This window comes from Brevundimonas sp., from assembly GCF_965279155.1.
GTDB lineage: Bacteria > Pseudomonadota > Alphaproteobacteria > Caulobacterales > Caulobacteraceae > Brevundimonas.
In genome coordinates this window covers 1,918,271-1,974,253 of the sequence record NZ_OZ257138.1, presented here as the reverse complement: position 1 = coordinate 1,974,253, position 55,983 = coordinate 1,918,271, and the positions used below count along the sequence as shown (strand labels likewise).

The window sequence follows — 55,983 nt, the reverse complement described above, 5'->3', positions numbered from 1 at the left end:
GGCCACTTCCTTTATGTTGACCCGATGGAAGAAAGTGTTTGTGCGCATCTAATTGCGCACGGAACATGGGAGCCTTGGATCGCTAAGGTTGTGCTGAGCCTGCTGAGGCCCGGAGATCGTGTCGTCGAGGTTGGCGGGCACGTCGGGTTTTACACCGTGGCAATGGCTCATCGAGTAGGGCCTGGCGGAAGTGTTCTGACATTCGAAGCGAATCCGAGACTTGCTGCGCTTTCCGCCAAGTCGGTTCGCCTGAACGGCTATGCGTCTTGGGTGCAAATCATTCAAAAAGTCGCAAGCGACACGGCTGGTGCTGTCAGGTTCTCGATCTCCCGACAATATGGAGGCGGCGGCCACGTCTACGTGGGAGATAATGCGCTCGGCGGCGATACTCAGGTACTTGAGGTCGAAGCGATCCGTTTGGATGATCTTGATCTGCCCAACGTAAGATTGCTTCGGATTGATGCAGAAGGGTCGGAGCCGTTGATTTTGTCGGGAGCCGAAAATCTTCTTCAGCAGCCTGATATCATTCTATGCATTGAGTGGGACGTAGTGCAGATACGTTCCCGCGCGGACCCACAACAAGTCGCTAATCGACTCCAAGAAATGGGATTCAGATTTTGGCGCATCACCACCAAGGCGCAACTTTTGCCCGTTGATTGCAATATTCTTGGAGATTTGGACCCGTGCGATCTTGTGGTCGCTCGGTCGAATCCATTTGGTGAACGCTGACGACGTGTCCGAAGAACTGCTCTAGCTGTAAATTTCAAGCGAGGGATAAGGTGGCGCTCATGTTTGGATTTAGAGCAATGATCGTTTGGCGCACCTGAACATAGGCGGCCATGATGTGGTAGAACGAGCTTGCGGGAGCAGGCTCGTCGATGAAGCTCCCATTTTCGAGAAGCTTGTCATGCCACAGACCTTGCGGCGTCAGATAGCGCCATAGGGCCCGTTGTGCTCGCGCCGCTTGATCGAGACATTGCGCGCGTCGCCCGTCGTCGCTGAGCGTGGCGAGTATGAGCGACGCCTTCAGCCATTCGGTCTGAGGCCACAGGCGCGAACGTGGGCTACGCACGCTGCCGTCGATGTTCATGGCGTCGATAGCGATGCCGCGTTTCTGATCGACGCCCTTCAAGCCTGCTTCATAAAGTCGCCAGGCGTCTGCAATCGCCGCTGCATCGTTTCGGCTTCGGCCATAACGCGCCACCAGCCAGGCCCATTCGAACTGATGGCCAGGCTCGACCAGTCGGCCGTCATCGCCGGCGGCGGGCGACCAGTCCGCATTGAAGAACTCGCGCAGGCTGCCGGTTTCTGCATCGATGAATTCGGTCCGGGTCAAATGCACGATTTGGTCGGCGAGCACGCTCCACCGATCGCCGCCGCCGACGTCTTCCCATGCCAGGGCCGCCTCAAGAAGATGCATGTGGGCGTTGGATTGGTAGGGATGGCTTCCGGCTTCCTTCAGCCCACCCTTTGCATCGGCTCCTTGCATCAGCAGGTCGCGAATCGCCGCGGCTTCATCTTCAAGCGCAGGGTTTTCAGTCACGCTCGAGATGCAGGCCAAGGCGAAGATCAGGAAGGCTTGGTCATAAACCATCGCCGTTTCGTCAAGCGGCGATCCGTCCGCCGCCAGCAAGGTGCGCATCTGACCGTCGGGGCGCAGGTAGGCAGACTTGAGGCGATCCAGTCCGCTATCAACGACGGCTTTCCATGGCCCCTGCCAGCCTTGACGGCCAGCCTCGGCGTAGACCTGCAACTGGCGCGCCTGGACGCGCGCCCGACGGGATGTGGCGATGTGTCGGCCGTCGAGCGCCAGGACCTCTTCGAAGGCGCCTGTCTCGTCCTGGCCCAGGCTTGACCAGACTGGAAGTGCGGCCTGTCGGAGCCAGGTCGTCAGGCGAGCGGCGCCGGCCTCCAAAGTTTCCAGGGGTTTGGCGGACGGGAAGTCGAGATGTTGCGGCGACAGCCTGCGCAGTCGCTCCACCACCTTCTTGACGTCCTGGCTCTTCTTCAGGTCCGTGACCAGCACGGCATCACGTTCTACGATGATGCCGACATCCCTCAGGCCGATGGCTGCGACCATCACGCCATCGCACGCACGAACGAGGCAGCCTTCCGAATCTTCCAGAATGTGGAGGCCCACATCGCCTTCGCCTGAAGCGTGCACCGAGTCCCAGGCGCCGAGGTCCGACCATTCGAACCGCACGGGCAAGACCGACGCACGGGAGGTCTTTTCCATGACGGCATAGTCGATGGAAATCTTGGGTGCAGCCTTGAAGCCGGACCCCAGGGTTATGCAGGGCCCGTCGATTTCCGCCTGATCCAGCGCAACCTGAACCGCCTCTCCGACGGCAGGCGCCCGATCAGCGATTTCCTTGCCCAACACGTCCGCGCGAACGATGAAGTTGCCGCTGTTCCAGAGATAGCCCTCGGAAATATAGCGGCGGGCCGTCGCCTGGTCAGGCTTTTCGACGAAGGCGGACACCTCCGACAGCATGGGGCCTGAGGGGGCGATGTAACCGTAGGCCGAGGAGGGTTCGGTGGGAACCACGCCCAAGGTGACGATACGCCCTTGCGCAGCAGCCAAAACGGCTTCTTTGACCGACCGGCGAAACGCCTCGGCATCGGGGATGTGATGGTCAGATGCGACGAATAGATTGACCGCATCTTGCGCATGACGCGCTGTCCACAGCGCAGCGGCGGCCATGGCGGCCGAAGAATCTCGACCTTCGGGTTCCAGCAGGATGACGGCGGTGACGCCGATTTCCTCAAGCTGTTCGAGGATGGCTCGCTTATGGGTTACGCCACCCACAACAACCAGTTCACCGCCCATATCCGCAAGAGCCGCTACGCGAGCGACTGTTTCCTGAAACAGGGACCTATTTCCAGCTAGAGGGATGAACTGTTTCGGAAGCGAGGGCCGTGAAGCAGGCCACAGTCGCGTTCCGGAGCCGCCGCACATGATGACGGGATAGATGGTGGCCATTTATCAACGCTGTGATCTGTCAGGTGTATCAGCCTCTTAGGTTAGTCGCTGTCCGCCGTCACCTGATTTCGCCGACCCAAAGTTGCGACTAGATCCACATATTGTCCCTTGGCGCTGTGCTGACGTGCACTCGTTATAGAGGCAATACGGTCGTCGATTTCACCTCTTCCAGCACCGCATAGGTTCGCGTCTCTCGTACGCCCGGCATGCGCACAAGCACGTCGCCGAGGAACGCGCGATAGGCGTCCATGTCGCCGACGCGGGCCTTGATCAGATAGTCGAAGCCGCCGGCGACCATGTGGCACTCCAGCACTTCGGGCTGACTACGGACGGCGGCGGCGAAGGCTTCGAAGACGTCGCCGGTGGTGCGGTCCAGAAGGACCTCGACGAAGATCAGCAGGTCGCGGCCGACTTGGGCCGGGTCGATCATGGCGGCGTAGCCGGTGATGATCTTCTTTTCACGCAGCCGTTTGACCCGTTCGAAACAGGCGGCGGGCGACAGGTTGCATTGCCGCGCCAGTTCCGCGTTGGACAGCCGACCGTCGGTCTGGAGCACACGCAGGATGCGGCGGTCAACCGCGTCTATATCGATCATCGGAAATCGAGGCTCTGCACCGAACGATCTTCGGTCAAGCCTCGTATCATACGAAGCACCTTCAATGAACTCCGGCCTATACGGCGCAAATCCACAGGACTTTCCCGCCCATGACCTCGCCCGCCTTCACGCCTTCGAGCCTGGCCGCCTGGGACGGTCTGGACGCGCACAAGTTCCGCGACGAGCGCGAGGCCGTGGCCGCCAACCTGGCCCGCATGCCTCTGGACGCCGCAGAACGCGCTGCGGTGGTCGGGGAAGCCACAGCCCTGGTCGAACACGCCCGCCGCAGCCAGAAGAAGCAGGGGGTGGTCGAGAGCTTCCTTCAGCAGTTCAGCCTGGGCACCCGGGAGGGTCTGGCCCTGATGTGTCTGGCCGAGGCCCTGCTGCGCGTGCCGGACGAGGAGACGCGCGACCGGCTGATCGCCGAGAAGATCGGCTCGGCCGACTGGGCCAGCCATCTGGGCCAGTCCGACAGCCTGTTCGTCAACGCCTCGACCTGGGGCCTGATGCTGACCGGCAAGCTAGTCGATATCGATGACGAGGCGCGCAGCGACCTGCCCGGCTTCCTGAAGCGGATCGCCGGGCGACTGGGCGAGCCGGTCATCCGCCAGGCGGTGGCCACCGCCGTCAAGATCATGGGCGAGCAGTTCGTCGTCGGCCGCACCATCCAGGGCGCCCTGAAGCGGTCGAACAAGGAAGGCTGGCTGTGCAGCTTCGACATGCTGGGCGAGGGCGCCCGCACCGTCGCCGACGCCGACCGCTACGAGAAGATCTACGCCGACGCCATTGAGGCCGTCGGCAAGACGTCCAAGGGCCAAGGACCGGAACACGGTCACGGCGTGTCGGTGAAACTGTCGGCCCTGTCGCCCCGGTATGAGGCGACGCACGAGGACGACGTCTGGGCGACCCTGTATCCCCGCATTCTGCGCCTGGCCCAGATCGCGGCTAAATACGACATCAACTATACGATGGACGCCGAAGAGGCGGATCGTCTGGCCCTGTCGCTGAAACTGTTGGACCGGCTGGCGCACGAACCCTGCCTGGGCGGCTGGACCGGCCTGGGTCTGGCGGTGCAGGCCTATCAGAAGCGCGGGCTGGAGACGATCGAGCGCGTCGCCGAACTGGCGCGCCGCTCGGGCCGCCGGCTGATGGTGCGGCTGGTCAAGGGCGCCTATTGGGACACCGAGATCAAGCGCGCCCAGGTCTTCGGCCGCACGGATTACCCCGTCTATACGACCAAGGCGGCGACCGACCTGAACTACCTCGTCTGCGCCAAGGCCATGGTCGAGGCCGCGCCGGCGATTTACAGCCAGTTCGCCAGCCACAACGCCCACACCTTGGCCGCCGTGCGCCGCATGGCGCGTGACCGGGGCGTGGCCGTCGAGCACCAGCGCCTGCACGGCATGGGCGAGGCGCTTTACGACGCGGCGCACGAGGCCTGGGCCAATGAGAGCGTGATCGTCCGCGCCTACGCCCCTGTCGGCGGGCATGAAGAGCTGCTGCCCTATCTGGTTCGGCGCCTGCTGGAAAACGGCGCCAACTCCTCCTTCGTTCACGCCCTACTGGACGAGCGCGTGCCCGCCTCGGCCGTCGCGGCCGATCCCATCTCCCTGGTCGAGCAAGCGCCCGACCGTCACCCCAAGATTCCGGTTCCGAAAGACATGTACGGCGATCGTCAGAACTCCCTCGGCCGCGATTACTCTCAGGCCGCCGACCGTGAAGCCCACGCCAAGGCGCTGGAGGGCGTCGACCGCGAGAAGCTGACCTCAGGCCCCATTGTGGCTGGCCGCCTGCGCGCAGGGATCGACGCCCAGCCCGTGACCAACCCCTTCGACCGGTCGCAGGTCCTGGGACATGTGTCCGAAGCCGAGACGGCCGACATCGACGCCGCCGTCGAGGCCGCTGCGAACGCCCAGGTTCAATGGGATCGCCAAGGTGGCGCCAAACGCGCCATCGTCCTGCGCGCCATGGCCGATGCGCTGGAGGCCGACCTCGACCGTCTGGTCGCCCTGCTCAGCCGCGAGGCGGGCAAGACCCTGAACGACGGCGTCGCCGAGGTGCGCGAAGCGGCCGACTTCTGCCGCTATTATGCCCTGTTGGCCGAACGCGACTTCACCGCCCCCCAGACCCTGAAGGGCCCGACCGGCGAGACCAACCAACTGTTCCTGCACGGACGCGGCGTCTTCGCCTGTATCTCGCCTTGGAACTTCCCCCTGGCCATCTTCACCGGCCAGATCGCCGCCGCCCTGGCCGCCGGCAACGCCGTTCTGGCCAAGCCGGCCGAACAGACCCCGCTGATTGCCGCCGAGGCCGTGCGCCTGTATCACAAGGCCGGGCTGAACCCCGACCTGCTGGCCCTGGTCCCCGGTCGTGGCGAGACGGTCGGCGCGGCCCTGGTCGCCCACCCCGGAATCGACGGCGTGGCCTTCACCGGGGGCACCGACACGGCCGCCGCCATCAACCGCTCGATCGCCGCCCGCCCCGGCGCCATAATCCCCTTCATCGCCGAAACGGGCGGCCTGAACGGCATGTTCATCGACACGACGGCGCTGAAGGAACAGGTCATCGACGACGTGATCCAGTCGGCCTTCGGCTCGGCCGGCCAGCGCTGCTCGGCCCTGCGCGTCCTCTATGTACCCAGGGATTCGGCTGACGCCCTGATCGAGGGCCTGAAGGGCGCCCTGGCCGTCCAGACCGTGGCCGACCCCGCCGATCCCAAGACCGACATCGGCCCGGTGATCGACCCGGAATCGCGCCGCGCCCTGGAAGCCCACGTCGAACGCCTGTCGAAGGAAGCGAAAATCATCGCCCGGGCCAACCTGCCGCTCGGCGCCGAAAAAGGCGACCTGTTCGCCCCCACCATCGCCGAAATACCGACGCCCGATTTCCTGGAGCGCGAGGTCTTCGGCCCCATCCTGCACATCTACCGCTACGCCCCGTCAGACCTGAAGGCGGTCGCCGGCAAGCTGGCCGCCCGCGGCTACGGCCTGACCCTGGGCGTCCACAGTCGCATCGAAGCCTTCGCCGCGGAAGTGGTCGACCTGGTCCCAGCCGGCAACGTCTACGTCAACCGCTCCATTACGGGCGCTGTGGTGGGGGTGCAGCCGTTCGGCGGCGAGGGCTTGTCCGGTACCGGCCCGAAGGCCGGTGGCCCAAACAGCCTGATTCGCTATGCGGCCGAGAAGGCGATCAGCGTGAACATCGCTGCGCAGGGCGGCGATCCAGCGCTACTGAACCTTTAACGGCTTCGACGCTTCCACCACGGCGTAGACAGTTGCGTGGCTTCAGGCTTGCGACACGAGACAATCGTGAACTGACCCGGCGTTTCGTTGCGCAAGATGGTCATCTCATCAGCCAACAGTGCGCCTTGCCGGCCCTCCTCGGTCATTTGGTAACAATCCTGGCCAGCCCAACTCAACACTTGAAGTCCCTGCTCGTTAGCCAGGCCAAGTGTTTCATTCAGCGTGTAGTGCTTGAAGTGGAAGTGGTTGCCCGTGGCTTGGTGGGGCAGCAAATCTTCGTTGGGTGTCGAAAAGATTATCTGCCCCCCTGGCTTAAGCGCTCGCGATAGAGAGGCGAAAAACGCTTGACCATCGGGCACGTGTTCGACGGATTCCAGTGACACTATGAAATCAAAGGCTGCCTCGGGCAGTTCGAACGGCCAGTAAGCGTGAGCGTATAAAGTGCGCGGAGTAGGAAAATGATCGCTGGCGAACACTACAGCTTCCTTAGAACCATCTAGTCCTAAGACATGCCGAGTGCGAGAGAGCAGCCATGCGCCATAGCCGTTGCCACAGAAGGCATCCAGGCCATACCCTCCCGCAGGAATGATGCGATCCGCCCACTCATAGCGATACCTGTGGTCGGCGCGAATATCGTCATAGACGCCGGCGACCTGGCGTTCGCCTGAATATAAGCCGAGATCGTGAGCCGTCATGGAAAAGCCGGGGCTGGTGGTGAATAGCCAGAATCGGCATCACGCCTAGCGGCGCAACGTCGACTTCATGCTAGTCTGGCTGAGGCTGATAACAATGACGGAATCGCGCGTGTCTGCAATTTGCATCGACGGCTTCAACCTTGCCCTGCCCAAAGGTTCGGGCATCGCCACTTACAGCCGCAACCTGCTCACAGCGTTCGAAGATATCGGCATCAGCGGTCAGGTGCTTTACGGCCCACCTGCCAAAGACAGCCGCAAGATATCAGAGGTGACGCTTGCAGACGCCCATCGTGAACCCGCGAAAGGCAAGAAGCTTGACCGTTTTAAAAAAACGGCGATGTCGCAGTTTGGACGATCAGCCTATCCCATTGTTCCAAGCGACGATGTGATCTGGTCGTCCAGAGGCGGTGGGCGCCCCCCGGCCGACTGCTTTTGGGCCGCTGGCAATCTGTTCCACTATGCACATCGTTGCTTTCAAGCTTACGGTCAGGTGACGCCTGTTTCGTTTGCGGAGAATGAGGGGCCGGCGCGCCCTGATGCGGTCCAATGGACTGCAACGCTACCTTTGTATGCAAAGAGTGCAGCCAATATATATACGATCCACGACCTTATACCGCTGCGACTTCCTCACACAACTATGGAAGATAAGCAGAGATATCTTCGCATGTGTGAGTTTATTGCGAAGAAGGCCGACCATATTTCTGTGGTGTCCGAAACGACCAAGAATGACGTCATAAAACTTCTCGGGGTCAGCGCTGACCGGATCACCAATACGTATCAGTCCGTTTCAATCCCGCATTCCATTCTCAGCCGATCGGCCGCTCAGGTCGCCCTAGAAGTCGAGGGGGTCTTCGATCTCGGATGGAAAGAATATTTCCTCTATTTCGGCGCCATCGAGCCCAAGAAAAATGTCGGGAGGATCGTCGAGGCCTATCTGGCTTCTGGCGTCGAACGCCCGCTCGTGATCGTAGGTGGCAGGGCCTGGCTTGAGGAGGGCGAGGTCGCGTTGCTTGATCAAGTGCAGCGAGACGGCACCAGGGCAGGCAAGCGGATCCGCCGCTATGACTATATGCCGTATTCTATGCTGGTCAGCCTGATACGCGGCGCCCGCGCGACGCTGTTTCCGTCGCTTTATGAGGGATTTGGTCTTCCGGTGCTGGAATCCATGCTCCTAGACACAGCGGTGCTCACCTCCACGGGAGGCGCGCTGCCAGAAGTTGCTGGTGACGCGGCTATGATGGTCGATCCCTATGATGTGCCTGCCATTACCAGAGGGATACAGGCGCTGGCGTTGGATGATGATCTGGTGGATGATCTGGTCAAGCGTGGGCTAGCTCGCGCCGCTGCGTTTTCTCCGCAGGCTCATGCAGAGAGAGTGCGCGCCATGTACGCTGGACTCGGGCTTGCCTAAACTGGTCTCAAACGGCGCTTGCTGCAGGTGTGAGGCCAAGCGAGGCGAGCAAGGCTTGACCATCTTCGCTGTCTGGAAACAGCATGGCGAAGTTCTTTGCCATGCTGGCGGCCGCTTTGCGATCGCCACATCCAGTCGCTGCCTTGATGGTCTCGTACAGGATTGAATAGTCGTCGGGATGCCTTGCCTGCGCATTGCGGAGGAGGCGGTAAGCCGACGGCAGGTCATGCCTGGCCAGAAGTCGACTTCTAATCAACCAGGCTTCACGCGAGCGTCTAATTTTTGGGTTCATTGCGAAGGCTGCAAAGAGATCCCGCTCGGCCGCTGGAATATCTCCCAGGCTGTGATGAGCAATCGCCAAATGAAGTAAGACTTCAGATGGCGAGATTGGCCATGCGGTCGAAGCTATGCCTTCGCCTTCCTGGGCCGCCATGATCGATAGCGTTTCGTCCCAATGTCGGCGCGCCGTCCACCAATCCGAGCCGCGAACCGCTACGCCGGCCAGGCCGGCCTCGGCATGGACGCGATGGCTTGCAAACGCCTTGATGTGCTCGAAACCTCGTCGAGCCCTTTCATAGTCGGCCAACTCGTTGTGCATATTGGCTGACTGAAGCATGGCGTTGATATTTGACGGGTCCAGTCTCAGCACGACCGTCCAGTGGCCCAGCGCCGACTTCCAATCATGACGCGCCTGGGCCGCCCGCGCCTTCTGGCGCTCACGCTTCACGGCCCGACGCCTGAAGCTCTTAATGGGATTGATCACGATTTCAGCCCCGCGTTCGCTCGCTTCACGGCTTTATCGACCTCGGCGATGAGGTCGCTGCATTTGAGAAGGTTGTCCCAGTAGAGGCCATGACGTTTGGCCAATTCCGTCTTCGTCAAGCTTAAGGGCGGGGCATAGATAACATCAAGCATGGCGTCCCGGAACTGCTTGGGTGTGCTCGCAACGATCACCCCCTTCTCGTGCTCAAAATCTTCGAATGACCTGAGGGCTGTCGGCGTCGCGATTAGCCATTTGCCACTGCAAAGCGCCTCGGCGGTCTTCAGATTGCTGCCCCCGCCGGACGCTATCGGCAGAAGGCTTCCCTTTGCCCCATTCTGGATCCAGTGAAGTTCTTCATCTGAAGGGCGAGCAAAGAAATGGACGCGGTCCCCATAGGATGAGGCGTGCGGAAGATAGTCGATCGAGGCGAAGATGCCGTCGGCGGCGCCACCACAGACCGAAATCAACTTGCGCGGCGGCAGGCCGTAAAGCGAGTCGCCGAGCACAAACTTTGTGAACCCGGAAATGTTGGGTGGATAGGCGCTGCCGACAAACACGAGATACTCGCCTTGGGGTAGCTCGCCGCCACCGTCCGGCTTCTTGAGGCGACCCGGCCGGTCAGTCCCGTTGCGAATAGTCAGGACGGGCGCACGGGGCTTGAGGTCGCGATAGTAGTCGGCCTCAATCGCAGAGACCGCTACGATCAGATCGGCGGCCTGCACAAGATTTCGTTCGACGGTTTCAATGGCGGAGACGGCGCGGTCTGTCTTTTCTCGGGACACGCCGGCGCCTTCAAGAATTGCGCGTTTCAGGGGCGCTTCGTGATTATGCGACGAATAAACGATCGCCACTCCGTCCAAGTCCCCTAATGCCTTCATTTTTTCGACCAGCGGCCACATGAACGGCTGTTCCAGGTGGACGACGTCTGGTTTGAAGTCGCCCGCGATGGCCCGGAAGTGCTCCAACGGTTCGACATTCTGGCTGGCGAAAACGCCAGAGCCCAGATCGTCAATAAACGGAATTTCAGAAAACATACCTCCCGGCGATCCGTAAGGCAGGTCATCCTCCGTCACGGTGTCCGCACCGTATGCGTTCGGCATGTAGACAGACGCATAGCGAAACTCGTGGCCCGCAGTCTTATAATATGCCGCGATGTTGCTTACCCGCCGTTGGCCGCCGTGGATTGGTCGCCGAATAGGGTAGGTTCCAAACGATAGAATTCTCACTTGCTCACGCCCATGGCCGCGTTTAATCGGTCGTAAAATTGGTCTGCGGACAGATCCCATGTCACGGGCTTATAGTGATCTCGCGATCGCTGCTCGTAGGACCTGACGAGTTGGTCGTCGTTCATGAAATCGCGTATGGCGTCGGCCCAGGCGCTGATATCGTAGGGCGGAATATAGAGGGGAGCATCGCCTCCGACCTCAGAGAGAGACCCCGTATCGCTACTGATACAGGCCTTACCCAGCGCCATTGCCTCGACGAGCGAAAGACCATAGCCCTCATAGCGAGAAGGGAAGACGACAAAACGCGCGTCCTCATAGAGAGCGCCAAGTTCTGCATCCGAAATGTCGGACAAAATGACGATCCGATCCTTGATCGCCGGATTTGTGCGAATTTCCTGAAGCAGGTTGTCGATATTCCAACCTGCTCTGCCGACGAAAACGCAAACAGCGTCGTCGTCAACTTGGCCGCTGCGAACAAGATGGTCGAATGCTTCGACGACGGTGCGATGGCTCTTTCGCGGTTCGATCGTCGAGACATACAGCAGATATTTTGATCCGCGCAGTCGAGCATTTGTCTGGGCGTCACCGCTCTGACTGGAACCTATATCGGAGCCAAGTTGCCAAGAGTCCATCGGCAGGCGGGGCATACGCCACTCCGTCATGTGCTTTTCGACGTCACGCTTGGTGGTTTCGGAAATACAAAGCGCATAGTCGGCAGTCCAAAGAAGTTCTCCGAAGTATCGTTTTAAAACATCTACATATGACGGTACGACAAAATGCGGGTAAAGTAGCGGTATTAAGTCATATATAATCGCCACATACTTGAAGTCTCGCTTTCCTTTGGCGATCCTTATTTCACGAAGATCTTTATGTTCCCAATCCAGCCCGGCGTTGATAATCCAAGTGTCGCTATTCAGCCGAATTTTGCGTCCGACGAGATCAGTCGTTGGCGCCAGTCTACGCTGGGCTCCCCAGTGTATAGGGATCACCGAGAGGTTGTTGCGTGATCTTAGAATGTGAGCCAGCGACATATCGGCAGCATGGCGAACAGCTGCAGAAAGCGCCCTCGCATCTGATACGCCCCGTCCCACTGTATCACCGACAATCCGGCCGACGTCGCTCTCATCCACTCGACTTGAGAAGTCGGCCGCTAGAAGGTCGGCGCGATCAACGTGGCAACTGCCGGACAGCACGGCCTCGGCCAGCCATGGAGCCATCTCATAAAAGGCTCGGCTTGGCGTATGGTAGAAGCAGTACGCAGCTGCGACCCCGCTGCGGCCGCCAGCCCTTTTCGCAATCTCTCTCTCGACGCGGGTGATGCCCACTGGAAAGCCGCCCCAACAAAGGGAGGTGGTGAGGTCAAAATACAGTTTCATCGCATATTCTGCCGGTTGGCGCGCGCTGGAGCGTTCACTTCGGGGATTCTATAAATGCTTATAGGGCGCCACCGAGCGCTGACAATGGAACGATAAATCCATCGTCAGCCCAAAGAATGGCGCTTTGACTTCAAGGCTCCGCCGATGCTAGCTCGGGCTGATCTGTGAGATGGAGCTTAGACTTGGCTAGAACCGCGTTGGTTACGGGCGTTACCGGGCAGGACGGAGCGTATCTATCCCAGCTTTTGTTGGAAAAAGGATACGAGGTTTATGGCCTTGTGCGTCGGTCGAGCCATTCAGAGGTCGATGATCATCGTCTACGGTGGCTGAATATTCACGAGGATGTCCGTATCGTTGATGGCAATCTTACAGACCTGAGTTCGCTAATTCGCGTTCTCCGAGAGATCAAGCCCGACGAGATTTACAATTTGGGCGCGCAGTCTTTCGTTAAGGCCAGCTGGGACCAGCCTGTTGTGACAGCGAATGTCACGGCAAACGGGGTGTTGAATATTCTTGAAGCCGCTCGATTTGAAGCTCCGGATGCGCGGTTCTATCAGGCGTCCTCGTCCGAAATGTATGGGCTGATCCAAGAACCCATGCAGAGTGAGACGACGCCTTTTTATCCTCGCAGCCCCTACGCGGTCGCTAAGCTCTACGGTCACTGGATTACCGTGAACTATCGTGAGAGTTTCGATATGCATGCGTCGTCGGGCATTCTTTTCAATCATGAATCTCCACTGCGTGGTTTTGAGTTTGTGACGCGCAAGGTCACGCGCACAGCGGCCGCCATCAAGCTGGGATTGGCGAGCAAGCTTGAGATGGGCAATCTGGATGCCAAGCGCGATTGGGGGCATGCCAAGGACTATGTGCGCGCCATGTGGCTTATGCTTCAACAAGACAAGCCTGATGATTATGTGGTCGCGACCGGCGAAACCCATACCGTTCGGCACATGATCGATGTGGCGTTCCGGCAGGTCGATCTGAATCCCGACGACTATCTGTCGATCAATCCCAAATTCCTTCGGCCGGCGGAAGTCGATGTTCTTCTTGGCGATGCGACCAAGGCGCGCAAACAACTGGGCTGGACGCCAGAGATCAGCTTCGAAGCGCTGATTGCAGAAATGGTTGAAGCTGACCTGGCTCGTCTGCGCCGCACGCTTTGAACATGCAGGGTGGCGCAAGGGTCCTCGTCACGGGCGCTGGTGGTTTCGTCGGTCGACGTCTCGTGGAAGCGCTTTCCAGAAATCCGGGCGCCGATGCTGTTCTTGCGCTCGGAGGGACGGCCACGAATGGATCGAAAGTTGAGACCCGGATGGCCGATGTCACGACCCATGAGGTCGAGGCCGCAATCGAAACCTTCGGCCCCAGCCATATTGTGCACTTGGCTGCTAAATCGTCTGTGGCGGCATCCCTGCGGGATTGTCGCGGCGTCATGGATGTGTCCGTCGGCGGAGCGCTGAAAATAGCCGACGGAGTGTCGGCGTATGCTCCCAACGCGAAAATCTTGTTCGCAAGTTCGGCAGAAGTCTACGGATCGGCATTTTCCCCTGGCCTGGAACTGGACGAGACAAGTCCGGTTGCGCCCGCCAATCCCTATGCCCGATCAAAGTTGGTGGCCGAGTTTCTTCTCGCGGATCGTCTGCAGTCTGACGCCAGTCTGATCGTGATGCGCCCACTGAACCATATCGGACCAGGGCAGGACGCGAGATTCGTAGTCTCCACCTTTGCTCAACAAATCGCGGAGATCGAGCGCGGGCTCCGTGCGCCGGAAATCCTGGTGGGAAATCTCGATGCCCAACGTGATTTCATGAGCGTGGATGATGTCGTGGACGCCTATCTCCGCGTTCTGTTCTCGAAGCCAATTGAGCCCGGGACCCGAGATGTGTTCAATGTTTCTTCTGGCACTTTAAGAAGCATACAGAGTGTTCTGGATAATCTTCTTTCGCTCTCCACAGCTGACTGTGAAATCGTCTTGGACCCAGCGCGTTTTCGACCGAACGATATCGCGGTGACGCGCCTTTCCAGCGCTAAGCTGAAAGAAGAAACGGGCTGGGCGCCCACAGCTGAGTGGACCGCCTTGTTGACTTCGGTGCTCGACGAGCAGCGTGCCCGATTGTCTGTCTAGACCGAAGCCAGAGCAGGTGCCCGACTGATGGAAAACAACATCAAGCCCAATTCTCGGAAGTCAGGTACGCCTTCAATGTCGCAAGGACGACGCGGCGTGCGTCGGTAGAAGACTAGTTGCAGGCAATCGCCATGCTTAGGTTTTTCTACTTCGAAGCGAACTAGGGCTGGATCTCCTCTGTTCGTCGGCAAGACCGCTGTCGTGATGCGGCGGCCGTTGCTCCAAATTTCCACCTCATCAGTGACACCCCGCCCCCCTGTGTAAACTGCTGCCGAAATTTCCAATGTAAGCGGGCCCACCTGATCTGATGGCCATGAGAAATCCAGTGCAGCCAAGCCCGTCGACCACACGCCCCATGCGTCAGGCTCATGCCATCCGTAGGCCTTTGCGCTAATTGACACGGGGGAAGGCTCGCTAGGAATCTGCGGCGGTACCGCCTTGGGCGGCAGGAAGGCAGATGTTGCCCACTGCATCCCCAGTAGTGCTTTCAGGCTTCGTGAAGCAGCGCCTGCGCCTGAAGCGTTGGTGTTTCCAAACCAGGCCGCAATAGGCCCGAACAGGTCGGCCATGCGGACGCTGGTGAACTCGCTCCTAACGGGATAGCCGTGTGAAAGGTCGGGCCTCAAAGCCACGGATTCCACGCCAAAGTTGGTCGCTTCATGCAGAACGGAACTTGAAAGCGCAATGACGTGACTGACTTGCCCGGAGGCCAGCATCTCATAGGCGCTTCGATCTGTAAGACGTGCATTCTCTAGTGACAGAAAGGCAAGACGATCGGCCTCTCCGGGCGGAGAATGAGGATGGGGACGTACCCATATTACCGGATACTCTCGCGACAGCCGTGTCAGTTCGTCGACATGCTCACCAAGATTTGCAAATCCCCATGCGTCAAGCAGGGCGCTGTCCAACGGCATCTGAAGCGTGAGGAGGGCATCCTGGCGTAACCGATTTTCATGCCCAAGCCTGAACGCGTCGAACTCCAGTGCTGCTGCTTCAAGTGCGAGTTCTTGTTGAAGTGGCGCTTGGTCAACAAGGTCACGCAGTGGAATAAGATTGCTGCGAGCCAGAAAATAGTAGTCTGGGCCGAATCGGCAGGGATGCAGACGAAGATCCAACGCCGGCGCCCCTCGTGCACACAGAGCCTGCCAAACATTGTCTGGGGTCTCAAATCCCACATAGACGATATCGCCGAGTCCGGCGATCGTCGCTTCTAGCTCATCAGAAAGTGGCGCTTCACGTTGGCGAGCCCATCTTGCCACAGCGTCCAGTCCCGCCGGAGGCGCGATACCTAGACGTTCTGGTGAAAGCAACTCAACGTCCACAGGTCCAAGCATGCCGGTGGTAATCACCTTCAGTCGTTCGACGTTGAGGCGCTGCTCCCAGAGACCGTTGGACGACAGTCTAAAAGGATCGCCGCCTAACAGCACGGGCTTAGCGATGGTGTCGTCGTACAATTTCGTTCCCTGTTGTGACTGGTTGCGCGTCAACGCCTAGAGTTTGAAAGATCTTCGATATCAAACGATGGAATCATTGTTCACCATTACGAGGAACGAGCGTCCGAAATTTTTATATCGACAACATTATCTACCGGCGAAAGAAGCACATCTAGGCCCTGCGCTGCCACGCCGTTCAAGAGTGGGCAGACATAGAAAAGGCCATTGTGCGTGAACCGCTCGGCGTTTTCTAAACAGTAAGCTAATGCCTTCAGATAGATGGTGGCCGAGCGGAAGAAATATACGCCCGCCGACGCCTTGTTTGAAATGACCCTTTTTTCGGCCGCCTCCAAAAAGCGTCCGTCTCGGTCCGTTCGTAGATAGCTGTATGTGGCTGAGTCAGAATTGAATGTCAGAGCGGCAGCGCCAACGCCGTTTGCTTTTAAGCTTCCTGGATCGAAACACGTATCGAACATTATGTCCGCCAAATCGACGCAGATCACTTCATCCGGATCATCGACCATCGTCACTCCGGTAAGGGCTGACAACGCCGCACCACGCGCTGATCGCCCGAGGAAGATGACAGTTGCCTCCGGGTACCAGAGCGCCAGATCTTGCCTGTGAAATTCGCGCGTAGCGGCGTTGTCGTGCATGACAATGGTGAGCTTCGCTGAGTCAGTGCCGTCATTTGACCACCACGACCTGCTTTCCAGAGCTCGCCGCAAAAGCGGTTGCCCATCGACGGCGATCTTGCCCTTTATGCCTTCTGGCGTCACGAAGTCGGGGCCGGCGAGCGGAACGATGATCTTCACTATAAGTCAGTTCCTGGCAAGGTATGTGGCAAGGTCTTCCGGCGTGCCGAGTCCGTGCATCCCTTCTACCGGCACCTCAAACACACCGATGCGAAGTCCGCTTTCAATCATGTAGTTATAGACAGGGCACGTGTAGAACTCGTTATTCACGCGGTCATTATTAACGATCATGTCGATCGCGGATCGAACGAAATCTGATCCCCTCCTGAAATAGTAAATTCCGATCGTGGCAAGATCTGAAATCGGCGACTTTTCCGCTACTTCTACAACTAACCCATCGAGCCCGAGCTTGGCGAAGGACCATTTCGGATTCAGTGTAGTGTCTCTGAAAACTAAGATGGACCCATCCAAATTGCGGTTCACTGCGTCGCGAACGAAATCATCGACCGAAAAATCAACATACTGATCGGAGTTGGCGACGATGAGAGGGCTTGCGTTGTCGAAAGCTTTGCGAGCCAAAAGTACAGTGCAGGCTGTGCCTTCTGTAAGGGCGTCGACCAAATGAACTTCTGCGCCGCTTTGGCGTAAGGCCTCGATTTCGGCTGCGTTTTCTTGGACGTGATCGGCTCGGGCCAGCACATGGATTTTGGCGCCGGCAGGTTGCACGTTGCCGATAACATGCTGGATCATCGGCTTGTTTAGGACGTCTATAAAAGGCTTGGGCTTAGTGAAGCCTGCGGCCTTGAAACGACTGCCTTCGCCGGCTGCCGGTATGACGACATTCACTATCGGCGCTGGACTATCAGTATGAGAAATTGCGCCCATGATGTTATCGTCCTCAAATGCCCTTATCTTTTCTGGAGAATAGAAGCTGTGGTATTTTCGATGATCAACTCGTTCAAACAAGACTTTCCCACCTGACAGTATGACTTCGTTCAATGCAGGAGAAACATAGAACTGACCATCGACACTGGCATTGCTTTTTATGGATGACATTGCGGCGTCAGTCAGAATTTCTCCTGACTTAAAGTAATAGACTCCGGCTATGGCGTCCTTGCTGATGACGCGCTTCTCGGCAGCTTCCAGCACGGTATTGTCCGGGCCGGCTCTGACGTATGACCAGCGCGGATGGACGGATTCAAAGCAGATGACGCCAGCGTCCGCCTCAGCACGCGCCATTCGGCCCACAAACTCCGAAAAATCAAGATCAATGATCTGGTCTGCGTTCGAGACGATCACCGGTGCTTTAGGGGCAATCTGCCCGATTGCCATCAGGATCGAACAGAGGGCGCCCCTTGTCGGGGCGGACAGTTCCACTATTTCGCACCTGTTGCTGGTCAGCAGACGTAGCGTTTGATCCAGCGAGAAGCGCACCACATCATCTCGTTGGACGATAAATATGAAGCGCGAGTTCGGATGGACCGTGAGAAGGTTCTCAATGACCCGCTCAATCATCAGTCTCCCACCCACTTCAAGTAGCGGTTTTGGGAAGAAAAACTGGGCGGGATCAAAGAAAGCCGAACTTCCAGCTATCGGAACAATAATCTGAGTTTCAGCCTGCATTGATCTGATCCTCGTTTATCCGGTCGATCGAGGATCTGATGTTCTGATAAGTGACATCATTCGTTGTGCCGATGACCAGCACATGCGCGCCTGAGGCTCTCGCCGCGGCAATGCCGTGGTCGTTGTCTTCAAGTATAAGGACTTCAGTGGGTGATAAACCCATTTGGCTGATTGCGTTATTGTACATTTCTGGATCCGGCTTTGACCGAGCAACGTCTTCATTCGAGATGGTCAGATCCAGGAAATCGCTCAAGCCGGAGAGCCTCATCATCAGATCTATCGTTTGACGGATTGAGTTTGAGCAGACACCGAGCCGCAGCCCGTCTTTCTTCAACTCGGCCAAGGCATACCTGTGATGGAAAACAGGCTTACAGGAGGCGTAAGTTATCTGAACCGTTTCTTCTTGCTTTATTTCATTGATAAACGAGTGCAGAGCGACCGGAAGATTGCGGGTTCTGGACAGCATTTCGAGTTTTCGACGAGTAGGCAAGCCATCGAATGTTGCGAGATGCGCGTCTCTATCTATCGCTAGTCCAAACAAAGCAAGTGCGCGATTGAGCGCCTCATAATGCCAATCTTTCGCCTCGATCAGTACACCATCCATATCGAAAAGGACTGCCTTTATCATTGTTGGTGCCCAACCGGAGTATTGAAGTAATTGTCGGCTTTGTCAGGGAAGTCGGTGCACACCATGCAGCGCTGACCGCTATCTCCTGCCGTCTCGATAAATTCGCGCCATACTCGCCAAGCCTCCTCGTGTGGCATCTTGTGCAATTCGGGCGAGACAAGCGCTACATCTTTCGCCATCGTTCGTGCGTAATCTAGATCAGCGATCGGAACACTGGACGCGACGAAGGCGTCCAGCCACAAGCCCTGGCCCTGTGCATCGAGCAGAGATCCCCGCTCATACTCGCTTCTGCGCATAAACACGTTTGCTTCGCCTCGGAGATAATGAAGCGTATCGGGCACAGACATGTCAAAAACGAAATAGTTCGAAATGCCGTGGCATTGAAGTGCCTCCAATAGGCTCTCTGCCATCCCGTCAGCCTTTACATTGAGGGCTAGGGGGCCTGACTGCGGAGTTTTGGCATACTCTTCTAGTAGATCATTGAGGGACAATACAGGGTAGCGCGGCATGTCATGGCTGATTACCAGATGTCCATCGCAGTCTCGAATATCCGTCTCGACGCCGAAACCGGCACGAAACGCACGCGAAAGTGCAGCCAGCGAGTTTTGATCTTCTCGCGATGTCCACCATCCGCGGTGAGCGAGGATATCGACCTTCATCTCATCTTTCCTCGTTCTCTAGCCTCAGGCGTTCCGTGCAGGATCAAGTTCCCACACCTCAAATGGGGACACCTGAACTGAGGTGTCCGAGTTCTCTATCATTTGGTCCAGCACATGCTCTGGGATGACGGAATTTTGGATCAGTGCCCCTAAGTCGGCCAATGTTCCAAAGTCCCATGCTTTTCGCATGATCTCAACACGCGCGACCGCGAACTGATCGTTCACAAATGTGTCCCCGTCCAGTTTCTTGTGTAGGGTACAGTATTCCGTGTCGGTTATCCAATCGAAGAAGTGACGACCCATACGTATATCGAGATCAGGACGAGTATGTATGATATAGTCAGCCATGCCGCTGACGGAGATCGCTTCTATGGCTATCTTAGATAAATAGTATTGGTAGAATGTATTTCTAGACGAACGTCCGCCCTTGAGGAATTCCATGCCTCCGCAATAGTCAAGAATGACGTCATCGGCAGGCGGATGAGTGAAGAGGCAATGGTCGACGACAGGTGAGTTGGTGATTAATGACAGCACGGCCCGGTCAGGCACGCTCCACATTGCAAAAAAGACCGTCGCATTGTGTCCCTGAGCCCGAACTTCGGATGCCAACGCGGCGGCGCGTGACAAAGCCGCTTGGGCGTTTGGTCGCACGGGGCCCCGTACTAGAATCGCGAAATTCATTACTATGGATTACTCCGTTCTGCATCTTCAGGGGCACGCCCTGTTTGAATTTCTCTATGTGAGGGGCGAGTATATTCTTTGCTTCCCAGGTTGATGTAGCCCGCCTCAGTTCTCTGGTCGCCGAGCCACTTAGACAGAAGCAGCCTCTCCGATCATTTCGATATCGACGCCTTGCAGCGTCAAGAATCCCGCCAAAGAACTTTCTGGAAGGATCAGACGCAGTTCACAAAGCCCCGCCTCTTGGAAAGAGTGGGTGATCTGTGCAGTGAAATGACCCGGTTTCCCCGGAGACGTCTCGAATGAGGCGAAGTGAGCAAGAGGCCCCCACTCGAAACGAAGCTGGTGTCGACATGCGGATGCATCGACTGAAAACCTGACTGTCGCCCGCCAGATCCCTTTTGGTAAGGCGACATATGGACCGTGAACGAGACATCTAGCACGACCCGTCAGGTCGATGCGGATATCGGTTGACGTGTCGGCATATTCATGGCGCGGGTCGATAGAAAAATCGGCAGGTGACCAGGAATAAACAATGCCGGTCCTGAGGGGGCCTTCGCTGTAAAGGGCAAGGGCATGATCGACTGGAGTATCCGTCGATCCAAACTTCTTGTCGAGATGCAGGTCGAGGAAAGACGTCACTGCCACAGAGCGACCGGCATGGAGTGACGAATGGGTAATATAGCGCAACTTGTCATCTCTCGGCAGGGCCGAGAGTAGAAGCGATACATCGGCTCTTTGTTTGCCTGTCCAGTGGCCGAGAGCTTCTGCTTGCGTGAGGATTATAGTTTTTTCGTCATAGCTGGTGGTCGATACGTCATCAAGATTATCAGAAATGTCGATGGTGAAGGCATGTGTTTGATGGATCGACACATCCTCGGACGTCGATACAGCGATGCCGCGAGCGCGTCCTTGCGATATGATTGCCCGGCGCCACTCTTCAGCGTCCGGAGACGACGGAATGATGACCAATGCACTGGCCAACCGGGTGTGGGGGGCATCGGTCAGAGGCGGAGTAGGGGAGAGCATTGTATTGCGACCGTGTCAGCTGGCGCGTAGCCACATGTAGACATCAACGGCTTCGTCAATGTCGTCGAAAATCTTGGCCTGCCCGCCTTCTACGACAAGCGCCCGGCTGCAGTGCATTCTGATGAGCCCCATGTCGTGCGAGGCCATGATAAATGCGCGGTCTGCACGGTGTTGGAAAAGTTCCGTGTTGCAGCGCTCCTGGAAGCGAGCATCACCCACCGAGACCAGCTCATCGATCAGATAGCAGTCGAACTCAATCGCCAGTGACATGCCAAAGGCGAGGCGCGCACGCATCCCTGACGAATAGTGCTTAACGGGCATCTCGAGCTTTTTGCCCAATTCCGCGAACCCGTCCACGCGAGTAAGAATCTCGTGGTAATCGCGACCATAAAGCCGAGAGATAAAACGTATATTATCTAGGCCTGACAGGCTTCCCTGAAAACCACCGCCAAAACCAATTGGCCACGATGGCTTTATCGACCACTCTACCTTGCCCGACGTGGGAGGCAGGACGCCTCCGAGTATCTTGATAAGCGTCGATTTACCTTGGCCATTGCGTCCAAGCAGGGCGAGACGACCAGATTTGGGAACTTCGAAATTAAGGTCGGAGAATACCGGGCGACCAACGCCCGGCTTTCCGTATGTCTTCGTAAGGGACGTAACACGGAGGCCCCTATCGCTATGCAAGCTGGACATCAGTCCTGCCTGTGTTCGCGCACTCCGGCCCAGACCAACCAGCCAACGCCATAAATCAACAAGCAGGTCAGCAGAACCGAAAGGATGGAACGCAGCCTGCGCGGCTCGGACGCGACATCCGGAAGGTTCGGGGAGGCGATCCGTTCGAGATAAAGCTGTTGGCGCTGGGCCTCTTGCTGGGCAGACATCAGGTTCGACGTAGCGGCGGCGACTTCCTTTGCAGCCAGTTCGTTGTTGAGCACTAGTGTCTCATACTGGCCGAGTTGGGGTGCGAGCGAGGATGCGCCGCCAGCGATCTTGGCGCGTTCTTCGGCGATCTGGCGCTGTAGAGCCTCGATCCTGCCGTTGAGAGAAGACAGCAGCGGGCTTTGAGGCGCTTCGGCTCGAAGCTGATCGCGCTGCGCCTCGATCTCAGCGAGGCTTGACATCAGTCCCACCATCACCTGAGACATCGCCATGGCCTCGCGCGCTGGATCTAGGAAGCGCTGCTGGTTCCGGAAGGCGGCCAGGGCCGCCTGCGCTTCCCCTGCCAAACGGACCGCAGCGTCCTTGCGAGCAGTGGCGTCAGCGGCTGCATTGGCTGTCGCGCGGCGGTTCAACTGGTTCACCAGCATTTCGCCCTCGTCGAGCAGGGCGTTGGCCACCTTCTGGGCGTCGCCGGGACGGAACGCCTCGACACGGAGAGTGCTGATGCCGGTCTGAGAGGCGTATCCGACCGTTATGAAGCGGCTGAACGCTTTGTACATGCTTTCGAAACTGCGATCTTCGAGCAGATTTGGATAACGCGCCAAGAAATCAGCGTGTCGGGGCCCCAACACCTCACCCATGTTCACACGACGGTTCAGTTCAACAAGGCCGTCACGCGAAGTGATATACTCGTGAATCGCGAAGGCGTCCGAAGCTTGGCTGGTAAAGCCGGCACCTTGGAGGGCGATACCGAGTGCGGACATCTGAGGCTGCGAGGGAGAACGCACAATGAACCGTGCCTCCGATACATATCGAGGGGCCGCGATCAGCAGGAAATAAACAGCGGCGATCAGCGTCGGAATGACGACAACCGCCAGGAATCCCCAAGGCATTTTCTTGACGACGGAACGGAAATCCCGCTTGCGCGGCTTTGGAGCCGATGAGAGTGGGCCGACGTAGGAAAGACGATTTTCGTTCATTGGCATTTCGCGTTTTGGGCGTACGTCGGATCGATGCTTAATCGACTTCGATGCGCTTGCTGGCAACTGTTATCAACACTACGCCGCTCAGGTTCATGATGAGAACCCAGAGAAGCGCATAGGCTGGATTGTAGTGGGTTTCGACGAACTCGCCGAACACGGCTGCCCGTATCATTTCTACGGCGTGGGGAAAGGGAATCCAGAGATAAATCTCCTGAGCCGATGGAGGCAGGAAAGATGTCATCACAAATGCGCCCGATATGGGGATAAGCGCATAGCTCAAGAAGCCCACGAGGCGCTCAAAGAGATCGGACATCATGGCTAGCCCCCCAAACGTCAAGGCAAGGCCCGAGCCGAGTCCGAGCATGAGAAGCCAGCCGCAATAAAGCAAGAGGTAGTCAGATGGGAGGCTAACCTGGCGCAAAGCTAGGAGAAGCGCATAGACGATAATAAAAGCGCAGGTCGCCCCGGCGAATTCGAGCAGAACTCTGGTTGCGTAGATGTGTAGCGGCTTTATGCGCGCATGGTACAAGAGTCCCGAATTTGCCTGAAGCGCCGTTATCGTCGCACCAATCAAGTGACGCAGAAGCAGCAATGACATGTAGCCCGTCATCACGAATGGACCCAACTTGATTCCGTGCTCATAAGGCGGCTTGATGAAGTGCCACATGGTCAGCACGCCGACGCAGAAAATCAGGGGTTCGCCGATCAGCCACAGAAAGCCAAGACCTTCCCGGCCGTAACGCGTCATGATTTCTCGCATCATTAGCGCGCCAATGATGCGTCCTTGTCGAGGCAGGCCGGTAGGAAGCGAACGAGTCATAGGTCCTTCTCTGCGCATGGCTGATCAGATGCAAGTTGGAGCGCCGCTTGGACTTATAATGAAAGCGTCTTTCCACGCTCCTTCATTTAAGGGTAGTTTCGGCGCTGAATTTAGTTCTGGAGATACAACGTCTATGAAGCCCCAGAAGTCGGCCAAATTGGCGCGCAAACTCAATATCGGCTGCGGCTACGACAAGCGGGAAGGCTATGTCAACGTTGACGTTGATCCAGCCTGCGAGCCGGACATCCTTGTATCGCTCGCAGACGATAGTGGCATCCCGCGCCAGCACTTTGACGAAGTGCTGGCGCACGATGTTTTAGAACACATTCCGCGGTCGGCGACGTTGTCTGCGCTGCTGACTTGGGCAGACTACCTCAAGCCCGGCGGAAAGCTGGTCATTCAGACCAGCAATGTCGAAGGCGTCATCGACATGATGCGAGCAAATCCGAAGTTTGATCATCAGTTTGGTATGACGATCTGCATGTTCGGCAATCAGGCCCATCCCGGCGATTTCCACTACACGGGCTTCACCCCTCTGACCCTGCGTGTGTACCTTCTGTCAGCTGGCTTCGTCGTTGAAAGCATGGAAACGATTGACGGCTGGCTGCTGGCGGCCGTTTGCTCCAAGCAGGACGACTGGACTTGTGATGTCGCGGCCGATGACGTGGTTGCTGCAGGGTTCCAGCGCGCCTTTGGGCGCGATCCGGATCCACATAATTGGGCGGCGCTAGAGGGTGTGCCGCCGAAAGAGGCGCTGCACGCCATCTGGTCGTCGCCAGAGCGGCTCTTCGTCACCGCGCGCCGTCACGGTCTTTAAATTCGAAAGTTTCGATCAAGGCGCTATGAAAGACGCGTTCGAGCAAAGAACAGCTCGGCAGCGGGTCTTCAGTTCGATCATATTAGCACGAATATGCGATCTACGATTGACGCCTAGGCTATTAGGCTGAACATGAAGTCTAGTGATAAAAGGACGTGAAAATGAGCGGGTCGAAACAGTATATTGAGATGCAGCGCGCTTGGTATGAACAGGCTGCAGGGCGCTCAAGCTATGATGCTGAAGCAAAGCTCGATGCTGTCGTCGGTAGCTATGACGCGCACAATGATTGGCCGGATTATGATCGATTCCTGATGCAAGGTGTCGATGACAGCTACAAAAATAAGGTAGCGCTCGACTTTGCCTGCGGACCTGGCCGCAATATCGTGAAATATGCTGATCGATTTTCTAGGATCGATGGCGCCGACATCGCTCAAGCTAACCTCGACAATGCCAAGACCAATCTTGGTCATCATGGAATTGAAACGCCGAACTTATTTTTGACGGACGGCCGGAGCTGCGGCGACGCTGCCAATGATACTTACGATATGGTATTTTCTACAATTGCGCTGCAACACATCTGTGTCCACGAGGTGCGATATGCGATTTTCGAAGACATGTACCGTATCCTAAAGCCCGGCGGTCGTATCTCGATACAGATGGGATTTGGTTGGTCGGATGGTAAGGCTAGCTACTATGACAATCACTACGAGGCGACTACTACCAACAGTGGTCACGATACCATGGTGGAAAACACCGATTTTCTTGAGGACGATCTGAACAAGATCGGGTTTGTGAATTTCCAATGTTGGATTCGCCCGCCTGTCCCAGGGGATTCTCACCCCTATGCGATATTCTTTATGGCGGTGAAGTAGGCGCGCTATCTTCACTCGCCTTGCAGATTGCGCCAGATGAAACCCGATCTGGTCAAGTGGGCCCTTCCCGCGTGACACCGCCCCCATCCCCCGCTATCTCGCGCCGGTGATGAACGAAATAGAACGCCAGTCCGAGGAACGCAGTTGGGAGACGGCGAAGACGCTCGCCGAGGCCTTGCCGTATATTCAGGTCTATGACCGCGAGACCGTGGTCATCAAATACGGCGGCCACGCCATGGGCGAGAGCGCCGTGGCGCGCCAGTTCGCGGCCGATGTCGTGTTGCTGAAGCTGATGGGGGTGAACCCGGTCGTGGTGCACGGCGGTGGGCCGCAGATCAGCGCCATGCTGGAAAAGGCGGGGGTGAAATCCAGCTTCGTCGACGGCCTGCGGGTCACGGATCCGGCGACGATGGAGGTCGCCGAGATGGTGCTGTCGGGCGCGGTGAATAAAGAGATCGCCCACTGGATCACCATGGCCGGCAAGGAAGCGGACGTGCGCGGCGTCGGTCTGTCGGGCAAGGACGCGGGTCTGCTGACCGTCGAAAAGACGCGCCGGACCAAGCGCGATCCCGACAGCATGATCGAGCACGAGGTCGACCTGGGCTATGTCGGTGAACCGACCAAGGTCGATCCCAAGCTGATCAAGGGCCTGATCGCTTCGGAGACCGAGGACTGGGTTCCGGTCATCGCGCCGATCGGGGTGGCCGAGGACGGCCAGACCTACAACGTCAACGCCGATACGGTGGCGGGCGCCATCGCCGGATCGTTGAACGCCAAGCGGATGCTGCTGCTGACCGACGTGCCGGGGGTCAAGCGCGCCGACGGCGACATCATTCGTCAGATGACGCTGGAGGAGGCGCAGGCCCTGATCGACAGCGGCGTCGCCCACGGCGGCATGATCCCCAAGCTGGAGACGGCCATGGCGGCAGTGCGCGCGGGTGTCGAGGCGGTGGTCATTCTGGACGGTCGCCGGCCGCATGCCATGCTGGTCGAACTGTTCACCGAATTCGGCGCCGGCACCCTGGTGAAGGCGTCTTGAGCGATCCCCATTCTGCATCCCTTGGTCATGTGCGGGCCTGGGTGTTCGACATGGACGACACTCTGTATCCGCGCGAGCAGGGGCTGATGCGGCTGGTGCAGGCACGGATCAACGCCTTCGTGGTCGAGGCCGTGGGGCTGGATCCTGAGGCGGCGGCGGCGATGCAGCGCCAGTTCCTGGAAGAGCATGGCACCACCCTGGCCGGGCTGATGGCCAACTATGCGGTGGATACCGAGCGGTTCCTGCGCGAGGTCCACGACGTGCCGCTGGACGGGGTCGAACCCAATCCGCGTCTGGCCGATCGGCTGAAAAGCCTGCCGGGACGGTCCTACGTCTTCACCAATGGGGCGCGCGACTATGCGCACCGGGTGCTGGAGCGGATCGGAATCGCCGACTGTTTCGCCGACGTCTTCGCCATCGAGGACGGCGACCTGACGCCCAAGCCCAACCCCGCCACCTTCCGCCGGATGCTGGAACGGTTCGACATCGATCCGCACAAGGCGGCCTTTTTCGAGGATACGCCAAAGAATCTGGAGCCGGCCAAGGCGCTGGGCATGGCCACGGTCCTGATCGGTGACGGCCACGGCAAGCCGATCGGGCCGCACATCGACCATGTGGCCCCCGACCTTCTCGACTTCCTTTCCGACCTGACCTTCAAGGACGCCGCATGACCGATCTGTCGCATCTCGAATCCGTCGTCGAGGCCGCCTGGGAACAGCGCGCCGAGGTGTCCGCCGCCACCCACGGCGAGGTCCGCGACGCCGTCGAGACGGCGCTGGCCCTGCTGGATTCCGGCCAGGCGCGCGTCGCCTCGCGCGGCGAGGACGGCGTGTGGACCACGCATCAGTGGCTGAAGAAGGCGGTGCTGCTGTCCTTCCGCCTGAACGACAACCAGATCATGCGCGCCGGTCCTGCGTCCGTCATGCCGCTGTCGGCGGATCATCCTGCGGCCGTCGGACCCTTCTGGGACAAGGTGCCCAACAAGTTCGGCGACTGGACGGCGGCGGATTATCAATCGGCGGGCTTCCGCTCGGTCCCCGGCGCCATCGTTCGTCACGGCGCCCACATCGCCAGGAACGTCGTGCTGATGCCGTCGTTCGTGAACATCGGCGCCTATGTGGACGAGGGTTCGATGGTGGACGCCTGGGCCACGGTCGGCTCCTGCGCTCAAATCGGCAAGAACGTCCACCTGTCGGGCGGCGCGGGCATCGGCGGCGTGCTGGAGCCGCTGCAGGCCAATCCGACCATCATCGAGGACGGCTGTTTCATCGGCGCCCGCGCCGAGGTCGCCGAGGGCGTGATCGTGCGCGAGGGCGCGGTCTTGGCCATGGGCGTCTATCTGTCGGGCTCCACCAAGATCGTGGACCGGGCGACGGGCGAGGTCTTCAGGGGCGAGGTGCCGGCCTATTCGGTGGTGGTGCCGGGTGCGCTGCCTGATCCCAACGGCGGGCCGTCGCTGTATTGCGCCGTCATCGTCAAGCGGGTGGACGCACAGACGCGGGCCAAGACCGGCGTCAACGAACTGCTGCGCGACTGATCAGGCGGCGATGCGGGCGTCCTGCATCAAGGGCGTTTCGAACGTCGCGTGAAGGGTGAAGGTCGATCCCTGGCCGGGGATCGACGCCACGGTGATCTCGCCATCCATCAGGAGGGCCAGACGCTGGCAGATGCTGAGGCCCAGGCCGGTGCCGCCGAACTTGCGCGTGGACGAGCCGTCCACTTGGGAGAAGGGCTGGAACAGGCGCGACAGATCGTCGGCGGCGATGCCGATGCCGGAGTCCGAGACACTGAGGCGCAGGGCGATGCGACCTTCGGTGCGCGGTTCGCTTTCGACGACCAGACGAACCTCGCCTTGCGGCGTGAACTTGATCGCATTGGCCAGAAGGTTGTGCGTGACCTGGGCCAGTCGCAGCGGGTCCATCTTAAGCACGGGCGGAAGGTCGCCTCGAATCTCTGTCGCGAAGGTCAGGCCCCGCGCCTCAGCCTGGGCCCTGAACGGTCCCGTCAGCCGGGCCATCAGCGTGTCGGTCTCGATATCGGCGATGTCGAGTTCCATCTTGCCGGACTCGATCTTGGTGATGTCGAGGATGTCGTTCAGCAGCACCATCAGACCTTCGCCCGAGTTGCGGATCACGCCGACGAACTCCTTCTGGCGGTCGCTGAGTTCGGACATCTGAAGCAGTTGCGCCGCACCCAGCACCCCGTTCATCGGCGTGCGCAGTTCGTGCGAGATGACGCCCAGGAAGTTGGATTTGGCGGCGCTGGCGGCGTCGGCGCGGTCGCGCGCCGTCTCCAGCTCTGCGATCAGTTCGGCCTGGCGCCGGTTCACGGCTTCCAGGTCGCCGTCCTTCATCTGGGTGATGGCGACCTTGATCACCAGGGCCAGGGCCAGGACGGGGACCATGCTGAGCACGACCCAGAAACCCGGCGTGCCCCAAAGGCTGGCGAACAGGATCGCCACCACGATGGAATAGGGCGCGGAAACGATCAGGGCCTCGCGCGGGGCGGCGCGCATCTGGGTGAAGACCAGAACATAGCCCGCGATAAGCAGGGCGACGCCCAGGAGCACCCCATAGGTTCCGCCATGGAGGAAGGCCAAGAGCGGGGCCCCGGCCCAGGCGAAACAGGAGACCGTGGCGGCGACCAGCTTGATCCGTCCATGAATCGAGGCGTTCGACATTACCAGTCCGCGCTCGACGAAGGTGCGCAACAACCCACCCGATGTCGCCACCCCGAACCAGATGGCGGCGGTCGCGAGGTCGGTGACGGTGAACAAGGCCAGGGCCCAGCTGGCGATGATCCAGTACCGCATATGCCCGGCTTCGATCAGATGCTGGAGGAAGGTTCGCTCTCGGGCGGTCTTTGGGTGTGTCATCGTCAGGGTCTCTGGGGCCGATGACGCCACTGTCGTTCACTGTCGCCTAAGATACGGTGAACGCTGACTTTTGTAGGCTGTATTGTCCGCTTTCGTACGCAAGGCCTGAGGACGGATAGTGCGGAGGCGGCCGCGAAGCCGCCTCCGGTCGTATCAGGCGGCGGTCTTCATGGCGGCGGCGTTGACGGCGGCGTCGGCGATGCCGGTCAGGTCTTCGTCGGTCTGGGCTTCCTCCTGCAGGGTCTCGTCCAGCAGGGCGGCGGCGTCCTTCATGCCCAGCACCAGGGCCCAGCGCTTCAGCGTGCCGTAGCGGGTGATCTCATAGTGTTCGACCGCCTGGGCGGCGGCCAGCAGGCCGGCGTCGAGGGCGGGCGTATCCTTGTATTCGTCCATGATCTCCTCGCCCTCGGCCAGGATGCCCTCGATGGCGTCGCAGGTCTTGCCGCGCGCGGGTTTGCCGATCAGTTCGAAGACCTGTTGCAGGCGTTCGATCTGGCCTTCGGTCTGGCCCTTGTGCTTTTCGAAGGCGGCCTTCAGCTCGGGCGATTGCGCCGCGCGGGCCATCTTGGGCAGGGACTTCAGGATCTTGCGCTCAGCGTAATAGATGTCCTTGAGCGTGTCGTGGAACAGGGTGTCGAGCGTCTTCTCGGCCATGGTCGTGTCTCTCTTGTGATGGAGCGCGAGGCGCGCCCCATCACAAGCGATCCGTTCGTTTTACGTTCCTGTGCGCGGTTCCGCGCGTCGGGCGTCGAGGCTCAGGCCTCGTGCGCCTCCCGCTCGGCGGCATGCCAGCGCCAGGCCGTGCGCACGATGTCGTCCAGGGTCCGCGTCGGTCGCCAGCCCAAAATCTCTCGCGCACGGCTGTTGTCTGCCACCAGACAGGGGGCGTCGCCGGGACGGCGGGGCGTAGTCTCGACGGGGAAGGGCCGGTTGGTCGTGCGGCGGATGGTGTCGATCAACTCCCTGACCGTCGTGCCCGTGCCGGTGCCCAAGTTGAAGACCGTCGTCTCGCCGCCGTCGAGCAGATATTTCAACGCCCGCACATGGGCGTCGGCGAGGTCCATGACATGGACATAGTCGCGCACCGCCGTGCCGTCGCGGGTGTCGTAGTCGTCTCCGAACAGCTTGAAGCCCTGACGCTGGCCCAGCGCCGTCTGGAGCGCCAGCGGAAGGGCGTGGGTTTCGGGGTGGTGGCGCTCGCCGATCCGGCCGTCCTCGTCGGCGCCGGCGGCGTTGAAATAGCGCAGGCAGACCGAGCGGAAGCCGGCATAGGTCGAATAGTCGGCCAGGGCCTGTTCGACCATCAGCTTTGACCGGCCATAGGGGTTCAGCGGCGCCTGGGGATGGGCCTCGTCCATCGGCAGATAGACGGGATCGCCATAGGTGGCGCAGGTCGAGGAAAAGACCATCGCCCCGATCCCGCCCCGCCGGGCCGCCTCGATCAGGGTCAGGGCGCCGACGACATTGTTGTCGTAAAAGCGGCCCGGTTCCTTGACCGATTCTCCGACCTCTATCAGGGCGGCGAAATGCAGGACCGCGACGGGCCCGTGTCTGGCGATCACCGCATCCAGGCGGGCTGCGTCGCGGATGTCGCCGATCTCAAGGTCGCCCCACTGGACGAAGGCCGCATGGCCGTTCGACAGATTGTCGTAGACCACCGGCGTGAAACCGGCCTGGGACAGGGCGAGGCAGGCGTGCGAACCCACATAGCCGGCGCCGCCCGTGACCAGGATGGTGCTGGGCATGCCTGCTCTCCCCTTAGACCCTTGCCGGGACAGACACGGGAGCGTGCTGAAGCCTGACGCCCTATCCTAGGCGACAATCGCCGCGAAGGCGCGGCCTCAATCGGCTGTCTGGTCTCGCTTCAGGTCCGGCGGGGTCGCCTCGTCGGTGAGGATGCGGATGGCCTCCTCGACCGTGACCACCGTCTGGGCCTGGGAGCCCAGGCGGCGGATGGCGACCAGGCCCTGTTCGGCTTCCTGGCGGCCGACCACGGCGATGACCGGCACCTTGCCGACCGAGTGTTCGCGGACCTTGTAGCCGACCTTCTCGTTGCGCAGGTCGATCTCGGTGCGCAGGCCGGCCGCCTTGAAGCGGGCCATAACGTCGCGGGCGTAGTCGTCGGCGTCCGAGGTGATGGTGGCCACCACGGCCTGGGTCGGCGCCAGCCACAGGGGGAAGGCCCCTGCGTAGTTCTCGATCATGATGCCGATGAACCGCTCGAACGATCCCAGGATCGCCCGGTGCAGCATGACCGGCCGGTGCTTCTGGCCGTCCTCGGCGATGTAGGTCGCGTCCAGACGTTCCGGCAGGACATAGTCCAGCTGGATCGTGCCGCAGGTCCATTCGCGGCCGATGGCGTCCTTGACGATGAAGTCCAGCTTGGGCGCATAGAAGGCGCCGTCGCCTTCGGTGACGACCGGCTCGGTCCCGGCGGCACGGGCGGCCTCGGCCATCAGAGTTTCGGCCTTGTCCCAGAATTCGTCGGTGCCGGCGCGGTTCTCGGGCCGGGTGCCCAGGCTGATATAGGCCGTTTCCATGCCCAGGTCGGCGTGGACGCTGCGGGCCAGTTTGATGAACTCGGCCGTCTCCTCGACGATCTGGTCCTCGCGGCAGAAGATGTGGGCGTCGTCCTGGGTGAAGCCGCGCACGCGCATCAGGCCATGCAGGGATCCCGACGGCTCATAGCGGTGGCAGGCGCCGAACTCGGCCATGCGCAGCGGCAGTTCGCGATAGGATCTCTGGCCCTGGTCGAAGATCTGGACGTGGCCCGGGCAGTTCATCGGCTTGAGGCTCAGCTCCTCGCCCTCGACCGTCTCGCAGACGAACATATTGGGGCGGTACTTGTCCCAGTGGCCGCTCTGTTCCCAGAATTTGCGGTCCAGCACCTGGGGCGTCTTGACCTCGACATAGCCGGCGGCGTCCAGGCGGCGGCGCATATAGGCCTCCAGTACGCGCCACAGGACCCAGCCCTTGGGGTGCCAGAAGACCATGCCCCGGCCCTCTTCCTGCATGTGGAAGAGCTCCATGGCCTTGCCGACCTTGCGGTGGTCGCGCTTCTCGGCCTCTTCCAGACGCAGCAGGTGAGCGTCCAGATCCTCCTTGGTCGCCCAGGCGGTGCCGTAGATGCGCTGCAACTGCTCGCGCTTGCTGTCGCCCCGCCAATAGGCGCCGGCCAGCTTGGTCAGTTTGAACGCCTTGCCGACGTGGCGGGTCGACGGGAAGTGCGGGCCCCGGCACAGGTCGATCCAATCGCCCTGCTTATAGAGGGTGATGGTCTCAGTCCCCGGCAGGTCGCGGATCAGCTCGGCCTTGAACTTCTCGCCGCGCGCCTCGAAGAATTGGATCGCCGCGTCGCGTTCCCAGACCTCGCGCTCGAACCTGGCGTCGCGATCCACGATCCGGCCCATCTCCTTTTCGATGGCGGCGAAGTCGTCGGTCGAGAAGGGCTCTTCGCGGTAGAAGTCGTAGTAGAAGCCGTCTTCGATGGCCGGGCCGATCGTGACCTGGGTGCCGGGGAAAAGGGTCTGGACGGCCTCGGCCAGGACGTGGGCCGTGTCGTGGCGGATCGTATAGAGGGCGGCCGGATCGTCGCGCATGATCAGGCGGAAGTCGCCGCCAGTCTCCAGCACCCGGCCCATGTCGCGCTGCTCGCCGTTCAACTCGGCCAGCACGGCCTTTTTGGCCAGCGACGGCGAGATCGAGGTCGCGACGTCGCGCGCCGTGGAACCGGCCGGGTATTGGCGCACCGCGCCGTCGGGGAATTTCAAGTCGATCATGGCTTCGTCTTTGGCTTTTCTCTTGCGCGATCCGCCAAGGCGGCCTCGCGTGACGGCACTGGGTCGTATCCCGACCCGCCGAAGGGATGGCATTTACAGAGCCTGCGCACGGTGAGCCATCCCCCCCGCACCGGTCCGTGCTGGATAAGGGCGTCGCGCCCATAGTCCGAACAGGTCGGCAGAAACCGGCATTGCTGGCCGATCAAGGGGGACAGCGTCAGCTTGTAGCCCCGATGGGCCGCGCGCACGCCGCGTTCATAGAGAGACATGATGTCCCTTCGCCGGGGGTTGTTGGGGCCGGGGGCTGGATGGGTTCGTCGCGCTTATCCCCTGTCAGAGCAGGGGGATCAACCGGTCGTGCCCGTCAGGCCGCGCCGGCGAGGCGAGTTCGGGCGGTCAGGGCGGCGTTGAGCGCTTCCAGCGTGGCTTCGATGGAGACCAAGGTCGAGGCATGGCGGGCCGGGTAATCCGCCACCTGCCGCAACAGTCGCAGATCCTCGAACCGGCCGGTTGGGCCGTCGCCGCCGGATTTCAGCATGGCGACCATGGCCTCTCGGGCCTCCTGGAGTTCATCGACCGACGCACCGACTACAAACTGACCCAAAACCCCGGCCGCCGCCTGACCCAGGGCGCAGGCCTTAACGTCCTGAGCAAACTCGGCGACGCAGCCTTGGTCGTCCACCGTCACATCCACCGTCGCCCGCGACCCGCACAGCTTCGCCACCCGCTCGCCGGTGCCTTGCGGCGCCGGCAAACGTCCCGCATGCGGCAGGTTGGCCGCCAGCGTCAGGATGCGCGCGCTGTAGAGGTCGTCGATCATTGGACGAAGATAGGCTGCGTAAGGGCTTGGGGGAAGTCGCAGGAAACCTCACCCTCGCCCGAGGCGGGGAGGGAAAATGATGTGTCAGACCTTAAACGCCAGCGTCCCGTCGGTTCCGACCTCAAGCTCCACGTCCGCATAGTCCGCCAGGGTGGGATGATTGGTCTGAAGCGGATGGGTCCAGGCGGCGGTGACGACCACGACATCGGCGCCGGCCGCCTCGCCGGCTTTGATCCCGGCCTCGGCATCCTCGAACACCAGGCAGTCGGCGATGGCGAAGCCCAGGGTGGCGGCGGCCTTCAAGTAGCCGGCCGGGTCGGGCTTGCCGCGTTCGACGTCGTCGGCGGTGATCATGACGGCGGGCGGGGTCACGCCGGCCGCCTTCAGCCGGGCGCGGGCCAGGGAAACTGACGCGGAGGTGACGACGGCCCAGCGGTCGGGCGGCAGGCGTTTGACGAAGTCGATGGCGCCGGGGATGGGGGCGACGCCCTCCACGTCCTCGATCTCGCCCCGTTCGACCCAGGCGACCTCGGCGGCCAGGTCGATGTCGGGCAGGTTCTGGTTGCGGATGGTGTCGATGGCCCGCACCCCGTGCATGACCGACAGCAGGGCCGCGACGTCCAGGCCGTGACGTCCGGCCCAGCGGGTCCAGACCCGCTCGGCGGCGAGGGTCGAGGTGATCAGGGTGCCGTCCATGTCGAACAGGAAGGCCTGGTAGGCGCGGGGCGTGGGGAGGGAGGTCATGGCCTCATCCACCACGCGCGCGGCCCGACCGCAACGGGCGGATCAGCCGCCTTGCAGCGAATTCCAGGTGCGGGCCGTGTCGGTCGTCGGCGTGTTCGCCGGTGCGCCGCCGCTGGACGGCGCGGCGCCGGCCGTGCTGCGCGCACGCAGCCAGCGCAGGTTCTGCTCAGCCTGTTCGGGCGGCAGTTCGCGGCGCAGGATCTGTTCGGCCTCGCCCATCTTGCCCTGCAGGCCCAGCACCATGGCCAGGTTCTGGCGCACCTTGGCCGAGGCGGTCGGCTGGGCCACGGCGCGGCGCAGCAGGGTCTCGGCGCCCGGCGCATCGCCGTGGGTCAGGGCGGCGGTGGCGGCGTTGGTCAGGACATCGGGGTTGTCGGGCGACAGGGCCAGGGCCTGGTTCCAGGCGGCACGGGCGTCGTCGGTGCGGCGGACCTGCTCATAGGCCACGCCCAGCAGCGAATAGGCGCGCCAGTCGCGCGGGGCCTGATTGCGGGCCTGTTCCAGGGGCGCGACGCCATAGAAGGCCTGGCCCCGCGCGATATGGGCGCGGCCCAGCTCCAGCAGGGCGTCGAGATTGTTCGGCTGGACGGTCAGGGTCGCTTGGGCGGCCTCGGCGGCCTGGTCGTAGCGGCCCAGTTCGCGCAAGGCCTGGGCCAGTTTTACGCCGGCTGTCGCATCGGTCGGATCGGCCTGCTGCTCCGACGCCCAGAAGACCGAGCGCGACAGGGCGTCCATCCGGTCATAGGTGGCGCGCACCGCAGCCGAAGACGACGCGCGCGTCTGGGCCTGAGTTTGGGCCGTCGTGGCCGGCGTCGGATCGGCGGCCAGAGCCGGCCCTCCCGACAGGGCGATCAGGGCGACGGTTGCGAGAAGGGCGGGCATGCGCGACATGGGTCAGGTCCAGGCGGTCCTTGGGTCTTGCCCCTAGAATCGCCTGTTCGCGTCAACTGATGGTTAACTTCGTCCCGAGGACCCAATGTCCGTCTCGCATCCCCTGCTGGTTTCCGCCCAAGACGGCGACGGCGCGATCCCGATCCGCTTCGTTCAGCCGGGCGATGCGCTGGACGGCGTGGCCCGCCGCTGGGGCGATCTGCATGGATTCGAGGGCAAGGCGGGCCAGCTGCTGGTCGTGCCGAGCGCGGACGGCGAGGTCGCCCAGGTCGTGGTCGGATCGGGGGCGACTTTCGATCCGATGAGCGTGCGGGACCTTGCGGCCCGGCTGCCGGGCGGCCTGTATCTTCTGGAGCTGGCGGCCGAGGACGCGGAACTGGCGACCCTGGCCTTTCTACTGGGGGTCTATGTGTTCGACCGCTACAAGGCCCGGCCTGATCGGGCGCCGGTCAGGCTGGTCGCGCCGGACGGGTTGGATGTCGCCGAGGTCTCGCGCATCGCCGCCGCCTGCGCCCTGGCGCGCGAGATGGTCGACACCCCCGCCGCCGACATGGGGCCGCTGCAGATCGAGACCATCGCCCGAGAGATCGCCGAGAGCGCTGGGGCGACCATCACGGTGGTCGAGGGCGACGCCCTGCTGGAAGAGAACTATCCGGCCGTTCACGCCGTGGGCCGCGCCGCCGCGCCGCATCGGGCGCCGCGCCTGATCGAGATCGGCTGGAAGCTGGACCGGACCGATCTGCCGCTCGTGGCTCTGGTCGGCAAGGGAGTGGTGTTCGACACCGGCGGACTGGACCTGAAACCCGCCGCCGGCATGCGCAACATGAAGAAGGACATGGGCGGTTCGGCCCACGCCCTGGCTTTGGGACGGCTGGTGATGCAGGCGGACCTGCCCGTGCGGCTGGTGGTCATCGTGGCGGCGGTGGAGAATGCGGTGTCCGCCGACGCCTTCCGCCCCGGCGACATCCTGAACAGCCGCAAGGGCCTGACCATCGAGATCGGCAATACGGACGCCGAAGGGCGGCTGATCCTGGCCGACGCCCTGACGCGGGCGGGCGAGCACGAACCCGACCTGACGCTGGACTTCGCAACCCTGACCGGGGCGGCGCGGGTCGCGCTGGGGCCGGACCTGCCGCCGCTCTATACCGACAACGAGCCTTTGGCCGCCGGCCTGCTGGCTGCGGCGGGGCAGGTGCGCGATCCCCTGTGGCGGATGCCCTTGTGGCAGGGCTATCGCGCCGCGCTGGACACCGAGATCGCGGACCTGAAGAACGATCCGTCCGCCTGGGCCCAGGCGGGTTCGGTCACCGCCGCCCTGTTCCTTCAGAAGTTCGCCCCAACGACCGGCGCCTGGGCGCATATGGACATCTTCGCCTGGAACCCCCGCGCCCGCCCCGGCTTCCCCGAAGGCGGCGAGGCGCAGGCGCTGAGGGCCTGCTTCCAATATCTGAGAACGCAGTTTTGTTGATTTTCTTTCGCAAAGGCGTCGGCCGTTAACGGCCCCTAAGCCATCGGGGGATAAGGCTGTGGGCTCAATCACGCGAGTTCACGTTGACAGACGTCCTCGATCTTCTTCCGCCCGGCGACCGCCTTGCTCGCCCCGACCTCGCCGAACAGGCGCTGGAAGGGCTGGTGCGTGCGGACGCCTATCGCGCGACCGAAGCCATGCATTGCCGCGCGGCCGTGGCGGACATTTTTTCCGACGACGCCGGTCGGATCGACCAACTGCTGCACGGTGAAATCTTCGACGTTCTGGACCGGGCCAACGGCCGGGCCTGGGGCCGGGCCCGTCGTGACGGTGTGGTCGGCTGGGTGGTGCTGGACAGCCTGTCGAGCGGCGCGCCGCTGGCGACCTATCGCGTCGCCGCCGTGGACGCGGCCCTGCCGTTGAACGCTCTGGTGGTCGAAGCGGCGGCGGATCTGGACCAGACCGACCTCCAGCCGATCGGGGAGTTCGAGACCGATCCGGTGGTGGTGGCCGAACGGCTGCTGGGCCGTCCGCACGAGCTGGGCGCGCGGTCTTCCATCTCCACCGACTGTTCCGGTCTGGTGCAGCAGGCCCTGCTGGCATGCGGCCTGCCGGGTCCGCGCCGGTCGGACGCCCAGGCCCAGATCGGGCAGGCGATCTCCGCATCGGACATCGCGCGCGGCGACATCGTCGTCTGGCTGGCGCCGGACGGCGATCAGGACTGGACCGGCCATTCGGCCCTGATGCTGGACGGCGAACGGATCATCCACGCGACGGGCGGCAAGGGGGTGGTCATCGAACCCCTGGCCGAGGTCGAGGCGCAGCTGATCGCCGACGGCTTCGCTTCCGCCGTCTTCCGCCGCCTTTAGTCGCGCATCGTCCGCATCGCGCCCAATCGGGCGAAGGCGAGTGTCAGGGCCTTGCGTCGTGCGGGCGCCAGCGCCATCACCGGCGCCTCACGCACGACCGCCCCGCCGAAGCCGTCGGCGACGATCAGGCCCGGCTCGTCAGCCAGGATGTCTTGCGGAAACTCGGGCGCGACAGCGAAGTAGAAGGCGTCGCAGAACGGCCCGTACTCATGCCATTTGCGATCGACGCGGTAGTCATCGACGCCCGACTTGACCTCGCAGATGACGATGTCGCCCTTGCGTCCGATGGCCATGACATCGGCGCGGCGACCGTTGGGCAGGCAGACTTCCAGCAGGGGCGCATAGCCCATGTCTATCATCAGCCGCGCCGCGCCGCGTGTGACCGATTGCGTGGTCTGGGGGCGGCTGAAGACGAGTTCGAGGTGAGCGCCGGCGGACATGCCGATAGCTTATGTTCCGGCTACGTTCCCATCGCAAGCGTCGCCTTTACAGGCCCGTGTGCACCAGGCGACCGGTGCTGAAGCCCAGGGCGCGGACGCGGGCCAGTATGCGGTCACGCTCGGCCTGAGACGCATTCTGATTGCGGTGCCAGATCCACCAGTTCGACTTGTCCGGCAGGCCCATGATGGCCCAGCTGTAGTCCGGCGCGTGATCCCAGACCCAGTAGTTCTGACCCGCCAGGCCACCGAAGCTGAGCAGGCCGGTCAGGCTGAAGCGGAACTTGGCGTTGGTCGTGGTGTCGGTGACGCGGGCGTTGGCGCGCAGTGTCTCGACCCGACCGTCGTTGCGGCGGGTGCAGGTCACGGCGATGGCGTAGCGGTCGGCGGTGTCGCGCGGCGTGAAGTCGATCTGGGCGCGGCTGCAGTCCTTCTGGACGTTGTTGTGATTGCGCTCGATCTCGAACCAGCGGCCGTCGAAGCGGTTCAGATCGACGTTCGACGCCTGGGCGAATGCCGTCGCCGGCAGGACGGCAAGGGCGGCGGAGGCGGCGATCAGGCTGGCGCGAAACATGGGCGTATCCTCGTTCGATCTGGAGGGGATACGACGCATCGGCGTGATCGGTTGCCTTCAGCGTTTCAGGCGCGACCGATTGACCGCCCATTCCTCGCGCGTCTGGCCCCACAGATCGACGGCGTGGTCCTGTAGCGGTTCGGGCAGGACGCCCGGTCCGCGATGGTGCGATCCCAGCCGCGTCGCCACCGCCGCCGACGCCAGGTTCTCCGGGTCGATACAGTGGATGACGTCGTCCCAGCCCAGCACGTCGAAGGCGTAATCCATCGTCGCGGCGGCGGCCTCGACCGCATAGCCCTTGCCTGTGGCGTCGCGATGCAGGCTCCAGCCCACCTCGCGGCCGGGCCAGCCATAGGGGTGCAGCGGCCCGATCCGGCCCAGCCACAGGCCGGTGGACTTCTCCAGGATCGAGAACATGCCCTCGCCGGTCAGGGCCCACATGCCGGCGACGGTGCAGATCATGCGCCAGACATTGGGTGCGGGCTGGACGCCGCCGATGAAGCGTGTGGTTTCGGGATCGGCCATGAACTCGGCCCAGCGCGGAAAGTCCTCGACCGCCGGCGGACGCAGGATCAACCGCTTGGTCTCCAGCGTCGGACCCAAGGTGACATGGGGCGCGACGACGTAGGCGGGATCGCTCACAACAGATACTCCCGCTCCAACTCATAGTGACTGCCGTTGTCGGTCAGCACGCTGGAATACAGGCCGAAGCGGTCGATGCGGATCGGCGGCGAGTGCAGCAGATTGTGCCCCGCCATCCAGGCGCCGATGCGGTCGGGATTGGTCTGGGTCTTCAGATAGGCCAGGGTCACGTGCGGTCGATAGACGCGCGCCTCCATGCCTATCCCCGCCCGTTCGCCGGCCGACTTGCAGCGCCCGGCCAGCACCGACAGCCGCTCGTTGGGCGTCTCGACCCCGGCCCATAAGGTATGGCTGCGGTGGTCGTCGCCGAAACAGCCGACGCCCTTCAGCGCGATCTCGAACGGCCCGCCCGCCACGCGCGACAGTTCCGACGCCAGGTCGTCGGCGCGGCGCTCGTCGGTGTCGCCATAGAAGCTGAGCGTGACGTGCAGCGCGTCCAGAGGCCGCCAGCGGGCGCCGGGCAGGCCGGATTGGCGCCGCTTCAGCGTCTCTTCGACATCGGGCGGCAGGGTCAGGGCGGTGAACAGACGAAGCATGCGACCGAAGGTAGCGGCAGGAACAACGGGCTCCAAGTCCGGTTTTCCTTGCAGCGAGGGCCTCGGCTCACGATATTCACAGTCTGTGACCGGGGAAGCCTCTCCGGCCAATCGGAGAAAGTTCGTCGCCATGAGCGATTTCAACAACGGCTACGCCCGTCCTCTGCCGCAGACGGCCGACATGTCGGTCGACGCCGGCCTGCGCAGCTTCATGCTGGGCGTCTACAACAAGCTGGCCCTGGGTCTGGTGGTCGCCGCCGCCCTGGCCTACGTCACCGGCAACGTCCCCGCCGTGCAGCAACTGCTGTTCGTCCAGACGGCCGACGGCCGGATCGGCCTTACCATGCTGGGCATGATCGTTCAGTTCTCGCCGCTGGTGATGCTGTTCGGCTCGATGTTCTTCATGAAGAACCCGTCGGCCAAGGGCGTGAACCTGCTCTACTGGGCCGTGGTCGCCACCATCGGCGCGGGCCTGGGCATCGTCTTCCTGCGCTACACCGGCGCCTCGCTGGCCTCGACCTTCCTGGTCACGGCGGCGGCGTTCGGCGGTCTCAGCCTGGTGGGTTACACCACCAAGAAGGACCTGACCGGCATGGGCACCTTCCTGATCTTCGGCGTGATCGGCCTGATCATCGCCTCGGTGGTGAACATGTTCCTGCAATCGGGCACATTCTACCTGATCATCTCGGGTCTGGGCGTGCTGATCTTCGCGGGCCTGATCGCCTACGACACCCAGCGTCTGAAGATGACCTACTACGCCCTAGGCGGCGACCAGAATGCGATGGGCGTGGCCACGGGCTTCGGCGCGCTGAGCCTGTTCATCAACTTCGTGAACCTGTTCCAGTTCCTGCTGGCCTTCATGGGCGGCAACCGGAACTAAGGTCTGTCGCAAGACGGATGCGGAAAGGGCCCCTTCGCGGGGCCCTTTTTGCGTCAGTCGATCACCTGGAACTTGCGGCCGTCGAAGACCCGAAGCACCTGGGCCAGGTCGCGGCCGCGCTTCAGGATCTGGCCGCCTTCGCCGATGACGGCCCACTGGCCTTGGCGGCCTTGCAAAGCCGGGCGTTTTTCGATGCGATAGAGCGGGGCGTCGCCGGAGCGGCGGAAGACGGCGAACTCGGCGAAATCCTTGTGGCCGACCATGGCGTAGTCGCGCCACTCGCCTTGCGCGACCATGCGGCCATAGACCCTGAGGATCGGGTCCAGCTCGCGGCGGTCGAAGAAGACGGGGCCGGCGGTGGGCGCCGCCTCGTGAGGGTTCATGCTCATACCCCTCAACTTAAGGGCACGGCGGCCCGGCACCAGTGGCGACGAGGAAAACGACGCAGACACGAAATGGCCCCGTTTCGGTCCTTCGCCCGCCCGGTTGGGCGACGAAATATCGATCATCGGCTCGTCGGAGTTCGGAAGCGTCCCGGATCCTGAACAGCCCCCCCCAGCCCCCTGGATGTTTCCACGAAGGGCTCCGGCGGCCGATGCTTCCTCCAAGCGAGCGCCCGCCCTGCCTTTCCCCTCCCCCTCCCTGGCAAGGCGGGCGTTTCGCTGTCTGGACCCCGGCTAAAGCGCCAGGGTCAGGCTGAGGGTCTCACCATTTCGCATCACGGTCGCCTCGACCGAGTCTGTCGCGCCCTGCAGGGCGGTCGCGGCCGCCTGGGCGTCGGCCACGGCTGCGCCGCCGATGGCGGTGATCAGGTCGCCGGCCGTCAGTTCGGCCTGGGCGGCGGGCGATCCGGCGGTGACGGCGACGACCTGGGCGCCGCCGTCCTGGTTCCGCAGCGCCGCGCCATAGGCCAGCACCGACTGGGCGCCGACGACCACGGGCTGATCCACTGGCGTCTCGACCGACAATGACGTGGTCGCGTCGCGCCCCCCGCGCAGATAGGCGACGCTGAGGTCCGAGCCGGGCGCGGCGATGCCGATGGTGGCGTTGACCGAGCCGGCGTTGGCGACGGGGCGGCCCTGGATGCGGGTGATGACGTCGTTGTGGCGCAGGCCCGCGCGCTCGGCCGGCGATCCTGGCGCGACATCGGCGACGACTGCGCCGCGCACGATGCCCAGGTGCAGCTCGCGCGCGCGCTCGGCGTTCAGCGAGCCGAAGATGGCGCCGGTCTCGCCGCGCTTGACCTCGCCGTCCTTCTTCAACTGGTCGGCGACATACAGCATGATCCGCGTCGGCACGGCGAAGGCGATGCCGTCGTTGCCGCCGCCCAGGCCGCCCGACAGGATCGAGGTGTTGATGCCGATCAGCCGGCCCCGGCTGTCCAGCAGAGGCCCGCCCGAGTTGCCCGAGTTTACCGCCGCGTCGGTCTGGATATAGTCCTCGACCGCGTCGCCCAGGCCCGAACGGTTCAGGCCCGAGATGACGCCCATGGTCAGGGTCTGGTCCAGGCCCAGCGGATAGCCGACCGCGAAGGCCAGATCCCCGGTCCGCAGGGTGTCGGAATCCACCGTCTGGACCTGTTTCAGGTTCAGCGGCCGACCGTCGGGCACGATGCGCAGCACGGCGATGTCGGTGGCCTTGTCCGCCCCGACCAGGACGGCGTCGAACAGGCGGCCGTCGGTCAGGTCGACGGTGAACTTGCGTCCGCCCTCGACCACGTGATTGTTGGTGATCAGCAGGCCCTCGGCCGCATCGACGATGACGCCCGAGCCGGAGGCGTAGGGTTTGGGATCGGCGGCGTCCGAACTGGGGCCGCGCGACTGGCCCAGGGTCGTCACCTGCACCACCGCCGGCAGCGAACCCTCCAGCCCCGACGAGAAGCTGAACACGCCACGACGGGCGTCATAGGGCAGGGCGGCGGCGCCCGACTGGGCCAGGACCGGCGACGCCGAGGCCAGCAGGGCGAGCGCGAGGGCCATGGAGGAGGCGGCCTTGAGGCGGATCGGCATGAGTATTCCCTTGAGCGAACGACGACCCTAGCCCGAGTTTTCGCTTCTGACGATGGCCCTGATGCGCGATGGGCGGGCGGAATGAACAGATCGCGACAGGGGTTGCGTCCGGCGCCGTACGGCGTGACCATAGGGGCGACGAAACAGGGAAGGCCGCCGCCATGAGCCAGACGACGATCGACCGCAGCCGTTCGGGTTCGACGCCGTTCGACCGCCTGTTCCGCGACCATCCGCGCGAGGTCGACGAGACCTACGTCCAGCACATGGTCGCCTCGGCCGGGTTCGGCTTCAAGCTGCTGCGTCTGGCGGGCGCAGCTTTCGCCCATGCCGTCGTGCCGGGCGTGCACAAGGCCACTGTCTCCACCGCCATCCGCGGCATGGCCAAGGACATGGGCGGCCGGGCCGAAGAGGCGCGCGAGACCCGGATGCGCGACGCCGGCGTCTGGGACGTGGGCCTCTAAAGCCGTCGAATCCGCCCCGGCCATGCAATCGCCGGGATCCGTGCTATATAGGCCGGCTCAACCTCACGCAGGATCGCCGCCTTGAGCATCACGCTCGACCTTTCGCGCGTCTCTAACGCGCCCGCCATGAAGGCTCCCGTCAACCTCAGCGGTCTGACGCGCGGAGGTCTGCGCCAGGCCCTGATCGACGCGAACGTCTGTCCGCCCGAGAAGGCGAAGATGCGCGCCAGCCAAGTCTGGGGCTGGATCCACCATTATGGCGTGACCGAGTTTTCGGCCATGAGCAATGTCGCCAAGGACATGCAGGCCAAGCTGGCCGAGCATTTCACCCTGGCCCGCCCCGAGATCGTCGAACGCCAGGTATCCAAGGACGGCACCCGCAAATGGCTGATCCGCACCGCGCCGGGCATCGAGATCGAGACCGTCTATATCCCTGACGTCGGTCGCGCCGGCGCCCTGTGCGTGTCCAGCCAGGTCGGCTGCACCCTGAACTGCACCTTCTGCCACACCGGCACGCAGAAGCTGGTCCGCAACCTGACCGCCGCCGAGATCGTGGCCCAGGTCCAGGTGGCGCGCGACGATCTGGACGAATGGCCGTCGCCCAAGGAAGACCGCCGCCTGTCGAACATCGTCTTCATGGGCATGGGCGAACCGCTCTACAATCTGGACAACGTCGCCGACGCCATCGACATCATCTCGGACAATGAGGGCATCGCCCTGTCGCGCCGCCGGATCACGGTCTCGACCTCTGGCGTCGTGCCGCAGCTGGACGCCCTGGGTACGCGCACGGCGGCCATGCTGGCCATCAGCCTGCACGCCACCAACGATGCGCTCCGCGACGTGCTGGTGCCGCTGAACAAGAAATACAATCTCGAACAGCTGATGGCGGGCATCCGGGCCTATCCGGGCCTGTCGAACGCGCGGCGGGTGACGTTCGAATACGTCATGCTGAAGGGCGTCAACGACAGCCCGGAAGAGGCGCGGGCCCTGCTGAAGCTGATCAAGGGCATCCCGGCCAAGATCAACCTGATCCCGTTCAACCCCTGGCCGGGCGTCGAATACGAATGCTCGGACTGGAAGACGATCGAGCGTTTCGCCGCCATCCTGAACAAGGCCGGCTACGCCTCGCCCATCCGCACCCCCCGCGGCCGCGACATCCTGGCCGCCTGCGGCCAGCTGAAGTCCGAGAGCGAAAAGGTCCGCGCCAGCACGCTCAGGAAGGCGGAGCAGGCGGCGGCGGGGGCGGAAGCGGCCTGACCGGGCGATAGGCGAACGCCCGAACGATCAGGGCGGCGGCCGCGCCCGGCAAGGCAAGCCAAAGTGCGCTTATCCATGCATACCCGCCGGCTGAGGCGGACAGGCTGATCCCGGCCATGGACGCCGAGAGGGCTCCGGCGGCTAAGGCTGTGCGCCACGATGTCTTGCCCCTGCTGTAAAGAAACAGCAGCACTGGAACGCCAGGAAATACTAGGCCCATCAAGAAGCCTATGCTGGCGATCGTGGCCGCGAGAAGACCGAAAGGCACCGCTCCGGCCGCGCTTGATCCTTCAAGACTGGCGATCAAGATAAACGCCGCAAACTCGATGCCGACCAAGCCCCCAGCGACCACTGCGGCAATCAGTATGCCGACGGCGACATAGGGCCACGGGCGGATCATGCGCCAACCTCCGTCAGGGCCTTGCGCCGTCCGGTCATCCCCTCCGGCGTCCGCACGTTCCACGCCAGACCCAGCCGCTCCAGCAACTGGATGAACCGGAATCCCCAGTCGCTTTGGCCGGGATAGAGGCCGATGCGGGCTGAGCCGGGGTAGGCGTGGTGGTTGTTGTGCCAGGCCTCGCCCATGGTGGGGATGGCGGCCCAGGGCACGTCGTGGGCCTGGACGCCGGCGTCGCGCACCTGCCAGGTCTGGGGTCCGCGCCGGTGGGCCAGATGGCCGACGAACCAATGGCCGATCACGCTGATCGAGACGCGGGCGCAGACGCCCCAGACGACGAAACTCCAGCCGCCCAACAGCCATAGTCCAGCCGCGATTGGGACCTGTTGCAGCATCCAGGTCCGTTCCAGGAACCCATGCACGGGGTCGCGGCCGATCCGGCCCAGATCGAAGGCGGGCGGGCGTTCCAGCTCCAGCCGGCCATGCATCTGCCAGATCGCGTCGATCAGCATGGGCTGGCGGTGCGCCAGATAGTCGTGGCAGTCCGACTGGCGCTGGGCCCAGTCGCGGATGTCGTGGGCGCGGATCATGCGGAACGGGCCGCTCATCCCGACCACGGTCCCGAACCACGAGAGCAGATGTTCCAGCCACAAGGGGCAGTCGAAACTGCCGTGGATCATCCGGCGGTGAAATCCGACCGAGTGACCCAGCAACAGGGTCGCGCCCGTTGTGATCACGAATACCGCCAGGGCGCCCAGGCTGAAGGTCGCCGCGCCGAAGGCAAGGGTCACAGCCAGCATAGCGCCGTTCCACAACGACGGGACCGGATCCCAGACCACGCGGCCTTTCACCGGACTACAGCCCGGCGTCTCGATCAGATGGTTCACGGCGCAGGGGTCATGGTCGGTCATGGCGATGCTCCAGATAGGTAATTAGGCAATAACTTAAACACTGAAACATGCCTCTGGCAAGCCGTTAGCAAATCGCTTAAATACAAATCATGCAGCGCGTGTTCGAAGCCCTCTCCAGTCCAATCCGTCGCAAGATCCTGGCCTATCTGGCCCATGCCGACCTGACAGCGGGCGAGATCGCGGCCAAGTTTGAAATCTCCAAGCCGGCGGTGTCGCAGCACCTGTCTGTGCTGGAGGTTGCAGGCCTGGTGACCAGCGAGAAGAAGGGCCAGTACGTCCACTACAGCCTGGCGCCCGATCAACTGACCAACACCCTGAACAGCTATGTCCAAGAGGTTTGTCCCGTCGCCAAACCGCTGAAGCGCGAGAGCGCCGCCCTGGCGAAAGCCCGAAAGAACAACCAGGGCGACGGCGACCTGTAATCTTTCGTCACAAGGTGTTGCCCTGCCGCGCTTGCGGATTGGGGCGACAATCGGGCAAGGCGTCTGGATATGGATCCGTCCCTTTCGAACGTTCTGTCCAGCGCCGAGGTGCAGGCTTTCGCCTCGGGCTTCCCGGTCATGGTCATGCACCTGATCGTCACCCTTCTGCTGCTGGCGGCGGGGGCGACGGTCTATGCCGTGCTGACGCCGTGGAAGGAGGTGGCCCTGATCCGTCAGGGCAATACAGCCGCCGCCATTGCATTCGCGGGCATCCTGGTGGGTCTGGCCGTGCCGTTGGCGGTGTCCCTGTCGGTCTCGACCTCGGTGCGCGACATCGCCATCTGGGGCGTGGCGACGGTGGTGCTGCAGTTGCTGGCGTTCCGGGTCGTGGACCTGTTGCTGACCGGCTTGCCGCAAAGAATCAAGGACGGCGAGATCGCGGCGGCGGTGGTGCTGCTGGGCGCCAAGCTGGCGACGGCCGTGATCCTGTCCGCCGCTCTGACCGGCTGATCGGCCGGGTTCATGCAGTTTCCCCGCCTGCCGGACTGGGCCATCTACGGAGCGGTGGCGGCCGTGTTTCTGGCGGTGTCGCTGGGTCGGCGCGAGAATGCGGATGCGCCGCCCGCCTCGGCGCCCGCCTCCGAGGTCGAAGGGCCGCTCTTGGGACCGATCACGCCGTTCGACGCCGCCGTGACCGTCGATGCGGGCGAGGCGCCGTTCAAGCCATCGTCGGGCACCGCCTTCTCCATCGCCGGGCGGGGGCGCTGGATCACTGCGCGCCATGTGGTCGAGGGTTGTCGCAGGCCAGCCCTGGTGGTGGGGCAGGGTCGGGCGGTGGCGGCTGATGTGCGCCTGGCGCCGCGCGCGGACATCGCCCTGCTGATCACCGACGGGGGGCCGGCGGCGCTGCCGGTCGCGGCCGAGGCGCCGTTGAGGAAGGGGCAGAGGGCCTTTCACCCCGGATTTCCGCAGGGACGGCCGGGCGAGGTGACCTCGCGCCTGCTGGGCCGCGAGACGCTGAAGGTGTTCGGACGCGGGGCGCGCGATGAGCCTGTCCTGGCCTGGGCCGAGGTCGGGCGCACCAATGGGCTGGAGGGGACGCTGTCGGGCCTGTCGGGCGCGCCGGCGCTGGACGGTCAGGGCCGGGTCGTGGGCGTCACCATCGCCGAGGCGCCGCGCCGGGGGCGGATCTATACGACGGCGCCCGAGACGTTTGGACCGGCGATCCGGGGCGAACAGACGGCGGGCGAGGATGCGCGGGGCCAGGCGGTGACGACCGAAGATTATGGCCGGGTGTCGAACCGGCTGAGGCGCGATCTGCGCGTGGCCCAGGTGGTGTGCCTGTCGGTCTAGGCGGCGAAATTGCACTCGGCGAAAAACAGTGCAACGAAGTGCAATGCTCTGTCAATCAACTGTAATCGTTGAAAGAAAAATTTGAACTCGAATTGCACTGTGCAAATTGAAGGCGAGTTGAAACTCGAAGTTGGACTGCGAAAAAACAGTCCAAGTCGTCCAACGAGTCCAAGTCGGCGCGATCGCGATGTCAAAGACCGGGGGATGGATCATAACCCCGGTCGGGGCCGCGTATGGGTGAAAGACGCTGCGGGTCTTCAAGCGGTTGAAAAGACTGGGCGACGCCGGCTGAAGTACGATGGCTGGCGAATATCAGGCGGCGCCTCTCCCTCCCCCAGCGGGGGAGGGTGGCCGAGCGAAGCGAGGTCGGGTGGGGGCGGCAGGGCGACCGTTCCCAGACTTGTAGGGAAGTGCGGCCTTGCCGGGCCGCCCCCACCCGGTCGCTGCGCGACCCCCCTCCCCGGACGGGGAGGGAGAGCGTCTGTGTCCCCTTACTTCAGCGAACCGTTGTTCAGGTTCAGGGCGCCGGCCTCGATGACTTCGAGGTTCGGGTGTTTGGCGCGCAAGGCGTCGAGGAACAGCGAGCCGTCGCCGACGATGACCAGGCTGGCGCGATTGACCGGCAGGTGTTCGGCGAAGGCGGCCTGGACCTGTTCGGGCGTCACGGCGCGGACCCGGCCGGCGTAGTCGGCGAGGTCGCTCATCGGCAGATCATAGAGGGCCAGGTTGGCGACCAGCGTCCCCAGGCCGTCCACCGTCTCCAGCGAGCGGCCGAAGCCGCCGATCAGGGTGGCGCGGCGCGGGGCCAGGTCGGCCTGGCTCGGGGTCTCGGCGCCCAGTTTGGCGATCTCGGCCAGGATCAGGTCGGCGACCTCGTCGGCGGTCTCGTTCTTGGTCTGGGTCGCGGCGGTGAAGAGGCCCGCATCCGCCCGCACGCCCAGCGACGACGAGGCGCCGTAGGACAGGCCGCGCTTGATGCGGATTTCCTGGTTCAGGCGCGACGAGAAACCGCCGCCCAGCAAGGAGTTGCCGACCGTCAGCGGGAAATAATCGGCGTCGGTGCGTGACACGCCGCGAACGGCGGCGACCACGGCGGCCTGGCCTGCGCCGGGCTGGTTCACCACGACGATGCGGGGCGCCAGGGCCTGGCCAGCGGGATTGGCCGTGGCGGCAGGCGCGGCGCCGGCGGGGCGCCAGTCGCCGAACGCCTGCTGCGCCAGGGCGCGGGCGGCGTCGGGGGTGATGTCGCCCGAGAAGACCAGGGTCGCACCCGACGGGCGATAGCGGGCGGCGTGGAAGGCGGCGACGTCGGCCGGGGTGATGGCCGGCACAGTCTGTTGCGTGATCGTCGCGCCATAGGGGGCGTCGCCATAGACGACGCGGCCCACGGTCATGCCGGCGATGGCGTTCGGCTGGCTGAGGGCGACGCGCAGGCCATCCAGGGTCTGGGCCTGCTGACGCTCAAGCTCCTCGGCGGCGAAGGTGGGGTTCTTCACCAGGTCAGCCATCAGGGCGAGCGTCGTCGGGAAGGCGTTGGACGGGGCGTTGGCGGAGACGTTGGAGAAGTCCACGCCGGCGGCGGCGCCGATCGAGGCGCCCAGCTGTTCGATCTGGGTGGCGATTTCGGGGGCGGTTTTCGTTTTCGTGCCTTGCGTCAGCAGGGCGGCGGTCATGGCGGCGATGCCGGCCTTGCCCGCCGGATCGTTTGACGAACCGGCGTCGAAGCTGAGACGGGCCGAGACCAGCGGCACGCCGTCGGTCGGGGCGACCAGGACGCGCAGGCCGTTATCCAGGCGGAAGTCGGCGACGGTCGGGGTCGTGGGCGCGACCTCGGCGCCCGGCTGGGGCAGGGGGGTGCGCTCGGCCTCGGGCAACAGGACGGCGGGCGGGCCGGCCGGCGCCAGGTCGGCGACGGTGACGGGCGCGCCGACGTTCATCTTCTGGATCGAGGCGGGGTTGGCGTCATCGGCGGCCAGGAAGGTGATCGTCGATTGGCGCTGAGGCGTCAGATATTTGCTGGCCACGCGCTGGATATCGGCGACGGTGACGGCCTGTATCTGGGCGACTTCTTCGTCGGCGGCGGCGGCCGAGCCGGTGTTGATCAGGGCGAAACCGAGGGCGGTGGCGCGGTCGTCCATCGTCTCGCGGCCGCGCAGGGCGCTGGCGACCAGTTCGTTCTTGGCCTCGGACAGTTCGTCGGCGGTGACGGGGGCGTCGCGCAGCCTGGCGATTTCCGCGTTCAGGGCGGCGACGCCCTCCTCGGCCGTATGGCCCTGGGCCATGATGGCGAGGGCGGACAGGTTGCCGGCCTGTTGCGAGAAGTCGGGGGTCGAGCCGATCTGGGCGGCGATCTGCTTGTCATAGACCAGCGAGCGATACAGGCGGCTCGATTCGCCGGAGGACAGAATGCCGTCCAGCACCGTCAGGGCGGGGCGGTCGGCGTCGGCGTATTTGACGGTCGGCCAGGCCAGAACGGCGGCCGGCAGGGGCACGTTCGGCGCATAGTAGGTGACGTTCTGAGGCGCCGTCGGCTCGGGCTCGACGACATTGTTGGTCGGAACCGGCGTGGTCGGGTTCTTCAGCGGGCCGAAATACTGGTCGATCCAGCGATCCAGCTGGGCCTGGTCGAAATTGCCCGCCACGATCAGATAGGCGGCGTCGGGCCGGTAATAGGTGGCGTGGAAGCGGCGCACGTCGTCCAGCGACGAGGAATCAAGCTCCTCGATCGAGCCGATGCCGGGACGGCGATAAGGGCTTTCCTTGTAGATGGTCTCGGGCACGAACAGGCCGAACAGGCGACCGTAGGGGTTGGCCAGGATGCGCTGGCGATATTCTTCCTTCACCACGTCGCGTTCGGCGACGAAGGTCGGCTCGTCCAGGACCAGCGAGCCCATGCGGTCGGCCTCGGCGAACAGCATCCGCTCCAGATGGTTGGCGGGCACGGTCTCGAAATAGGCGGTGGTGTCGTCGGCGGTGAAGGCGTTGTTGGAACCGCCCACGTCCTCGGTCAGCCGGTCGAAGGTCTCGGGCGGCAGGTTCTTGGTGGACTTGAACATCAGGTGTTCGAACAGGTGGGCGAAGCCCGAACGGCCCGCCGGATCGTCCTTGGAGCCGACCTTGTACCAGACCTGGACCGTGACGTTGGAGGTGTCGGCGTCGCGCGCCGTATAGACCTCAAGTCCGTTCGGCAGGACGCGTCTGGCGAAGCCCAGCGGGGGGACGGTCACGCCCTGGGGCGCCTGAACGACGGCGGCAGGGGCGGCGCCCTCTGCAAAGGCGGGGGCGGCGAGGCCCAGCATCAGGGCCGAGGCGGCTGCCCCGACTTTGAGAGTTGCGGTCAGGCGGAATTTCATGAGGGGCTCCGAAGCCCGGGACGCCGGGCGCGCAGACCGTATCAGTGATTTGCCCACTTGCACCTTACCGAGATGTAATGAACCGGATCCTCGGTCAGGTCGTTCATGGACAAGTTCCCGACGGCGATCTATTGCCGAAAGGTCGCATCCCAGCGACCACCCCATGCCGAGGTTGCGTGCCGAGACGAGCGAAAGCGACTTCTGTCTCAGACGAAAAGATCGCGGTCTGGACCTTCGTCCTCGAAAATATGGTTACCTCGCCTGTCGTTCTGTACGGCAGTTGGGCGGCGGCCGGGCTGATCCTGGCGGCCCTGGGCCAGCCTTGGCTGGGGCTGGGGTTCGCAGCCGTCGGCATGGCGTTCGACGCCTGGGCGCAGCGGCGGGTCAGGCGCTATCAGAACGAGGCGGCGCCGGCGTCCGGCTGGCCGTTCGTGCTGATGAGCATCGTGGCGGTTCGGTTCGGTCTGGGGGTGTCGGGGCCGCTGATCGCCTGGCTGATGAACCCCCGCCCCGACGTGATGCTGGTGGTGGTGCTGATCCAGGTCTGGTCGATCGGGGTGGCCTTCGTCCAGTTCAGCGCGGCGCCGAAGTTGCTGGCGCTGGCGGCGGCGCCGATCTGCGCCACCGTGCTGGTGGTGATCTATCCGTCGCTGGCCGGGCCGCACGGGCTGGCGGTCGGGGCGGCCTTCGTCATGCTGGCGGCGATCCTGGTGATCATCTCGCAGGCGACCCACGCCCTGTGGCGCGATCTGTTCGCCGCCGACCAGCGCAACAAGGCCCTGTTGATCGAAGTCCAGGCGGCGCACGCGGCGGCCGTGGGGGACCGGGACGCCGCCCAGGGCGCGCGGGCTGAGGCGGATGAGGCCAACGCCGCCAAGTCCCGTTTCCTGGCCAATATGAGCCATGAGATCCGCACCCCCCTGAACGGCGTCATCGGCATGGCGCAGATCATGGCGGGCGATGTGCTGGAGGACCGGCAGAAGACGCGGCTGGAGATTCTGGACCGGTCGGCCCACACCCTGCTGGACCTGATCAACCAGATCCTGGACCTGTCGCGGATCGAGGAGGGGCGGCTGGAGATCGTGCCCCAGGCCATCGACGCCGACGCCCTGATCCACGAGGTGACCGAGACGCTGAGGCCGCTGGCGGACAGCAAGGGACTGGCCTTGCACGTGCGCTCGGCGGGCCTAGGCTGGGTCAGCGCCGATCCGGTGCGGCTGCGCCAGATCCTCTTCAACCTGCTTTCCAACGCCATCAAGTTCACGGCCCAGGGCGAGGTGGCGCTGGACGTGGCGCGGACGGACGCCGGGGTGGTGTTGCGGGTTTCGGACACCGGGCGGGGCATACCGGCCGACCAGATCGGGCAGCTGTTCACGCGCTTCGCCCAGATCGAGGCGGCGGCCGTCGACCGGCGTGACGGGGCGGGGCTGGGGCTGTCGATCGTGGCGACGCTGGTGGAGCTGCTGGGCGGTCGGATCGACGTGGAGAGCGAGGCCGGCGAAGGGGCGACCTTCGTCGTCACCCTGCCGCTGAAGCGGACGCAGCCTGTGAAGGCGGACGAGGATGCGCCCGACGCCGGGCCGGAGGCGGCGCTGCGGGTGCTGGTCGCCGAGGACCATCCGGTCAATCAGCACGTGATCCGGGGCCTGCTGGGCCAGGTCGGGATCGAGGTCGAGATCGTCGAGGACGGCCTTCAGGCGGTGAAGGCCACGCAGGCGCGGGCCTGGGACCTGATCCTGATGGACGTGCAGATGCCGAACATGGACGGGCCGACCGCGACGCAGACCATCCGCCAGCGCGAGGCTGACATAGGCCTGGCGCGGACCCCGATCATCGCCTTGACCGCCAATGCGATGGTGGAGCAGGTCGAGACCTATCTGGCGGCGGGCATGGATGCGGTGGTCAGCAAGCCCATCGACCTGAAGGTGCTGCTGACCACGATCTCCGACGTGATGGCCGCCCGGACCTAGAGCAATCGTCGCCTTGGTCGATGCGAGCCTGAAAGATGTTCATCACAACGGGCACAACGACGTCACGGAGAACACGACGGGACCGAACGCGGTTCGGTTCTGAGTTCCATGTTCGGGCGGCGGATTGATCTTCGGCTTCGCCGCCGCAGGCCATCGAGACGTTCCGAACCGGTACGGCTTCGTCGTGTCGTCGTGACCTCGTCGTGACCGCTGTGATGAACCACTGTCTGAACGGAGCTGAGGGGTCGCCTCGTCCAACTCAGCCGCCCCCACTTAGTCGCGGAAGATCTCGACGCCGATCTCGCCGGCGGGGGTCAGCCAGGCGTGTTTCATGCCCTGGCTGTTGAAGGGGGCGGCGATGTTTCCGGCGGCGTCCAGAGCGATCATTCCGCCGTCGCCGCCCATGGATCCGATCTCGTCGATGACGGCCTGGGTCGCCTGGCTGAGGGTCTGGCCGGCGGCGACGCGCCAGGCGACCTGGGCGGCGGCGGCGACGCGGATGAAATACTCCCCCTGGCCCGTGCAGGAGGTCGCGGCCCTGGCGTCGGCCCAGGTGCCGGCGGCGGGGATGGGGGTGTCGCCGACGCGGCCCGGCATCTTGCCGAACACGCCGGCGGTCGAGGTGGCGGCTGCGAGGCGGCCCTGAGCATCCAGAACGCAGACGCCGACGGTGCCGTGACTGAGGGTTCCGGGCGGATGGTTGTCCTCGCCCTGGCCGGCGCCGGTGAACCAGGCGGCCTCGTCGGCGATGGGCTCCAGCTCCTGGTCGTGGGCGAACAGGGCCGCGCCCTCGCCTACCAGCATGACGTGGGGCGTGCGGTCCATCACGGCGCGGGCGGCGACGACGGGGTTGCGGAACCCTTGCAGGGCGGCGACGGCGCCGGCGCGCTTGGTTGAGCCGTCCATGATGCTGGCGTCCAGCTCATAGGCGCCGGCCAGGTTCGGCGAGGCGCCCTTGCCGGCGATGTAGAGACCGGAATCTTCCAGCATGACTATGGCGGCGGTGGCGACGTCCAGGGCGCTGTCGCCCGCGTCCAGCCGCGCCTTCATGGCCTCGACCACCTCGCGCATATGCACGACCTCGGCGTCGTAGTTGCGTTCGCGCCGGGCGCCGGCGCCGCCGTGGAGGATGAGGGCGGTCATAGGGTCTTCCTGAGCCTGGTTTTCGTCGCCTCTTTCAATCGGGCGTGGCGCTCTTTAGCGTCGGGATGAAGGCCGCGCCATGTCGGCCAAGGAGGAAAGATGCGCGCTGTTTTGTCCAAGGCTCCCGGCGGTCCTGAAACATTGGTCGTGGAGGACGTGCTCGATCCCACGCCCAAGGCGGGCGAGGTGATCATCGAGGTCAAGGCTGTGGGGATCAACTATCCCGACACGCTGATCATCGAGGACAAATACCAGTTCCGGCCCGAACGGCCCTTTTCGCCCGGCGCCGAGGTGGCGGGCGTGGTCGAGGCGGTGGGCGAGGGCGTCAAGGGCGTGCGCAAGGGCGACCGGGTTATCGCCGTGCCGGGCTGGGGCGGGCTGGTCGAACGGCTGGCGGTGCGGGCCGAGACGGTCATCCCCATCCCCGAAGCCATGAGCTTCGAGGAGGCGGCGGCCCTGATCATGACCTATGGCACCAGCTATTATGCGCTGAAGGATCGGGCGAAACTTCAGCCGGGCGAGACCCTGTTGGTGCTGGGCGCGGCCGGGGGCGTGGGCGCCGCCGCCGTCGAACTGGGCAAGGCCATGGGCGCGCGTGTGGTCGCCGCCGCCTCGACCAACGACAAGGTTCAGTTCGCCCTCGATCTGGGGGCCGACAACGGCCTGATCTATCCGTCCGGTCCGATGGATCGGGCGGCGCAGAAGGAACTGTCGGGCGAGTTCAAGCTGGCGACCGGTCGCGACGGCGCCGACGTGGTCTATGACGCGGTGGGCGGCGATTATGCCGATCCGGCGCTGCGGGCCATGGACTGGAACGGGCGCTATCTGGTGGTCGGCTTCCCGGCCGGGATCCCGTCCCTGCCACTGAACCTGACCCTGCTGAAGTCGGTGTCGGTGATCGGGGTCTTCTGGGGCGCGGCCGTTGCGCGCGATCCCAAGGGTCACGCCGCCAACATGGCCGAGCTGATGCAGATGTACGCAGACGGCAAGATCAAGCCGCGCGTGTCAAAGACCTTCCCGCTGGAAAAGGCCGGAGAGGCGATCAAGGCCCTGGGCGACCGTCAGGCTCTGGGCAAGATCGTGGTGACGGTCGAGAGCTGAGGGCGACGGCTCTACTTTTCACCCGTCATCCCAGGGCTTGTTCCTGGGATCCAGACTCCCGGTGTCCCACGACGGCGCATACTGCGGACGCACCGGGAGTATAGATCCTCGCCACAAGGGCGAGGATGACGGACAATAATGAGACCGCCTACTTCGCCTTCAACCGCTGGACCGCATCCTCGGCCTTGTCGCGGTGGCGGCGTTTGATGCTGGCGCCGACCATGGCGAGGACGGCGGTGATCACGGCGGCGTCGTCGGTGTAGCCGATGCCGGCGAAGATGTCGGGGATGGCGTCGATGGGCAGGACGAAATAGGCCAGGCCGGCGAAGATCATCCCCTTGGCCGCCATCGGCGTTGCAGGGTCGCGCGCCGCATACCAGGCGGCCAGGGCCTGATCCGCGAACGGAATGCGGGCGGCCGTGCGGGTGATCTTGGGCCAGAACCCCTTGGTCACACGCGCCTCGTTGACCTTCACGACGGAAGGGACGAGGGCCTTTTTCGGGTCCAGGGCGTCGGATGG

General features: G+C 63.1%; 54 protein-coding genes (2 of these 54 only partly in view). 20 read left to right on the top strand and 34 right to left on the bottom strand.

Features of this window, described 5'->3' with window-relative positions:
• A protein-coding gene (locus tag ACQY72_RS09495; protein WP_428153221.1) for an FkbM family methyltransferase crosses the window boundary here: on the top strand, positions 1–729 show its 3' portion. Its footprint begins 126 nt before the window's first position; 729 of the gene's 855 nt are visible here — the last part of the coding sequence; the start codon falls outside the window, past its left edge; it ends in the stop codon at positions 727–729.
• A 34-nt stretch (positions 730–763) separates the two neighbouring features.
• On the opposite strand, the gene ACQY72_RS09490 is transcribed toward ACQY72_RS09495, so the two are convergent.
• Both ACQY72_RS09490 and ACQY72_RS09485 read right to left on the bottom strand, forming a co-directional pair.
• Entirely contained in the window at positions 764–2,983 is a 2,220-nt protein-coding gene (locus ACQY72_RS09490; RefSeq protein ID WP_428153219.1) for an AGE family epimerase/isomerase, read from the bottom strand.
• A gap of 133 nt (positions 2,984–3,116) precedes the next feature.
• On the bottom strand, positions 3,117–3,578 hold the full coding sequence (locus ACQY72_RS09485) for an Lrp/AsnC ligand binding domain-containing protein (RefSeq protein WP_428153218.1): 462 nt from the start codon (positions 3,576–3,578) through the stop codon (positions 3,117–3,119).
• Between the two features lie 110 nt (positions 3,579–3,688).
• Between ACQY72_RS09485 and putA the strand changes: the two genes are divergently transcribed.
• Complete coding sequence (gene putA, locus ACQY72_RS09480) at positions 3,689–6,820, top strand: bifunctional proline dehydrogenase/L-glutamate gamma-semialdehyde dehydrogenase PutA (protein ID WP_428153216.1); 3,132 nt, start codon at positions 3,689–3,691, stop codon at positions 6,818–6,820.
• Here the strand turns inward: putA and ACQY72_RS09475 are convergent.
• Entirely contained in the window at positions 6,817–7,515 is a 699-nt protein-coding gene (locus ACQY72_RS09475) for a class I SAM-dependent methyltransferase (protein WP_428153215.1), read from the bottom strand. The two genes, putA and ACQY72_RS09475, sit on opposite strands and share 4 nt — an antisense overlap.
• Positions 7,516–7,609: 94 nt before the next feature.
• On the opposite strand from ACQY72_RS09475, the gene ACQY72_RS09470 reads away from it, so the two are divergent.
• Positions 7,610–8,926 (top strand): glycosyltransferase family 4 protein, encoded by a 1,317-nt coding sequence (locus ACQY72_RS09470; protein WP_428153214.1) that lies wholly within the window; start codon positions 7,610–7,612, stop codon positions 8,924–8,926.
• A 7-nt stretch (positions 8,927–8,933) separates the two neighbouring features.
• Here ACQY72_RS09470 and ACQY72_RS09465 read toward each other — a convergent pair whose 3' ends face one another.
• From ACQY72_RS09465 to ACQY72_RS09455, 3 genes are read right to left on the bottom strand one after another with little or no spacing between them, the layout of a single operon-like run.
• Positions 8,934–9,689 carry a tetratricopeptide repeat protein gene (locus tag ACQY72_RS09465; protein ID WP_428153213.1) on the bottom strand — a complete coding sequence of 252 codons (756 nt, stop codon included), beginning with the start codon at positions 9,687–9,689 and terminating at the stop codon, positions 8,934–8,936.
• A complete protein-coding gene (locus ACQY72_RS09460) occupies positions 9,686–10,975 on the bottom strand; it encodes a glycosyltransferase (RefSeq protein ID WP_428153212.1) in 1,290 nt (429 codons plus the stop codon). Before ACQY72_RS09460 ends, ACQY72_RS09465 begins: the two co-directional genes overlap by 4 nt.
• A complete protein-coding gene (locus tag ACQY72_RS09455; protein ID WP_428153211.1) occupies positions 10,912–12,291 on the bottom strand; it encodes a glycosyltransferase family 4 protein in 1,380 nt (459 codons plus the stop codon). The genes ACQY72_RS09460 and ACQY72_RS09455 overlap by 64 nt, the downstream gene beginning before the upstream one ends.
• Positions 12,292–12,473: 182 nt before the next feature.
• On the opposite strand from ACQY72_RS09455, the gene gmd reads away from it, so the two are divergent.
• Both gmd and ACQY72_RS09445 read left to right on the top strand, forming a co-directional pair.
• A complete protein-coding gene (gene gmd / locus ACQY72_RS09450) occupies positions 12,474–13,454 on the top strand; it encodes a GDP-mannose 4,6-dehydratase (protein WP_428153210.1) in 981 nt (326 codons plus the stop codon).
• 2 nt (positions 13,455–13,456) lie between these two features.
• On the top strand, positions 13,457–14,416 hold the full coding sequence (locus tag ACQY72_RS09445) for a GDP-mannose 4,6-dehydratase (protein ID WP_428153209.1): 960 nt from the start codon (positions 13,457–13,459) through the stop codon (positions 14,414–14,416).
• Here the strand turns inward: ACQY72_RS09445 and ACQY72_RS09440 are convergent.
• The 10 genes from ACQY72_RS09440 to ACQY72_RS09395 form a co-directional block, all read right to left on the bottom strand.
• Positions 14,413–15,870, bottom strand: a complete 1,458-nt coding sequence (locus ACQY72_RS09440; RefSeq protein WP_428153208.1) for a hypothetical protein — start codon at positions 15,868–15,870, stop codon at positions 14,413–14,415. The two genes, ACQY72_RS09445 and ACQY72_RS09440, sit on opposite strands and share 4 nt — an antisense overlap.
• An 86-nt stretch (positions 15,871–15,956) precedes the next feature.
• On the bottom strand, positions 15,957–16,661 hold the full coding sequence (locus tag ACQY72_RS09435) for a hypothetical protein (protein ID WP_428153206.1): 705 nt from the start codon (positions 16,659–16,661) through the stop codon (positions 15,957–15,959).
• Positions 16,662–16,667: 6 nt separating this feature from the next.
• Positions 16,668–18,164, bottom strand: coding sequence for a glycosyltransferase family 2 protein (locus ACQY72_RS09430; RefSeq protein WP_428153205.1), 1,497 nt, complete (start codon positions 18,162–18,164; stop codon positions 16,668–16,670).
• On the bottom strand, positions 18,154–18,792 hold the full coding sequence (locus ACQY72_RS09425) for an HAD family hydrolase (protein ID WP_428153204.1): 639 nt from the start codon (positions 18,790–18,792) through the stop codon (positions 18,154–18,156). Before ACQY72_RS09425 ends, ACQY72_RS09430 begins: the two co-directional genes overlap by 11 nt.
• Positions 18,789–19,451: a hypothetical protein gene (locus ACQY72_RS09420; RefSeq protein WP_428153203.1), complete on the bottom strand. Its 663-nt coding sequence runs from the start codon at positions 19,449–19,451 to the stop codon at positions 18,789–18,791. The genes ACQY72_RS09425 and ACQY72_RS09420 overlap by 4 nt, the downstream gene beginning before the upstream one ends.
• A 24-nt stretch (positions 19,452–19,475) precedes the next feature.
• Positions 19,476–20,132, bottom strand: coding sequence for a hypothetical protein (locus ACQY72_RS09415; RefSeq protein WP_428153202.1), 657 nt, complete (start codon positions 20,130–20,132; stop codon positions 19,476–19,478).
• A 129-nt stretch (positions 20,133–20,261) separates the two neighbouring features.
• On the bottom strand, positions 20,262–21,101 hold the full coding sequence (locus ACQY72_RS09410; RefSeq protein WP_428153200.1) for a hypothetical protein: 840 nt from the start codon (positions 21,099–21,101) through the stop codon (positions 20,262–20,264).
• Between the two features lie 72 nt (positions 21,102–21,173).
• A complete protein-coding gene (locus ACQY72_RS09405) occupies positions 21,174–21,854 on the bottom strand; it encodes an ABC transporter ATP-binding protein (RefSeq protein WP_428153199.1) in 681 nt (226 codons plus the stop codon).
• A complete protein-coding gene (locus ACQY72_RS09400) occupies positions 21,854–23,020 on the bottom strand; it encodes a chain-length determining protein (protein WP_428153198.1) in 1,167 nt (388 codons plus the stop codon). The genes ACQY72_RS09405 and ACQY72_RS09400 overlap by 1 nt, the downstream gene beginning before the upstream one ends.
• A gap of 37 nt (positions 23,021–23,057) precedes the next feature.
• Entirely contained in the window at positions 23,058–23,843 is a 786-nt protein-coding gene (locus ACQY72_RS09395) for an ABC transporter permease (protein ID WP_428153197.1), read from the bottom strand.
• Between the two features lie 133 nt (positions 23,844–23,976).
• On the opposite strand from ACQY72_RS09395, the gene ACQY72_RS09390 reads away from it, so the two are divergent.
• The 5 genes from ACQY72_RS09390 to dapD all read left to right on the top strand — a co-directional run bounded on the left by ACQY72_RS09390 (position 23,977) and on the right by dapD (position 28,108).
• Positions 23,977–24,660: a class I SAM-dependent methyltransferase gene (locus ACQY72_RS09390; protein WP_428153195.1), complete on the top strand. Its 684-nt coding sequence runs from the start codon at positions 23,977–23,979 to the stop codon at positions 24,658–24,660.
• A 161-nt stretch (positions 24,661–24,821) separates the two neighbouring features.
• Complete coding sequence (locus ACQY72_RS09385; RefSeq protein ID WP_428153194.1) at positions 24,822–25,532, top strand: class I SAM-dependent methyltransferase; 711 nt, start codon at positions 24,822–24,824, stop codon at positions 25,530–25,532.
• A 109-nt stretch (positions 25,533–25,641) separates the two neighbouring features.
• Positions 25,642–26,571 carry an acetylglutamate kinase gene (gene argB, locus ACQY72_RS09380; RefSeq protein WP_428153193.1) on the top strand — a complete coding sequence of 310 codons (930 nt, stop codon included), beginning with the start codon at positions 25,642–25,644 and terminating at the stop codon, positions 26,569–26,571.
• On the top strand, positions 26,568–27,242 hold the full coding sequence (locus tag ACQY72_RS09375) for a pyrimidine 5'-nucleotidase (protein WP_428153191.1): 675 nt from the start codon (positions 26,568–26,570) through the stop codon (positions 27,240–27,242). The genes argB and ACQY72_RS09375 overlap by 4 nt, the downstream gene beginning before the upstream one ends.
• Positions 27,239–28,108 carry a 2,3,4,5-tetrahydropyridine-2,6-dicarboxylate N-succinyltransferase gene (dapD, locus tag ACQY72_RS09370; RefSeq protein WP_312595560.1) on the top strand — a complete coding sequence of 290 codons (870 nt, stop codon included), beginning with the start codon at positions 27,239–27,241 and terminating at the stop codon, positions 28,106–28,108. Before ACQY72_RS09375 ends, dapD begins: the two co-directional genes overlap by 4 nt.
• On the opposite strand, the gene ACQY72_RS09365 is transcribed toward dapD, so the two are convergent.
• The 8 genes from ACQY72_RS09365 to ACQY72_RS09330 all read right to left on the bottom strand — a co-directional run bounded on the left by ACQY72_RS09365 (position 28,109) and on the right by ACQY72_RS09330 (position 35,680).
• Positions 28,109–29,446 carry a sensor histidine kinase gene (locus ACQY72_RS09365; protein ID WP_428153190.1) on the bottom strand — a complete coding sequence of 446 codons (1,338 nt, stop codon included), beginning with the start codon at positions 29,444–29,446 and terminating at the stop codon, positions 28,109–28,111.
• A gap of 153 nt (positions 29,447–29,599) precedes the next feature.
• On the bottom strand, positions 29,600–30,100 hold the full coding sequence (locus tag ACQY72_RS09360; RefSeq protein ID WP_428153189.1) for a ferritin-like domain-containing protein: 501 nt from the start codon (positions 30,098–30,100) through the stop codon (positions 29,600–29,602).
• A gap of 101 nt (positions 30,101–30,201) precedes the next feature.
• Entirely contained in the window at positions 30,202–31,191 is a 990-nt protein-coding gene (galE, locus tag ACQY72_RS09355) for a UDP-glucose 4-epimerase GalE (RefSeq protein WP_428153187.1), read from the bottom strand.
• 96 nt (positions 31,192–31,287) lie between these two features.
• A complete protein-coding gene (thrS, locus tag ACQY72_RS09350; RefSeq protein WP_428153185.1) occupies positions 31,288–33,225 on the bottom strand; it encodes a threonine--tRNA ligase in 1,938 nt (645 codons plus the stop codon).
• Entirely contained in the window at positions 33,222–33,494 is a 273-nt protein-coding gene (gene yidD / locus ACQY72_RS09345; RefSeq protein WP_428153184.1) for a membrane protein insertion efficiency factor YidD, read from the bottom strand. Before yidD ends, thrS begins: the two co-directional genes overlap by 4 nt.
• Before the next feature lie 95 nt (positions 33,495–33,589).
• Positions 33,590–34,045, bottom strand: a complete 456-nt coding sequence (locus ACQY72_RS09340) for an iron-sulfur cluster assembly scaffold protein (RefSeq protein WP_428153182.1) — start codon at positions 34,043–34,045, stop codon at positions 33,590–33,592.
• A gap of 84 nt (positions 34,046–34,129) precedes the next feature.
• Positions 34,130–34,789, bottom strand: coding sequence for an HAD-IA family hydrolase (locus tag ACQY72_RS09335; RefSeq protein WP_428153181.1), 660 nt, complete (start codon positions 34,787–34,789; stop codon positions 34,130–34,132).
• A 42-nt stretch (positions 34,790–34,831) separates the two neighbouring features.
• A complete protein-coding gene (locus ACQY72_RS09330; RefSeq protein WP_428153179.1) occupies positions 34,832–35,680 on the bottom strand; it encodes a tetratricopeptide repeat protein in 849 nt (282 codons plus the stop codon).
• Between the two features lie 85 nt (positions 35,681–35,765).
• Between ACQY72_RS09330 and ACQY72_RS09325 the strand changes: the two genes are divergently transcribed.
• Both ACQY72_RS09325 and ACQY72_RS09320 read left to right on the top strand, forming a co-directional pair.
• Positions 35,766–37,148: a leucyl aminopeptidase family protein gene (locus ACQY72_RS09325; RefSeq protein WP_428153178.1), complete on the top strand. Its 1,383-nt coding sequence runs from the start codon at positions 35,766–35,768 to the stop codon at positions 37,146–37,148.
• Positions 37,149–37,231: 83 nt separating this feature from the next.
• Positions 37,232–38,017 carry a C40 family peptidase gene (locus tag ACQY72_RS09320; protein WP_428153177.1) on the top strand — a complete coding sequence of 262 codons (786 nt, stop codon included), beginning with the start codon at positions 37,232–37,234 and terminating at the stop codon, positions 38,015–38,017.
• On the opposite strand, the gene mmcB is transcribed toward ACQY72_RS09320, so the two are convergent.
• The 4 genes from mmcB to thpR are packed head-to-tail and all read right to left on the bottom strand — an operon-like array spanning position 38,014 to position 40,206.
• Positions 38,014–38,457, bottom strand: coding sequence for a DNA repair putative endonuclease MmcB (gene mmcB / locus ACQY72_RS09315; protein ID WP_428153176.1), 444 nt, complete (start codon positions 38,455–38,457; stop codon positions 38,014–38,016). The two genes, ACQY72_RS09320 and mmcB, sit on opposite strands and share 4 nt — an antisense overlap.
• Before the next feature lie 46 nt (positions 38,458–38,503).
• Positions 38,504–39,028: a lipocalin family protein gene (locus ACQY72_RS09310; RefSeq protein ID WP_428153174.1), complete on the bottom strand. Its 525-nt coding sequence runs from the start codon at positions 39,026–39,028 to the stop codon at positions 38,504–38,506.
• A gap of 57 nt (positions 39,029–39,085) precedes the next feature.
• Positions 39,086–39,670, bottom strand: coding sequence for a GNAT family N-acetyltransferase (locus tag ACQY72_RS09305; RefSeq protein ID WP_428153172.1), 585 nt, complete (start codon positions 39,668–39,670; stop codon positions 39,086–39,088).
• On the bottom strand, positions 39,667–40,206 hold the full coding sequence (gene thpR, locus ACQY72_RS09300) for an RNA 2',3'-cyclic phosphodiesterase (protein ID WP_428153171.1): 540 nt from the start codon (positions 40,204–40,206) through the stop codon (positions 39,667–39,669). The genes ACQY72_RS09305 and thpR overlap by 4 nt, the downstream gene beginning before the upstream one ends.
• A gap of 130 nt (positions 40,207–40,336) precedes the next feature.
• Between thpR and ACQY72_RS09295 the strand changes: the two genes are divergently transcribed.
• Entirely contained in the window at positions 40,337–41,086 is a 750-nt protein-coding gene (locus ACQY72_RS09295) for a Bax inhibitor-1/YccA family protein (RefSeq protein WP_372691500.1), read from the top strand.
• Between the two features lie 53 nt (positions 41,087–41,139).
• On the opposite strand, the gene ACQY72_RS09290 is transcribed toward ACQY72_RS09295, so the two are convergent.
• The gene (locus tag ACQY72_RS09290) at positions 41,140–41,475 is read right to left on the bottom strand and encodes a DUF2794 domain-containing protein (protein WP_428153170.1); all 336 of its coding nucleotides are present in this window, start codon (positions 41,473–41,475) and stop codon (positions 41,140–41,142) included.
• A gap of 288 nt (positions 41,476–41,763) precedes the next feature.
• Entirely contained in the window at positions 41,764–43,095 is a 1,332-nt protein-coding gene (locus ACQY72_RS09285) for a trypsin-like peptidase domain-containing protein (protein WP_428153168.1), read from the bottom strand.
• Between the two features lie 161 nt (positions 43,096–43,256).
• On the opposite strand from ACQY72_RS09285, the gene ACQY72_RS09280 reads away from it, so the two are divergent.
• Together ACQY72_RS09280 and rlmN are read left to right on the top strand one after the other, a co-directional pair.
• Positions 43,257–43,556 (top strand): DUF6356 family protein, encoded by a 300-nt coding sequence (locus ACQY72_RS09280; RefSeq protein ID WP_428153166.1) that lies wholly within the window; start codon positions 43,257–43,259, stop codon positions 43,554–43,556.
• Between the two features lie 81 nt (positions 43,557–43,637).
• Positions 43,638–44,813, top strand: a complete 1,176-nt coding sequence (gene rlmN / locus ACQY72_RS09275) for a 23S rRNA (adenine(2503)-C(2))-methyltransferase RlmN (RefSeq protein WP_428153164.1) — start codon at positions 43,638–43,640, stop codon at positions 44,811–44,813.
• A gap of 396 nt (positions 44,814–45,209) precedes the next feature.
• Here the strand turns inward: rlmN and ACQY72_RS09270 are convergent, their stop codons facing one another.
• Positions 45,210–46,121: an acyl-CoA desaturase gene (locus tag ACQY72_RS09270; RefSeq protein WP_428153162.1), complete on the bottom strand. Its 912-nt coding sequence runs from the start codon at positions 46,119–46,121 to the stop codon at positions 45,210–45,212.
• Between the two features lie 89 nt (positions 46,122–46,210).
• Here ACQY72_RS09270 and ACQY72_RS09265 point away from each other — a divergent pair, with 89 nt between their 5' ends.
• The 3 genes from ACQY72_RS09265 to ACQY72_RS09255 all read left to right on the top strand — a co-directional run bounded on the left by ACQY72_RS09265 (position 46,211) and on the right by ACQY72_RS09255 (position 47,896).
• A complete protein-coding gene (locus tag ACQY72_RS09265) occupies positions 46,211–46,543 on the top strand; it encodes a metalloregulator ArsR/SmtB family transcription factor (protein WP_428153160.1) in 333 nt (110 codons plus the stop codon).
• Positions 46,544–46,612: 69 nt separating this feature from the next.
• Entirely contained in the window at positions 46,613–47,053 is a 441-nt protein-coding gene (locus tag ACQY72_RS09260; protein WP_428153159.1) for a DUF350 domain-containing protein, read from the top strand.
• Between the two features lie 12 nt (positions 47,054–47,065).
• Positions 47,066–47,896, top strand: a complete 831-nt coding sequence (locus ACQY72_RS09255; protein ID WP_428153158.1) for a S1 family peptidase — start codon at positions 47,066–47,068, stop codon at positions 47,894–47,896.
• Positions 47,897–48,387: 491 nt separating this feature from the next.
• On the opposite strand, the gene ACQY72_RS09250 is transcribed toward ACQY72_RS09255, so the two are convergent.
• Positions 48,388–51,249, bottom strand: a complete 2,862-nt coding sequence (locus tag ACQY72_RS09250) for a M16 family metallopeptidase (RefSeq protein ID WP_428153157.1) — start codon at positions 51,247–51,249, stop codon at positions 48,388–48,390.
• Between the two features lie 248 nt (positions 51,250–51,497).
• Between ACQY72_RS09250 and ACQY72_RS09245 the strand changes: the two genes are divergently transcribed.
• Entirely contained in the window at positions 51,498–53,219 is a 1,722-nt protein-coding gene (locus ACQY72_RS09245; protein WP_428153156.1) for an ATP-binding protein, read from the top strand.
• 273 nt (positions 53,220–53,492) lie between these two features.
• Here ACQY72_RS09245 and ACQY72_RS09240 read toward each other — a convergent pair whose 3' ends face one another.
• A complete protein-coding gene (locus ACQY72_RS09240) occupies positions 53,493–54,362 on the bottom strand; it encodes an isoaspartyl peptidase/L-asparaginase family protein (protein WP_428153155.1) in 870 nt (289 codons plus the stop codon).
• Between the two features lie 99 nt (positions 54,363–54,461).
• Between ACQY72_RS09240 and ACQY72_RS09235 the strand changes: the two genes are divergently transcribed.
• Positions 54,462–55,463, top strand: coding sequence for an NADPH:quinone oxidoreductase family protein (locus tag ACQY72_RS09235; RefSeq protein ID WP_428153154.1), 1,002 nt, complete (start codon positions 54,462–54,464; stop codon positions 55,461–55,463).
• A 148-nt stretch (positions 55,464–55,611) separates the two neighbouring features.
• Here ACQY72_RS09235 and ACQY72_RS09230 read toward each other — a convergent pair whose 3' ends face one another.
• Positions 55,612–55,983 carry the 3' portion of a YkvA family protein gene (locus ACQY72_RS09230; protein ID WP_428153153.1) on the bottom strand. 27 nt of this gene lie beyond the right edge of the window, so the window shows 372 of its 399 coding nt (coding positions 28–399); the start codon falls outside the window, past its right edge; it ends in the stop codon at positions 55,612–55,614.

What these genes read in the sequence shown, in the direction of transcription:
- ACQY72_RS09330 (WP_428153179.1), bottom strand. Translation starts at nt 35,680, where the DNA reads ATGTCGCGCATGCCCGCCCTTCTCGCAACCGTCGCCCTGATCGCCCTG.
- ACQY72_RS09290 (WP_428153170.1), bottom strand. Translation starts at nt 41,475, where the DNA reads ATGAGCATGAACCCTCACGAGGCGGCGCCCACCGCCGGCCCCGTCTTC.
- thpR (WP_428153171.1), bottom strand. Translation starts at nt 40,206, where the DNA reads ATGCTTCGTCTGTTCACCGCCCTGACCCTGCCGCCCGATGTCGAAGAG.
- ACQY72_RS09235 (WP_428153154.1), top strand. Translation starts at nt 54,462, where the DNA reads ATGCGCGCTGTTTTGTCCAAGGCTCCCGGCGGTCCTGAAACATTGGTC.
- ACQY72_RS09400 (WP_428153198.1), bottom strand. Translation starts at nt 23,020, where the DNA reads ATGAACGAAAATCGTCTTTCCTACGTCGGCCCACTCTCATCGGCTCCA.
- ACQY72_RS09365 (WP_428153190.1), bottom strand. Translation starts at nt 29,446, where the DNA reads ATGACACACCCAAAGACCGCCCGAGAGCGAACCTTCCTCCAGCATCTG.
- ACQY72_RS09415 (WP_428153202.1), bottom strand. Translation starts at nt 20,132, where the DNA reads ATGAATTTCGCGATTCTAGTACGGGGCCCCGTGCGACCAAACGCCCAA.
- ACQY72_RS09245 (WP_428153156.1), top strand. Translation starts at nt 51,498, where the DNA reads ATGGTTACCTCGCCTGTCGTTCTGTACGGCAGTTGGGCGGCGGCCGGG.
- ACQY72_RS09285 (WP_428153168.1), bottom strand. Translation starts at nt 43,095, where the DNA reads ATGCCGATCCGCCTCAAGGCCGCCTCCTCCATGGCCCTCGCGCTCGCC.
- dapD (WP_312595560.1), top strand. Translation starts at nt 27,239, where the DNA reads ATGACCGATCTGTCGCATCTCGAATCCGTCGTCGAGGCCGCCTGGGAA.
- ACQY72_RS09360 (WP_428153189.1), bottom strand. Translation starts at nt 30,100, where the DNA reads ATGGCCGAGAAGACGCTCGACACCCTGTTCCACGACACGCTCAAGGAC.
- ACQY72_RS09270 (WP_428153162.1), bottom strand. Translation starts at nt 46,121, where the DNA reads ATGACCGACCATGACCCCTGCGCCGTGAACCATCTGATCGAGACGCCG.
- ACQY72_RS09455 (WP_428153211.1), bottom strand. Translation starts at nt 12,291, where the DNA reads ATGAAACTGTATTTTGACCTCACCACCTCCCTTTGTTGGGGCGGCTTT.
- ACQY72_RS09470 (WP_428153214.1), top strand. Translation starts at nt 7,610, where the DNA reads ATGACGGAATCGCGCGTGTCTGCAATTTGCATCGACGGCTTCAACCTT.
- ACQY72_RS09490 (WP_428153219.1), bottom strand. Translation starts at nt 2,983, where the DNA reads ATGGCCACCATCTATCCCGTCATCATGTGCGGCGGCTCCGGAACGCGA.
- ACQY72_RS09280 (WP_428153166.1), top strand. Translation starts at nt 43,257, where the DNA reads ATGAGCCAGACGACGATCGACCGCAGCCGTTCGGGTTCGACGCCGTTC.
- ACQY72_RS09250 (WP_428153157.1), bottom strand. Translation starts at nt 51,249, where the DNA reads ATGAAATTCCGCCTGACCGCAACTCTCAAAGTCGGGGCAGCCGCCTCG.
- ACQY72_RS09255 (WP_428153158.1), top strand. Translation starts at nt 47,066, where the DNA reads ATGCAGTTTCCCCGCCTGCCGGACTGGGCCATCTACGGAGCGGTGGCG.
- ACQY72_RS09460 (WP_428153212.1), bottom strand. Translation starts at nt 10,975, where the DNA reads ATGGGATCTGTCCGCAGACCAATTTTACGACCGATTAAACGCGGCCAT.
- ACQY72_RS09240 (WP_428153155.1), bottom strand. Translation starts at nt 54,362, where the DNA reads ATGACCGCCCTCATCCTCCACGGCGGCGCCGGCGCCCGGCGCGAACGC.
- ACQY72_RS09405 (WP_428153199.1), bottom strand. Translation starts at nt 21,854, where the DNA reads ATGTCCAGCTTGCATAGCGATAGGGGCCTCCGTGTTACGTCCCTTACG.
- argB (WP_428153193.1), top strand. Translation starts at nt 25,642, where the DNA reads ATGAACGAAATAGAACGCCAGTCCGAGGAACGCAGTTGGGAGACGGCG.
- putA (WP_428153216.1), top strand. Translation starts at nt 3,689, where the DNA reads ATGACCTCGCCCGCCTTCACGCCTTCGAGCCTGGCCGCCTGGGACGGT.
- ACQY72_RS09295 (WP_372691500.1), top strand. Translation starts at nt 40,337, where the DNA reads ATGAGCGATTTCAACAACGGCTACGCCCGTCCTCTGCCGCAGACGGCC.
- ACQY72_RS09335 (WP_428153181.1), bottom strand. Translation starts at nt 34,789, where the DNA reads ATGACCTCCCTCCCCACGCCCCGCGCCTACCAGGCCTTCCTGTTCGAC.
- thrS (WP_428153185.1), bottom strand. Translation starts at nt 33,225, where the DNA reads ATGATCGACTTGAAATTCCCCGACGGCGCGGTGCGCCAATACCCGGCC.
- yidD (WP_428153184.1), bottom strand. Translation starts at nt 33,494, where the DNA reads ATGTCTCTCTATGAACGCGGCGTGCGCGCGGCCCATCGGGGCTACAAG.
- ACQY72_RS09445 (WP_428153209.1), top strand. Translation starts at nt 13,457, where the DNA reads ATGCAGGGTGGCGCAAGGGTCCTCGTCACGGGCGCTGGTGGTTTCGTC.
- mmcB (WP_428153176.1), bottom strand. Translation starts at nt 38,457, where the DNA reads ATGTCCGCCGGCGCTCACCTCGAACTCGTCTTCAGCCGCCCCCAGACC.
- ACQY72_RS09385 (WP_428153194.1), top strand. Translation starts at nt 24,822, where the DNA reads ATGAGCGGGTCGAAACAGTATATTGAGATGCAGCGCGCTTGGTATGAA.
- ACQY72_RS09340 (WP_428153182.1), bottom strand. Translation starts at nt 34,045, where the DNA reads ATGATCGACGACCTCTACAGCGCGCGCATCCTGACGCTGGCGGCCAAC.
- ACQY72_RS09430 (WP_428153205.1), bottom strand. Translation starts at nt 18,164, where the DNA reads ATGCAGGCTGAAACTCAGATTATTGTTCCGATAGCTGGAAGTTCGGCT.
- ACQY72_RS09420 (WP_428153203.1), bottom strand. Translation starts at nt 19,451, where the DNA reads ATGAAGGTCGATATCCTCGCTCACCGCGGATGGTGGACATCGCGAGAA.
- ACQY72_RS09425 (WP_428153204.1), bottom strand. Translation starts at nt 18,792, where the DNA reads ATGATAAAGGCAGTCCTTTTCGATATGGATGGTGTACTGATCGAGGCG.
- ACQY72_RS09485 (WP_428153218.1), bottom strand. Translation starts at nt 3,578, where the DNA reads ATGATCGATATAGACGCGGTTGACCGCCGCATCCTGCGTGTGCTCCAG.
- galE (WP_428153187.1), bottom strand. Translation starts at nt 31,191, where the DNA reads ATGCCCAGCACCATCCTGGTCACGGGCGGCGCCGGCTATGTGGGTTCG.
- ACQY72_RS09395 (WP_428153197.1), bottom strand. Translation starts at nt 23,843, where the DNA reads ATGACTCGTTCGCTTCCTACCGGCCTGCCTCGACAAGGACGCATCATT.
- ACQY72_RS09475 (WP_428153215.1), bottom strand. Translation starts at nt 7,515, where the DNA reads ATGACGGCTCACGATCTCGGCTTATATTCAGGCGAACGCCAGGTCGCC.
- ACQY72_RS09325 (WP_428153178.1), top strand. Translation starts at nt 35,766, where the DNA reads ATGTCCGTCTCGCATCCCCTGCTGGTTTCCGCCCAAGACGGCGACGGC.
- ACQY72_RS09310 (WP_428153174.1), bottom strand. Translation starts at nt 39,028, where the DNA reads ATGTTTCGCGCCAGCCTGATCGCCGCCTCCGCCGCCCTTGCCGTCCTG.
- ACQY72_RS09265 (WP_428153160.1), top strand. Translation starts at nt 46,211, where the DNA reads ATGCAGCGCGTGTTCGAAGCCCTCTCCAGTCCAATCCGTCGCAAGATC.
- ACQY72_RS09260 (WP_428153159.1), top strand. Translation starts at nt 46,613, where the DNA reads ATGGATCCGTCCCTTTCGAACGTTCTGTCCAGCGCCGAGGTGCAGGCT.
- ACQY72_RS09390 (WP_428153195.1), top strand. Translation starts at nt 23,977, where the DNA reads ATGAAGCCCCAGAAGTCGGCCAAATTGGCGCGCAAACTCAATATCGGC.